This is a genomic window from Nocardioides oleivorans (genome assembly GCF_004137255.1).
Taxonomy (GTDB): domain Bacteria; phylum Actinomycetota; class Actinomycetes; order Propionibacteriales; family Nocardioidaceae; genus Nocardioides; species Nocardioides oleivorans.
Map to the genome: position 1 here is coordinate 164,610 of NZ_SDWT01000003.1, position 55,750 is coordinate 220,359.

The following is a 55,750-nucleotide window of genomic DNA, read 5'->3' on the forward strand; positions in this document are numbered from 1 at the left end:
CGCTGCTCGCCGGCGTGGCCGCCGCGGTGCTCGGGATCTGGCTCGTCTGGCGCCTCGTCACCTGACGGGGGACCCCGATTTCACCTCGCTGTCGGTGTCGGCTAATGTTCTCGTCGTTGTCCTCCCGGCTCCACGGGAGGACGATGTTGGGGCTGTGGCGCAGCTGGTAGCGCATCTGCATGGCATGCAGAGGGTCAGGGGTTCGAGTCCCCTCAGCTCCACCGACCGAGAAGGCCGGATCCGTGAGGGTCCGGCCTTCGTCGCGTCCGGTCCGAATCGGCGTTTTCTGTGACCAGTGGCACCATGACGCCATGACCGCGAACGACGTCTCCACCAGCACCGACCACGGCACCGTGCTCACCGGCACCGAGGCCCACATCGAGGCCACCGAGAAGTACGCCGCGCACAACTACCACCCGCTCCCGGTCGTGCTCTCCGAGGGCGACGGCGCCTGGGTGGTCGACGTCGACGGCAAGCGCTACCTCGACTGCCTCGCGGGCTACTCCGCGCTCAACTTCGGCCACTCCAACCAGCGCCTCGTCGCGGTGGCCCGCGAGCAGCTGGGCCACCTGACGCTCACCAGCCGCGCGTTCTTCAACGACAAGCTCAGCGGCTTCGCCGTGGCGCTGGCGCGGCTCACCGGCAAGGACATGATCCTGCCGATGAACTCCGGGGCCGAGGCCGTGGAGACCGCCATCAAGGTCAGCCGCAAGTGGGGCTACGAGGTCAAGGGCGTGCCGGCCGGCCAGGCCACGATCATCACGATGGAGGGCAACTTCCACGGCCGCACCACCACGATCGTCAGCTTCTCCGACGACGAGGTCGCGACGTCGGGCTACGCGCCCTTCACCACCGGCTTCCGCCGCGTGAAGTACGGCGACATCGCCTCCGTCGCCGCGGCCATCGACGACACCACCGTCGCCGTGCTCTTCGAGCCGATCCAGGGCGAGGGCGGTGTGGTCATGCCGCCCGAGGGCTTCCTCACCGAGCTCCGCGCGCTGTGCACCGAGCGCAACGTGCTGATGGTGGCCGACGAGATCCAGTCGGGCCTGGCCCGCTCGGGCAGGACGTTCGCGTGCGACCACGAGGACGTCGTCCCCGACATCTACGTCATGGGCAAGGCCCTCGGCGGCGGCATCTACCCCGTCTCCGCGATCGCGGCGAACCACGACGTCATGGACGTCATCACGCCCGGTTCGCACGGCTCGACCTTCGGCGGCAACCCGCTCGCCGCGGCCATCGGCACCGAGGTCGTCGCGATGCTGGAGGAGGGCACCTTCCAGGCCCGCTCCACCGAGATCGGTGCCCTCCTGGAGGCCGGCTTCCGCCCGCTCGTGGGCCGGGGCCTCTCCGACGTACGCGTCCGGGGTGCGTGGGCCGGCATCGACATCGACCCGACCCTGATGTCCGGGCGCCAGATGTCGGAGGCGCTGATGGCGCGCGGCATCCTGGCCAAGGACACCCACGGCTCGACCGTCCGGTTCGCCCCGCCGCTGGTCGCCAGCGACGAGGACATCGCCGGTCTGGTCGCCGCGGTCGCCGAGATCCTCGCGGGCTGAGCCGGACGCGCCGGTGGCCGCCCGCTTCGACCACCTCGTCGTCGCCGTCGAGGACCTCGACGAGGCGGCGTGCCGCTGGCGCGCGGCCGGCGTCCCCGCCGAGCGAGGGGGAGCGCACCCCGTCGGCACGGAGAACGTCCTCGTCCGTGGTCCCGGCGCTGCCTATGTCGAGCTGATCGCTGCCGGCTCGGACGAGTCCAACCCGTGGCTCGACCGCATCCGCGTCGCCCGCGGGCCGATCTCCTGGGCGATCGCGGTCGACGACATCGACGCGGCGCGCGCCGCCCTGGTGGAGGCCGGCCTCGACCCCGACCCGCCCGTCCCCGGCTCACGGCGTACGCCGGCGGGCGAGCTCGTCGAGTGGCGCGTGTGCGACCTCGCCGCGGGGCCGTACGACGACGCCCTCCCGTTCCTCATCGAGTGGATCACCCCGATGCCGGCCGGGCCCGCCAACGGTGCCGTCGTGGAGTCGGTCGCGCTGACGCCGCCGGACCCCGACCGCGTCGCCGACGTGCTGCTGGCGCTGGGCTTCGTCGGCTCCCGGCACTGGCCGCGGAGGGTCTTCCACGACGCCGGGACCGAGGTCGTGGTGTCGTTGGCACCGATCGGTGAGCCCGTCCAGGTGCCCGGATCCATCTCGTTCATGGGGTCGGACGGACCGGACGACGGCCCCGCCACCTCGGTCGGTCTGGCGCTGCCGGTCCAGGAGACGGCGAGCCTGACGCTCGACGGCCTCGCCGTGCACCTCAGTCCCGACGAGCGGCGGTTCGCCGCGAGTGCGCTCCTGCCGGCGGTCGAGGCGGTCTTCTCCCGACTACGGGGAGACCTCGCCGACTGGCCCGACCCGCACCCGGGAGGGCGGGCGCCGCTCGAGGAGGAGTACTCCCGCGTCACCGACCCGGCGCGGTACCGGCTGCTCGCCGCCCGTGCCGATGCCTGGATCGGGGCCGTCGTCGGAGCCGGCCTGGGCACGGCCGAGGCGGTCGACCCGAGCGCGGTGTCCTGGCTCGCCGAGCAGCACCTGCCGCCGAGCCGCACGGTCGTGCTCCGCGGTGCGCCCGGCACCCAGCCCATCTCCGTGGGCCTGCTGGACGACGAGACGTTCGTGCAGGTCGGCGTCGGCGACCCGGCCGAGGTGCTGCTCCGCGAGCCCGTCTGCGGCTGCGACGCCTGCGACGACGGGTCGGCCCGCCTGCTCGCGTCGATCGACGAGGCCTTCCTGCTGGCCCTCGGCGGTGGCGTCTACGCCGTGCGTGACCGCGCGAACGTCGTCAGGCGCTCCCTCGACGGCTGGAGCTCCACCGGGGTGACCGGTCCGGAGGCCGAGCGCTGGCTGGCCGAGGCCGCCGACGGGGTGCGTGTGGACGGCGTCGTGCGCGGGGACGCCTGGCTCTGATCGAGCAGGTCGCTCAGCCGCGCCCGACGACCTCGGTCAGGTGGCGGTGCCCGCGCAGCTCGAAACCGACGACGGTCACCCACGGCGCGAGCATCAGCACCGCGAGCGACACCGTCATCGAGGCGCCGCCGCTGGCGAGCAGCCAGGCCGCGACCAGCACGACCAGCGTGCCCGCGAGCAGCCAGACGTGGAGGGGGTCGCGCCCCGGGAACATCACGTGGAAGAGCACGAACAGCACCACCACGAACAGTCCGACTGGCACCGCCATGGTCAGCACCGTCTGCGCGGTGTCGAGCTCGCTGTGGTGCTCGAGGAGGTAGGCCGCGGCGTGCAGCCCGGCGCCGGTCGCCGCGATGGCGGCGTAGAGCAGCACGTGGCCGAAGCCGAAGACCATGCTCTTCGCGTTGCTCCCGCGCAGCGCCTCGCCGTAGGGGACGGTGAAGTAGCACCACCACAGGCCGACGGCCAGCGAGACGCCGGCGAGCGCGATCACCGCGGCCTCGGCGCTCCAGCCCTCCTCGGCGACGACGGCCTCGATCGCCGTGGTCGTGCCCAGGATGACCTCGCCGAACGTGATGATCGCCAGCAGGCCGTAGCGCTCGGCGATGTGGTGCGGGTGCCACGGCGTCGACGGGAAGTGGGTCTCGATCCAGATGGTGCCGCCGAACTCGACGGCGAAGAGCACCAGCGCGAGCGCGATCTGGGCCGGGACGGGGAGCAGGTCGAGCGCGGTGACCACCCAGAAGACCTGGACGACCGAGATGCCGCGCGCGTAGGCGAGGCAGGTCGCCCGACGGGAGGGATCGTGCCGTGCGGCCCGCGCCCAGAGCACGACCATGGACAGCCGCATCGTCACGTAGCCCGCGACCAGCACGGCGTTGTCGAACTCGCCGTGCTCGAAGCCCTCGAAGACGTCGTGCAGCCCCAGCGCCATCACCAGCACGCCGACCATCTGCACGAGCGTCGCCAGGCGCATGAAGGCGTCGTCGGTGTCGTACGCCGAGGCGAACCAGGAGAAGTTGATCCAGGCCAGCGTGATCGCGATCATCGCGACGGCGAAGCCGAGCAGTCCCTGGACGACGTGGTCCTCGACGAGCGCGTGGGCGAACTGGCTGCCGGCCAGGCTGAAGGCCACCACCAGCGTGAGGTCGTACAGCAGCTCCAGCGGCGTCGCCGTGCGGTGGGCCTCGTGGGGGTCGCGGCCCGTCATCCGGCGCAGCCGGTGGGAGCGGTCCTGGCGCACGTCACTCATGGCGGGATCCTTCCAGAACCCGGCCGCCGTGGCGCGTCAGGCGATGGTGAGGCCGCCGTCGACCGGGATCGTCTGCCCGGTGACGTAGCCGGCGGCGTCGGACGCGAGCCAGACGGCCGTCGCGGCGAGCTCGCGCGGGTCGCCCTTGCGGCCGGCGGGCACGCGGGCCAGCGCCACGTCGAGGTAGCCCTCGGGATAGGTGTCGGTCATCTCGGAGGTGAAGAAGCCCGGCGCGAGCGCGTTGACGCGGATGCCCTTGCGTCCCATCCACTGCTGGGCGAGGTCGCGGGTCAGGCCGCCGATGCCGGCCTTCGACGCGGCGTAGGCCGCCTGCGGGAGACCACCGGTGGTGATGCCGAGGATCGAGGAGATGTTGATGATGCTCGAGCCGGGTTGCATCACGCGGCCGCACGCCTGGGCCATCCAGTAGGACCCGTTGAGGTTGACGTCGATGACGGAGCGGAACTCCTCCGGCGTCTCGCGCGTGGCGGGCACGGCGGTGCCGATGCCGGCGTTGTTGACGAGCACGTCGACCTTGCCGAACTTGGCCATCGCCGCGTCGACGAGCGCCTGGCAGTCCTCGGGGACCGCCACGTCGGTCACGACCGTGTGCACGCGCCGGCCGGTCGAGCGGACCGACTCGGCGACCCGCTCCAGCTTCTCGGCGCGACGTGCGCCGAGGACGACGTCGGCGCCGGCCTCGGCGAAGCAGTGGGCGAAGGCGACGCCCAGGCCGCTCGAGGCGCCGGTGACGATGACGACCCTGTCGTCGAGGCGGAACTGGTCCAGGACTCCCATGCCGGGACCCTAATCCGTGGCGCTGGTCACCGCGTCGGTCGGGGTCGAGGGTGCCCTTTGCAGGGTACGGACGGACCTCGAGCACAGCACCAGCGCGACGATGGCGACGTACGCCACTGCCGACACGACGAGCACCTCCTCGTAGCCGAACGCGAGGGCGAGCGGGCCGTAGACGAGCTGGCCGAGCGGCAGCGCCACGAACGAGCCGAGCGCGTCGTAGGAGTAGGCGCGCGAGAGCATCGAGTCGTCGATGTTCTCCTGCATGGCGAGGTTCCAGCCCATGCCGAAGACCTCGGTGCCGGCGCCTGCGACGAAGGCCACGACGACCAGGGTCGCGAGGTGCGGCCAGGCGCCGAGCACCAGGATCGGCGGCGCGATCAGGGCGACGCCCAGCATGCCGAGCAGGAGCGGCCGCTCGAGCCGCACGCGCAGCAGCACCACGGTCGTGACGAGGAGCCCGACGGCCTCCGCGGACAGCACCAGGCCCCATCCCTGGCGGCCGATCGTGTCGTCGGCCACGGCGGGACCGAGCGTGAACCAGGCGCCCGCATGGATGAAGTTGAGCGCACCGAAGCCCACCACGACGGCCCAGAGCCACGGGACCGACCAGAAGAAGCTCCAGCCCTCGCGCAGCTCCCGGACGGTGTCCGGGGGCACCCTGTTCGGGTCCTTCGGCGGCAGGGCCACGGGCAGGAGGAGCAGGGCGGCGATCAGCCACGTGGCCGCGTCGACCGCCAGCGCCCAGCCGGAGCCGACGGTGACGACCAGCAGCGCACCGATGGTCGGGCCGAGCACCGCCATCCCGTTGCGGGTCAGCGAGACCAGCGCGTTGGCCGGCTGGAGGTGCTCGCGCGGCACGAGCTGCGGCAGGACGCTCGCCATCGCGGGGAAGCCGACGCCGGACACGGCGCCGTGGACGACGCTCAGGACGACGAGCATCCAGATCTCGGCGTGCCCGCCCAGCACCAGCAGCGCGATCGCGCCCTGGCTGATCGCCGAGGCGAAGTTGGAGAACTGCAGCACGAGCGTGCGGGGGAACCGGTCGGCGATGACGCCGCCGTAGAGCAGCAGCGCCACCATCGGGATCGTGTGCGCGGCCAGCACCTGGCCCAGCGCGGTGGGGGAGTCGGTGATGTCGAGCACCGCGAAGGCGAGCGCGATGCTCGCCATCATGTTGCCGAGCGTGTTGACGAAGCGGGACGCGAAGTACCACGCGAAGTTGCGGTTGCGCAGGGGCGCGACCGCGTCGGCCCAGGTCATGCCGGATCCTCCGTCCCGTCCTGCATCTCGAAGGCGAACAGGGAGGCGCTGACGTGCTTCGTGCCGGGCGCGCGGGGTGCCGCCGCCCTGCCGTGCAGCAGGTCGCTGGCCTGCCGCAGGAGGCCCACGGCCTCCTCCCACACCTCGGGCGCGACCCAGGTCTCGATGTCGGACATCTGGCCGGTCCCGCGGTGGTGCTGCGCCTGCCGGCGGGTGACGTCGCTGGCGATGGCGTGGACGTAGGCGATGCGGTCCTCGTTGGTCGCGGGCGCGCCGACCGCGGGTGCGTCGACGACGACGTACCGGTAGCGCTTGGCCCTGCCGCCGCGGATCTTCTCCTCGCTCTCCACGACGAGCTCGCCGGCCTCGTGGAGCACGCGCAGGTGGTACGACGCGTTGGCGTGCGTCAGCTCGAGCTCGCGGGCGACCTCCGCGGCGCTCATCGCCTGCGCGGTCAGCAGCGAGAGGATCCGGATCCGCACGGGGTGCGCCACCGAGCGCAGTGCCGACACCGCCTGCGGGTCGGTGAGTGCGTCTGACATCGGCCACCCTCCACGAGTTCTCGGGGAGTGAGTCTGCTGGTGCCCGCCCCGACTGTCAAACACTTCTTGGGGAGTGGGTCGGACCAGGCCCGGACCAGGCCCGGACCGATCCCTGACACACCCCTGACTCGACCCCGGAACGGGATGATTCCGGCCCCCCGACGTGCTTGGCTTGGTGTCATCGATCGACGAGGAGTGAGAGAGATGTCCGACCAGTACCCGACCGGCCAGCAGGACGACCCGACGCGGGCCTACAGCCAGCAGGCGTACGGCCAGCCGGGCCAGCAGGCCTACGGCCAGCCGCAGCCGGCCTACCAGCAGGCACCGCTGCGACCCGACGAGGAGCGGACCTGGGGGATGCTCAGCCACCTCGGCGCCCTGGTCGCGATGATCGCCTCGGTGGGCTTCCTGGGCTTCGTCGCCTCGATCGTGGTGTTCGTGCTCTACAAGGACCGCGGCCCGTTCGTGCGCGCCCACGCCGCCAACTCGATCAACGTCCAGATCTCGATGTTCATCTGGTGGCTGGTGCTCGGGGTCGTCTACGTCGTGCTCGGAGTCGTCACGCTCGGCATCGGCTTCTTCGTCCTGCTGCCGGTGTTCTTCGTCCCGCCGGTGATCGCCGGGGTCATGCACGTCATCGGCGCGGTCAAGGCCCACAACGGCGAGTGGTGGAACCCGCCGTTCACGCCCCAGTTCGTGAAGTGAGCCGCTCGTCCGGCGTGGGGTGAGCCCACGCCGGACGAGGCGGTACGATGGCTCCATGCGGTCGCAGTTCCTGCTCCTTCGACAGCCGCGCTGACTCACCGTCCAGGCAGTCATCGCGGCCACCCCTCCATGTGCGAGGGGTTTTTTCATGTCGGGAGCACGGACCCACCAGGAGCGAGAGAGATGAACCCCGAGCAGAGCACCCACCCCGAGTCGAGCCAGGACGCGGCGACCTACGACATCGCGGCCACCGAGACCAAGTGGCAGCAGGTCTGGGACGACCTGCAGCCCTTCCGGGCCGACGACGACAGCCCGCGCGAGAAGCGCTACGCGCTGACGATGTTCCCCTACCCCAGCGGTGATCTGCACATGGGTCATGCGGAGGTGTTCGCGCTGCACGACGTGGTGGCGCGCTACTGGTGGCAGCGCGGCTACGAGGTGCTGAACCCGATGGGCTTCGACTCCTTCGGCCTGCCTGCGGAGAACGCGGCGATCCGCAACGACGAGCACCCCGACACCTACACGCGCGCCAACATCGCGCGCTCGATCGAGTCGTGCCAGAAGTACGCCGCGTCCTTCGACTGGACCCGCACGTTCAACACCAGCGACCCGGAGTACTACCGCTGGACGCAGTGGCTGTTCCTGAAGTTCTACGAGCGCGGCCTGGCCTACCGCAAGAACAGCCCGGTCAACTGGTGCCCGCAGGACCAGACGGTGCTGGCCAACGAGCAGGTCGTCAACGGCTTCTGCGAGCGGTGCGGGGCGGAGGTGACCAAGAAGGAGCTGACCCAGTGGTACTTCAAGATCACCGACTACGCCCAGGAGCTGCTGGACGGCCTGGACGAGCTGGAGAGCACGTGGCCCGACCGCGTGGTCACCGCGCAGCGCAACTGGATCGGGCGCTCCGAGGGTGCCCACGTCGACTTCGTCGTGGAGGGTCGCGACGAGCCGATCACGGTCTACACGACCCGGCCCGACACGATCTTCGGGACGACCTTCATGGTCGTCGCCGTCGACTCGCCGCTGGCCGCGGACCTGGTCAGCGACGGCCAGCGCGCGTCGTTCGAGGCCTACCGTGACGAGATCCGCAAGGCCAGTGACATCGAGCGGCTGGCCACCGACCGTCCCAAGACGGGCGTCGACCTGGGCATCACCGCGACCAACCCGGTGACGGGCGCCCAGATCCCCGTGTGGGCGACCGACTACGTCCTGGCCGACTACGGCACCGGCGCCGTGATGGGCGTGCCCGGCGGCGACCAGCGCGACTGGGAGTTCGCCACCCAGATGGGTCTGCCGATCGTCCGGACCACCGAGGTGCCGGCCGACTTCGACGGCGAGGCCTACAGCGGTGAGGGCGCCACCATCAACTCGCCCGCGCCCGGCAGCCAGGCCCCGCTGGACATCAACGGGATGGCCGTCGCGGACGCGAAGAGCGCGACGATCGAGTTCCTGGAGCAGCAGCAGACCGGGCAGGGCACGGTGAACTTCCGCCTGCGCGACTGGCTGCTGAGCCGCCAGCGCTACTGGGGTGCGCCGATCCCGATCATCCACTGCCCGGTCGACGGCGAGGTCCCGGTGCCCGACGACCAGCTGCCGGTGACCCTGCCGATGCTGAAGGGCGCCGACCTGAAGCCCAAGGGCACCTCGCCGCTGGGCGGGGCGGCCGAGTGGGTCAACGTCGCCTGCCCGACGTGCGGCGGTCCGGCGACGCGCGACACGGACACGATGGACACCTTCGTGGACTCGTCCTGGTACATGTTCCGCTACTGCTCGCCGAACGACGACACGCAGGCGTTCGACACCGACAAGGTCAACGCGTGGATGCCGATCAACCTGTACGTCGGCGGTGTCGAGCACGCGGTCCTGCACCTGCTGTACGGCCGGTTCTTCACCAAGGTCCTGAACGACATGGGCCTGGTCGGCTTCCGTGAGCCGTGGTCGGCCCAGCTGAACCAGGGCTTCGTGATCAACCAGGGCAAGAAGATGAGCAAGTCGCTGGGCAACGGCGTCAACCTGGGCGACCAGCTGGGTGCCTTCGGTGTGGATGCGGTGCGGCTGACCCTGGTCTTCGCAGGCCCGCCGGAGGACGACATCGACTGGGCCAACATGTCGCCCGACGGGTCGCTGCGCTTCCTGCAGCGGGCCTGGCGGCTGTCGGGCGACGTCACCTCGGCTCCCGAGGTGGACGTGGCGACCGGCGACGTCGCGCTGCGGCGTACGACCGCACGCACCGTCCACGACGCGGCCGAGCTGGTCGAGACCTACCGGTTCAACGTCCTGGTCGCGCGGGTGATGGAGCTGGTCAACGCGACCCGCAAGGCCATCGACTCCGGCTGCGGCCCGGCGGACCCGGCCGTCCGGGAGGCCACCGAGACCGTGGCGATCCTGCTGTCGCTGGTCGCGCCCTACACCGCCGAGGAGATGTGGGAGCGGCTGGGCCGCAACCCCTCGAGGCAGACCACCGTCGCCCGCGCCGGCTGGCCGGCCGTCGACGAGGCGCTGCTGGTCGAGGACACCGTCACCGCGATCGTCCAGGTCAAGGGCAAGGTCAAGGGTCGGCTGGAGGTGTCCCCGGACATCTCCGAGGCCGACCTGGAGGCCGCGGCCCTGGCCGACGAGGGCGTCCAGCGAGCGATCGACGGAGCGACGGTGCGCAAGGTGATCGTGCGCGCGCCGAAGCTGGTGAACATCGTCGTCTGACCCTCTCGCCTGCCGTTAGGGTCGTGCCCGTGCCTCGTGTGGTGGTCGTCACCGACTCGACCGCGAGCCTCCCGCCGGAGATGGTGGAGGCTCGCGGCATCCGAGTCGTGCCCCTGCAGGTCGTCATCGGCGCGCGCGTGCTCGACGAGGGGCCCGGCGGCGCCACCCCGGAGGTGGTCGCCGACGCGCTGCGCGAGTTCGTGCCGGTGAGCACCTCCCGACCGGCGCCCGCGCTCTTCGCCGACCTCTACCGCTCGCTCGAGGCCGACGGGGTCGACGAGATCGTGTCGGTCCACCTCTCCGGCGAGATGAGCGGCACCTTCGAGTCCGCCCAGCTGGCCGCGCTCGAGGTCGACCTCCCCGTGCACGTCGTCGACTCGGGCCAGGTCGGCATCGCGACCGGCTTCGCGGCCCTGACCGCGGTCGACGTGCTCGAGGCCGGCGGGTCGGGGGAGGACGCGGCCAACGCCGCCCTCGCCCGGGGCGAGGCCGCCTCGTCGCTGTTCTACGTCGACACGCTCGAGTACCTCCGCCGCGGCGGTCGCATCGGCGCCGCCGCCGCGATCTTCGGCAGCGCGCTGTCGGTGAAGCCGCTCCTCGAGATCGCCGACGGCAAGGTCGTCCCGCGCGAGCGCGTGCGTACGGCGTCGCGTGCCCTCGCCCGGCTGGCCGAGCTCGCCGTCGACGCGGCGGGCGAGGCCCCCGTCGACGTCTGCGTCTCCCACCTCGCCAACGCCGAGCGCGCCGAGGAGCTCGCCGGCATCCTCACCGAGCGGCTCGCCGACGGGCTGGAGGGTCGCGAGGTCCTGTGCGGTGAGCTCGGCGCGGTCCTCGGGGCCCACGTCGGCCCCGGCATGGTCGCGGTCTGCGTCTCGCCCCGCCCCTGACTGTCCACAGATTGCCGATCGCCCCTGTCGGCGGGCGGTCCGGCGTTCCTAGCGTGGAGGCATGCGTCGTACCCAGTCGTCCTCCGAGCACGCCGAGGCGGTGTCGCGGCGGCTGGCGACGCTGAGTGCCGAGCTCGCGGCCGTGCGGGACGGCTCGGTCGACAGCGACGACTCCGACCACACGCGGATCCGCGTCCGGCCGGGGGAGGAGGCGCCGGCGCCCGTCGTGCTCCCGGTGCCGGGGCGCCACGCCTCCCGGCGGATGCAGGTCGGCGGACTCAGGCTGGGGCCGGTGCACCTCGCGGTGGTCGCGGTCGTCGCCGCCCTCGCGGTCGGGCTGGCGGCGTGGTGGGCGATCCGCGACCAGGCCGAGATCGTGCCGCTCGAGCCTGCCGCTGCCCCGAGCGCCTCCGCGGCCTCGGCGCCGCCCGAGCCGTTGGCCGACGTCAGCGCCGCGGCGGAGCCCGGCGGCGACCTGGTCGTCGACGTGGCCGGCAAGGTACGACGCCCCGGCATCGCGGTGCTGCCCGCCGGGTCGCGCGTGGTCGATGCGCTCGAGGCGGCGGGTGGCGCCCGCAACGGCGTGGACCTCACCGCCCTCAACCTCGCGCGCCCCGTCGTCGACGGCGAGCAGATCCTGGTCGGCATCACCCCGGCGGCCGGCGTCGCGGGCACGGTCGGCTCGCCGGGCGGCTCGACGCAGGCCGGACCGCTGGTCAACCTCAACACCGCCGACCAGGCCGCCCTCGACACGCTTCCGGGCGTCGGCCCGGTGACCGCCGACGCGATCCTGTCGTGGCGCGAGGACAACGGCGGGTTCACCTCGGTCGACGAGCTGCTCGAGGTCGACGGCATCGGTGAGGCCACCCTCGAGGACATCGCCCCGCTCGTGACGATCTGACCCGGTGCTCGACCTCCGCGCGGTCGCCCTCGGCGTCGGCGCCTGGGCAGGAGCGCTCCTGGTCCTCGTGCTGCCGGGACGCGTGGCGCTCGCGGCCGTGGTGGGGATCGTCGCGGGCGCCGGCCTGCTCGTCGTACGCCGCGCGCTGGCCGCCGCGTGGCTCGGCCCGGTCGCCGCGCTGGCCGCCGTCGCCGGGGTCGCGGCGCTCCAGCTGACCCTGGTCGCCACGTCACCGCTCGCGGTGCTGGCCGAGGACGGCGCGGTCGTCACGCTGCGGCTCGAGGTCACCTCCGACGTCCGGGTCGTGGCCGGGCAGTACGGCGACCTCCAGGTCGCGCAGGCCGACGTGACGCGGGTGGAGGGCCGCGGCACGGCCTGGACGCTCGACGCGCCGGTCGTCGTGATGGCCGGCGAGGAGTGGCCCCGCCCGGCCCTCGGCACGACGCTCGAGACCACGGCGAGGCTGGTGCCCGCCGACGACGACGTGGCGGCGCTGGTCCGCCCGACGGGCGACCCGCGCGTGGTCGCCGAGCCGGACGTGTGGTGGGACGCCGCAGCAGCCGTACGACGATCGGTGCGCGCCTCCGTCGCCGGCCGGGACGCCGACGCGCGCGAGCTGGTGCCGGCGCTCGTGGTGGGCGACGACGGCGGCCTGGACGAGGCGCTCGCCGACGACTTCCGCACGACCGGCCTCACCCACCTCCTCGCGGTCAGCGGCACGAACCTCACGCTGGTCGTCGGGTTCGTGATCATCCTCGGCCGGTGGCTCGGGGTGCGCGGCCGCTGGCTCCACGTGCTCGCCGCGCTGGGGATCGCCGGCTTCGTGATGACGGCCCGCGCCGAGCCCAGCGTCGTACGAGCGGCGGCGATGGGCACCGTCGCGCTCATCGGGATGGGCGCCAACGGCCGGTCCCGCGGCACCCGGTGCCTCGGCGTGGCGGTGCTCGGGCTGCTGCTCGTCTCGCCGTCGCTGGCGGTGTCGGCGGGCTTCGCGCTGTCGGCGCTCGCGACCGGCGGGATCCTGCTGCTCGCACCCGTGTGGCGGGACGCGCTGGCGCGCTGGACGCCGCGCTGGGTCGCCGAGGCCGTCTCGGTGCCGCTGGCCGCGCAGGTCGCCTGCACGCCGGTGGTCGCCGCGCTGTCGGGGCAGGTGAGCCTGGTCGCCGTGGCCGCCAACCTGCTGGCGGCACCAGCCGTCGCGCCGGCGACGGTGCTCGGGCTGACCGGAGGCCTCCTCGGGCTGGTCTGGGCGCCGCTCGGCGTGCTCGTGGCGGCGCCGGCCGCGTGGTCGGCCGGCTGGATCATCTCGGTCGCACGCCGGGGCGCCGACGTACCGACCGCGGCCGTGGACTGGGGCACCGGACCGGTCGCGCTCGTGGTCCTGACCGTGCTGTGCGTGCTGTCGGTCCCGCTGGCGCCGCGGCTGCTCCGTCGCCCCGGCACGACGCTCGCCTGCACCGGCCTGCTCGTCGTGGTGATGCTGGTCCGGCCTCCGTCACCGGGCTGGCCACCGGCCGGCTGGGTCGTCGCGATGTGCGACGTCGGGCAGGGCGACGGGCTCGTGCTGCGTGCCGGACCCCGGTCGGCGGTGGTCGTCGACGCCGGTCCGGACCCCGCGCTGATGGACGCCTGCCTCGACCGGCTGCGGATCTCCGAGGTCCCGCTCGTGGTGCTGACGCACTTCCACGCCGACCACGTGGACGGGCTCGCTGGTGTGTACGACGACCGCGCGGTGGCCGCCGTCGAGTCGACCTGGCTGCTGGAGCCGGCGGACGGCCTGCGGACGGTCGAGGAGGCGGTGGGCGGCGACCCCGGCGTGGCGGCGTACGGCGAGACGCGGAGGTTCGGCGAGGTGACGCTCCAGGCCGTCTGGCCCGAGCCGGGCGGCAGCGTGGGCGACGCCGGCGAGAGCGGACCCAACAACGCCAGTGTCGTGCTGGTCGCCGAGGTCGAGGGCGTCCGGGTCCTGCTCACCGGGGACGTGGAGCCGTCCGCCCAACGGTCGCTGGCGCGCGACCTCTCCGGCCTGCACGTCGACGTGCTGAAGGTCCCCCACCACGGCAGCCGGCACCAGGACCTCGACTGGCTCACCTCGCTCGGTGCGCGGATCTCGCTGGTGTCGGTGGGGGAGGACAACGACTACGGGCACCCGGCGCCCGACCTCCTCGCCGCCCTCACCACGGCCGGCTCCCGGGTGTGGCGCACCGACGTCTCCGGCGACGTCGTCGTGGTGGTCACCGACGGCGGCGTCGGTGTCGTGGGTCGCGGATAGAGTTCGGGGACCATGGCACGCACCCCCTCAGCCGCCCAGGTCCTCGGCCACGTCGTCCTCGTGACGGGCAAGGAGGAGTACCTCTCCGCGCGCACCGTTGAGTCGGTCCGCGAGGCGGTCCGCGCGCACGACGCCGATGCCGAGCTGGCCGAGTCGGCAGCCTCCGACCTGACCCTCGCGTCCCTCGGCGAGATGTCCGCGCCGTCGCTGTTCTCCTCCATCCGCTGCGTCATGGTGCGCGGCCTCGAGGACCTGCCCGACGAGTCCGTGGACGGGCTGCTCGCCTACTGCGCGGCCCCGGTCGAGGACGTCGCCCTGGTCCTGGTCCACTCCGGTGGGCAGAAGGGCAGCGGCGTGCTCACCAAGCTGCGCAAGCTCGGCGCGGTCACCGAGGTGAAGTCCGAGGAGATCCGGGCCAGCGAGATGCCGGGCTTCGTCACCTCCGAGGTCGCCTCCCACGGCGCGCGGATCGACTCCGACGCGGCCGCCTTCCTCGTGCAGGCGGTCGGCACCGACCTGCGCTCGCTGGCGGCCGCGGCCGACCAGCTCACCAACGACTTCCACGGCGAGCAGCTGACCATCGACAAGGTCCAGCGCTACTTCGGCGGCCGGGCCGAGGCCAAGTCGTTCACCGTGGCCGACGCCGCCTTCGCCGGCCGTCGGGCGGTGGCCCTGGAGGAGCTGCGCTGGGCCCTCGACGCCGGCACCTCGCCGGTGCTGGTGACCTCGGCGATGGCGGCCTCCGCTCGCAGCCTGGCGCGCTACCTCGGTGCCCCGCGTGGGGCCCGCGACGCCGACCTCGCCCGCGACCTCGGCGTGCCGCCATGGAAGGTCCGCACGGTGCGCGACCAGTCCCGCTCGTGGAGCCCCGAGGGGATCGCGCAGGCGGTGCGGGCGGTCGCTCACGCCGACGCCGACATCAAGGGCCAGGCGCACGACGCGTCCTACACGCTCGAGCGGCTCGTGCTCACGGTCGCCGGACTGCGCGAGGGCCGCTGACCCCGGGGCGTCGCCCCCGGAAATGCGGAACACCCGCCACGAGGGCGGGTGTTCGGCGTGAAGCGTCGAGCAGAAGGGCCAGCCTCAGAGGGAGGCGGTCTTCTTGGCGATCGACGACTTGCGGTTGGCGGCCTGGTTGGCGTGGATGACGCCCTTCGAGGCGGCCTTGTCGAGGGCCTTCATGGCGTCGCGACCGGCAGCGGCAGCGGCGTCCTTGTCGCCGGCCTCGGAGAGCTCACGGAACTTGCGGACCGCGGTCTTGAGGCGCGACTTGACGGCCTGGTTGCGCTGGCGCGCCTTCTCGTTCTGCTTGTTGCGCTTGATCTGGGACTTGATGTTCGCCACGTGTGGATCCTCAAATGCTCGAACTGGTCTGGAATGGAAGTCTGTGCCTGTCGGCTGCCTGGCAATCTCCCAGCCGAGACGGGTGGGCGACGGGTGCCGGACATGCAGGGAGGAACACTACCGTCCGGCCTCGCGCACGCCCAAATCGCGTGCGCCCGCTCGGGACGGCTCAGCGACCCGTGCGTCGGGCCACTGCGTCGATCATGCGCCGCGACTCCGTCCGGCGGAAATCGTTGAGCGTCGGGAGGTTGACGTCGACGGCCGTCACCGAGCGTACGGCGAGGTGCGCGCCGAACCCGGCGAGGAACGCGGTCACCACCTCGTCGCCGGCCGTGGCCAGGTCGGGGGAGGACCGGATCGAGGCGTCGAACCAGGCGTCATCGAGGCGTTCCATGCGCGCCAGCAGGGCATCGACCCAGGCCGGCCCGCGTGCCGCCATGCCCCAGTCGACGAAGACCACCTCGCCGCTCGTTCGGCGCAGGAGGTTGTCGATCCGGACGTCCCAGTGCACCAGCTGGGCCGGCGCCGTCCCGGCCTGTGCGCGGAGCACGTCCGCCCATCCGTGCCTCCCGTCCCGCAGCCAGTCCGGGACCGGCGTCTCGGAGGGCGTCGACGGCAGCGCGTCGAGGGTGTCGGCCCACAGCCGGAACCGCTCGTGGACGTCGACGAGCCTCACCGTCGGCGGCTCGCCCCGCTCGCGCAGCACGGCGGACAGCCGGTCGGCTCCGCGGAGGACCGCCCCGAGCTCGGTGTCGTCGGCGAAGTCGGGGTGGCGGCCCTCGACGTCCTCGATCAGCAGCGCGACCCACGCCCCGTCGTCGTACGACGCCAGCAGGCGGGCCCACAGCTCGTGCGCGCCCAGGTGCGAGAGGACCGCGACCTCGCGGCGGAAGAGGTGCGGGGTGTCCGGGTTGAGCTCCGCGCCGACGGCCTTCAGGAAGGCGCGGGTGCCGTCGGCGCAGGTCAGCCTGGTCGCGCAGCCCGGGGACATCCCGCCCACCTGCTCCGCCGTCGCGACGACGGGTGAGCCGAGTGCCTCCTCCACCCAGCGGCGCACGGCGGCCGGCACGGCCTCGAAGGGGAGCCGCACGCCGACCGCGCGCGGCGCCGTCACGACCAGCCCCGGCGCTCCGCGAGCCAGTCCCAGCACACGTCGCCCTGCCAGCGCTGGTGGTCACGGAGGTGCGGTGAGGTCGGCGGGACCGGCAGCTCGCACTGGGTCAGGAAGTAGCCGACGTAGAGCGCGAGGTTGATGTCGTACGCCTCGGGGTCGACGTCGCGGAGCAGCCGGCGCGAGGCGATCACCGCGTCGACGTCGACACCCTCGCCACGGGGGCCGATCAGGGCTGCGAAGGAGTCGAACCAGGCCGCGCCGCGCACCGGCCAGTTCCAGTCGCAGACCAACGCCCGGCCGTCGGAGTCGATGATCACGTTGTCCGAGCGGATGTCGGTGTGGACGACGGTGTCCCCGCCGACGACCTCGGTGTAGCGGCGGGCCAGCGCCTCGGCCTCCGCGAGGTGGGCCGCGTCGAGGTCGGTGCGGTGCTCGCGCAGCGAGGTCCAGCCCTCGACGAGGGGCGCGAAGTCGGCGGCGGCGGTGTCGAGGGCCAGCCCGGCAGGGGGCGGGGTGAGCGCGTCGGCGGCCTGCTCCAGGGAGTCGAGCACGGCGTCGAGCTCGTCGACCTGCCACGGTCGCTGCGGCGCCCGCCCGGCGACGTACTCGATGCCGAGCACGACCCAGTCGTCGTCGAGCTGCCACAGCAGGCGGGGCGCCGGGACGGAGCGGGGGAGGGCGGCGAGCTTGCGCGCCTCCTCGCGGTAGGAGTCGGCGAACATCTTCTGTGCCTTGACCGACGCGGCCTTCACGAAGTGTCGCGACCCGTCCTTGCAGACCAGCACGGAGGCGAAGCCCGGGGTGAACCCGCTCGTCTGGGAGATCGCCGACACCACCGGGGAGCCGCACTTGCGCTCGATGTACGCGCGCAGGTTCGGCGGGAGGAAGGCCCACTCGAGCCGGCGCGCGGTCTTGCCGTGGGGTGCGGGGTAGGAGGCGAGCGGCTGGCGGGGCATGGCGCAATCCTTCCCCACGCGGCCTCGCGCCGACGACGGGATATCGGGTGGAGGCGGGTGACGGCGCACAGGGACACTGGTGCCATGCCCGAGCTCGTGCTGCCCACCGCCGATGTCCGAGCCTCCTTCCTCGAGGCGATGGACGAGTTCGTCGCCGAAGGGGTCGATCGCAGCCAGACGGCGGCCTGGATCGACGTGCACGCGCCGGGGTGGACCGAGCCGGAGCGGTTCGAGGCGTTCGTCGAGGCGGTGAGGGCCGACGCGAGGCCCGACAGCCCGCGCCCCGACTGGCACGTGCCGTGCACGACGCTGTGGTGGATCGACGGCACGGACTACCTCGGACGGCTGGCCATCCGTCACGTCCTCAACGACTTCCTGCTCGACGTCGGCGGGCACATCGGCTACGACGTGCGCCCCACCCGTCGCCGCGAGGGCCACGCGACCGCCATGCTCCGGGCGGCGCTGCCGTGGGCCGCGCAGCTCGGGATCGACCCGGCGCTGGTCACCTGCGACGTCGACAACCACGGGTCGACCAAGGTCATCGAGGCGGCCGGCGGCGAGCTCGAGGACGTGCGCGGGGTCAAGCGCCGCTACTGGGTACCCACTTCGGGATAGGCCGCCGGCGGGGGCCCGTGGACATCCATTGACAGTGCTGCCGGGCGAGCGGAAGGTGATGTATGTCACACCTGCGCTCGGGCAGGTTCCCGTCCGGGCTCGGCTCCTCCGACCCCCGGGAGACACCCCATGGCGCGCACCGAACGCCGCACCCTCGCCGTCGTCGCATCCGTCGGCCTCACCCTCGCCCTCGCCACGGGGGCGCTCGCCGCGCGCGGCCTGAGCGACGACGAGGAGGCGCTCGCGCCGACCCGAGGCAGGCCCAGCGCGGGCATCGAGCGCAAGGTCGACGCGCTGCTGGCCCGGATGACGACGAAGGAGAAGCTGCAGCAGGTGCAGCTGCTCTCCGACGGCCAGGTCACCGACGCCGACGCCAGGGCGGGGGTGGGCTCGGTCTTCAGCCTCGTCGACGCCGAGAGGATCAACCACTTCCAGCGCGTCGCGGTCGAGCAGTCCCGGCTGGGCATCCCCATCCTCTTCGCCTACGACACCGTCCACGGCTACCGCACGGTCTTCCCGGTGCCGCTGGGCGCCGCGAGCTCCTTCGACCCCGAGGTCGCGAGCGCCGACGCCGAGGTGGGGGCTCGCGAGTCGGCCATCCAGGGCATCAAGCAGGTCTACAGCCCGATGGTCGACGTCTCGCACGAGCCGCGGTGGGGCCGCATCGTCGAGGGCGCGGGCGAGGACCCGTACCTCGGGTCGGTCATGGGCGCCGCACGCGTGAAGGGCGCCCAGGGCACCGACTACAGCCGGCCCGACAAGGTCGTCTCGAGCGTCAAGCACTACGTCGCCTACGGCGAGGCCGAGGGAGGCCGCGACTACAACACCACCGACCTGTCGGAGTCGCGGCTGCGCAACCTCTACCTCCCGCCGTTCAAGGCGGCGATCGACGCAGGGGCCGACACGGTGATGTGCTCGTTCAACTCGATCAACGGCGTGCCCGGGTGCGCGAACAAGTACACCGAGACCGACATCCTCAAGAAGGAGTGGGGCTTCGACGGCTTCATCGAGAGCGACTACACCGCCGTCGCCGAGCTCCGGGCCTGCCCGCCGGTCACGCCCGACGAGGGTCCCTGCGGGCACGGCGTCGCCGCTGACGGCCCGCAGGCGGGTGCCGCGGCGCTGATGGCCGGCACCGACTCGGAGATGGTGAGCACCAACATCCGCGACTACGGCGAGCAGCTGCTCGCGACCCGGCAGATCACCATGAAGCGGCTCGACGACGCCGTCCGGCGGATCCTGCGGGTCAAGTTCCGCGCCGGCCTGTTCGACCACCCGTACGTCGACGTGGCGAAGGCCTCCGACCCGGCCAGCTACGGCAAGCCCGCCGACCTGGCGAGGAGCCGGTGGGCCGCGGGTCGGTCGATGGTCCTGCTGAAGAACGACGGCGGCGCGCTGCCGCTCGACCCGGCGAGGTCGACCGCCCTCATCGGCCCCTTCGGCGACGAGGTCGACGACGTGCTCGGCCCCTGGCCCGGTCGAGGTGCCGACGACCTCGCGCCCGCGCACGTGCCGCTGGTCGAGGGCCTGAGGGCCGCGAGCACCGGCGAGGTGACGTACACCCAGGCGTGCAACCTGGCCCACAGCTTCGACCCGCCGAACGTCGCGAACCCGCCGCTGACCCCGGAGGACGAGGTGTGCGCCGGTCCCGGTGACGACGGGACGACGATCGACGACGCCGTGGCTGCGGCGGAGGCGGCCGACCAGGTGGTGCTCGCGCTGGGCGAGAACGCCTACATGAGCGGCGAGGCCAACGCGCGCAGCGAGCTGACCCTGCCGGGGCAGCAGCAGAAGCTGCTCGACGCCGTGGCGGCCACCGGCAAGCCGGTCGTGGTGGTCCTGCTCAACGGACGGCCGCTCGACCTCAGCGCGGTGCAGGGCAAGGCTGCGGCGATCCTCGAGGCCTGGTTCCCCGGCACCGAGGGTGGCCACGCGGTCGCCGACGTCCTCTTCGGCACGGTCAACCCGGGCGGCAAGCTGCCCGTCACCTTCCCGCGCAGGGTCGGCACCGCACCCACCTACTACAACCACGAGCCCACCGGCCGCCCGTGCGACGCCGCGTCCAAGTACAACTCCCGCTACCGCGACCTCGACACCTGCGCGCCGCTCTACCCCTTCGGCTTCGGGCTGAGCTACACCACCTTCGAGGTCAGCGACCTGCGCCTGAGCCGCAGCTCGGTCCGTCGCGACGGCCGGCTCACCGCGTCGATGCAGGTCCGCAACACCGGCAGCGTCGCCGGTGACGAGGTCGCCCAGCTCTACCTGCACGACCCGGTGGCGAGTCTGTCCCAGCCGGTCCGCCGGCTCCGCGGGTTCCAGCGGGTGAGCCTCGACCCCGGGCAGTCCACGACGGTCACCTTCACGCTCGACGCGAGCGACTTCGGGTTCTACGACAACCGGGGGAAGTACGTCGTGGAGCCGGGCCTGATCGAGGTCTACGGCGGGGACTCCTCGGCGGCGGCGATGAAGGCGACCTTCACCGTCACCCGGTGAGCCGCACCTCGTCCTCGCGCGGTGGCGGGGGCCGGGTACGCGTGGCCGCGCCGACCCCGACGACCGCGACCACGAGCCCGACGACCTGGAGGGTCGACAACGTCTCGTCCAGCACCAGCCACGCGAGGACCGCGGTCACCGGCGGGCTCAGGAAGAACAGGCTGGCCGCCGCACCCGAGCCGCCGCGCAGGACGAGGAGCGAGAGCAGGACCAGTCCGACGATCGAGTTCACGATCGCGAGGAAGAGGACCGACACCACGGCGCGGGGCACGTCGGTGACCGGCCAGAACCCCTCGGTCGTCCAGCCGAGCAGGAGCATCGGGGGAGCCGACACCGCGAACTGCACGGCGGCCGACCAGAGCAGGTCCGGCTGGGCGCCGATCCACCGCTGGCCCAGCGTGCCGAGGCTCAGGGTGAGCATGCTGAGGCAGCCGATGCCCACCGCGACCGGCCCGCCCGCGTGACCGAGGTCCGAGCCCAGGACGAGCAGCACACCGAGCACGCCGACGACGAAGCCGCCGACCTGGAGCGCGGAGACCCGCTCGCCGAGGAGCACGGCGGCCAGCACGGCCGTGAGCACGGGGCTGAGGGCGTGGAAGAGGGAGGCGAGCGTGGCGCCGAGCCCGAGGTCGAAGGCGACGTACATCATCGCGAACATCAGCCCGTTCATGACCAGTCCGACGAGCGCGACGCGGCCGAGGGTGGCCCGGTCCATCCGGGTGGGACGGCGCAGGAGCAGCGCGAGCCCGGCGGCCAGCACCGCGGCGATCACGAAGCGCCACCCCAGCACGGTGAACGGTGCCGCGGCGTGCACGGCGGCGGGACCGGAGATGTAGCCCGACGACCACACCAGGACGAAGGCGGCCGCGGGGACGAGAGGCAGTCGCGTCGCGTCGGGCCGGCTCACGTGGTCGCACGCTAGCCCTCGTCGCCGGTTCGGTGCCCGGTGGCCCGCGTGGGAGAATGGCGCGACCCAGACGTCGTACCAGTCGAAAGCAGTCAGTGAGCCTCAAGAACGCGCCGCAGCCGGGCTCGACCGACCCGTCGATCATCCGCAACTTCTGCATCATCGCGCACATCGACCACGGCAAGTCGACGCTGGCCGACCGCATGCTCCAGCTCACGGGCGTCGTCGACGAGCGGGCGTCGCGCGCGCAGTACCTCGACCGGATGGACATCGAGCGCGAGCGCGGCATCACGATCAAGTCGCAGGCCGTCCGGATGCCGTGGACCGTCCCCGCGGGCAACGCCGAGGACGCCGAGCCCGGCACCTACGTGCTGAACATGATCGACACCCCCGGTCACGTCGACTTCACCTACGAGGTCTCGCGCAGCCTCGAGGCGTGCGAGGCGGCGGTCCTGCTCGTCGACGCCGCCCAGGGCATCGAGGCGCAGACGCTGGCCAACCTCTACCTCGCGATGGGCGCCGACCTCCACATCATCCCGGTGCTCAACAAGATCGACCTGCCGAGCGCCAACGTCGAGAAGTACGCCGCCGAGCTCGCCGGGCTCGTCGGCTGCGAGCCCGAGGACGTGCTGCTCACCAGCGCCAAGACCGGCGTCGGCGTGGAGACCCTCCTCAACGAGATCGTGAAGCAGACCCCGGCGCCGGTGGGCGACGCGGACGCCCCGGCGCGCGCGCTGATCTTCGACTCCGTCTACGACACCTACCGCGGCGTGGTCACCTACGTGCGGGTCGTCGACGGCAAGCTCAGCCACCGCGACCGGATCAAGATGATGTCCACCAACGCCGTGCACGAGATGCTCGAGGTCGGCGTGATCAGCCCGGAGCCCGTCAAGGCGGGGGAGATCGGCGTCGGCGAGGTCGGCTACCTGATCACCGGCGTGAAGGACGTCCGCCAGTCGCGCGTGGGTGACACCGTCACCTCGCAGCACCACGGGGCGACCGAGTCGCTCGGCGGCTACAAGCACCCGAATCCGATGGTCTACGCCGGTCTCTACCCGATCGACGGCGACGACTACCCGACGCTGCGCGACGCGCTGGAGAAGCTCCAGCTCAACGACGCGGCGCTGACCTACGAGCCGGAGACCTCCGGCGCGCTCGGCTTCGGCTTCCGCTGCGGCTTCCTCGGCCTGCTCCACATGGAGATCACCCGCGACCGGCTCGAGCGCGAGTTCAACCTCGACCTCATCTCGACCGCGCCCAACGTGGTCTACGAGGTGGCCCTCGACGACGGGACCGAGGTCGAGGTGACCAACCCGAGCGAGTACCCCGACGGCAAGGTCGCCGAGGTCCGCGAGCCCGTCGTCAAGGCGACGATCCTCGCGCCGTCGGACTACATCGGCACGATCATGGAGCTGTGCCAGCTCAAGCGCGGCAACCTGCAGGGGATGGACTACCTCTCCGAGGACCGGGTGGAGATGCGCTACACCCTCCCGATGGGCGAGATCGTCTTCGACTTCTTCGACCAGCTGAAGTCGCGCACCAAGGGCTACGCCTCGCTCGACTACGAGCGCTCGGGCGAGCAGGCCGCCGACCTCGTCAAGGTCGACATCCTGCTGCAGGGCGAGCCGGTCGACGCGTTCAGCGCGATCATCCACCGCGACGCTGCCTACTCCTACGGCGTGATGATGGCCGGCAAGCTCAAGGACCTCATCCCGCGCCAGCAGTTCGAGGTGCCGATCCAGGCCGCCATCGGCGCGCGCGTGATCGCCCGCGAGACCATCCGTGCGATCCGCAAGGACGTCCTCGCCAAGTGCTACGGCGGTGACATCAGCCGCAAGCGCAAGCTGCTCGAGAAGCAGAAGGCCGGCAAGAAGCGGATGAAGAACATCGGGTCGGTCGAGGTGCCGCCGGAGGCCTTCGTCGCTGCTCTCGCCACCACGCAGCCGACGGAGAAGACCGGCAAGAAGTGAGCGGGACCCGGACGGTGCGCGCCGACGAGGTCGCGCCGCAGCCGTGGCCCAACGGTGGCGGTACGACGCGCGAGCTGGCGCGCGCGGGTGACGGGTCGTGGCGGATCAGCCTCGCGACCATCGAGGGCGACGGGCCGTTCTCGTTGTTCCCCGGGCTGCACCGGCTGCTGACGGTCGTGGACGGCCCGGTCCTCGACCTGACCGTCGACGGGGAGCCGCAGGTGGTCGAGCCCCAGCGCCCGTTCGCCTTCTCCGGCGAGGCGGAGGTCGTCGCCTCGGTGCCCGAGGGCCCCGTGCGGGCGCTCAACGTGATCGCCGGGCCCGGCGTGGCGACGTACTGCACCGTGCTCGAGCTCGGCCGCGGCTCGGCCCTCCCGCTGGCCGACGACCAGGCGGCCTACGTGATCACGGGCCCGGAGCAGGGCAGCCTCGTCATCGGGCCGGGCGAGGTCGCCGGCCGCTGCACGGTCGCCGTGCTCACGGTCGAGTCCGGCTGACCGCAGGGCCGACCAATCCGGGCGCGCGCGCCGCTGCGAAGCCGGGGCATGCGACTGGCAGACCGGCTCCGCGTCGAGATGATCCGCGCGACCGCACGCTTCTCGGTGTCGTACGGCGACGACCTGGGGTTCGCGGGCCGTGACCTGCCGGCGCCCGAGCGGATCCACGTCCGCACCCGACACGGCCGGGTGCCGGTGCACCTCTACTCCCCGGGCGGGCACGACCTGCCTGTGCACGTCCACCTCCACGGTGGCGCGTTCCTGATGCGCTACCCGCAGATGGACGACTGGTGGTGCCGCTACGTCGCCGCGACCGCGGGCGTCGTGGTGGCCAACGTCGACTTCGAGGTGGCGCCGCGGGCGGCGTACCCGGTCGCCCAGCACCAGGCGCACGACGTCGCCGCCTCGCTGGCCGCGGACGGCACGCCCGTCTCGGTGGGCGGCTTCAGCTCGGGCGGCGGGCTCGCTGCGTCGGTCGTCCTGAAGGCGCGCGACGCCGGCTCCTTCGTACCGACGCTGCAGGTGCTCGGCATCCCCGCGCTCGACCTGTCGGCGGAGCCGCGCGACGGCGACCCCGGGATGATCTCGCCGGACCTGCGTCGCCTCGTGCGACGGGTCTACCTGCCCGACCCCGCCAGCCGGCGCGAGCCGTACGCGTCGCCGCTGCTGGCCCCCGACCTCTCGGGACTGCCGCCCGCGGTCGTCCTCACCGCCGAGCGCGACGTCCTGCGCGCCGAGGGAGATGCCTACGCCGACCGGCTGCGCGGTGCGGGTGTGCGCGTCGTCCACGACGTCACGCCCGGCGTCGACCACTACTTCCTCACCGAGGACCCGGTGCGGGCCCGCGACACGATGGCGATGGTGGCCGACGAGATCCGGGCCGCCGGTCAGGCCGCGGGCGCCCAGCGCGGGTCGCGGCCGAGCCGGGCCAGGAGGCGGTCGGAGGCGGACGCGTCGGCCGGTACGTCGACGGCGCCCGCGCAGACTCCCTCGGAGTAGAGCGCCTCGCCCCACCCGTCGGCCGTGGCGTGGAGCTCGCGGGCCTCCTCCTCGCTGACCTCCCACGGCTGGCCGGTGGCCCGCGCGACGTCGGAGCCGTGGACGACGAGGTCCCAGCCGTAGAAGTCGGCCATGGTCGCGGCGATCGTGGTGCGCCCGAAGTAGCCGTCGTACTCCCGCTCGGCGACGCCGTCGCGGCCCAGCACGCCGGCCACGGAGGCGGCGTGCTCGCGCCATGCGGTGGGGAGGTCGGTGAGGTCGGGTGCCGGTCCGGGGTCGAGGTCCTGGCGCTGCAGGAAGTCCCGCTCGGTCTCGATCGCGTGGACGACGACGTCGCGGACGGTCCAGTCGTCGCAGGGGGTGGGCGCGTCCCACCGGTCGGCGACTCCGTCGAGGATCGCGGCGAAGGCATCGGCGCGTGTGGTGAAGCTGTCTGCACTGGTCATGGGTCCACGCTCGCAGGGCGGGTGTCGGTGGCGATTGTGATAATCCGACACATGGCCAGCCTGCCCGGTCCGCACCCCACCGATCCAGTGGACCGGGCCCACCTCACCGGTGTCAGCCGACCGTCACCGCCCATCCACCGCTACGCACCCAGCGAGCACCTCGCCGACCTGGTCGACCGCTACTGGATCCCGGTCTGGTCGCTGACCGAGCCGTCGACCCAGAGCACGCTCCAGCACCCGGTGTGCCTGGTGGTCGTCAGCAACACCTACGCCCGGCTCTACGGCGTCGCCCGCGGCCGCTCGAGCGTGACCCTCGAGGGCGAGGGCTATGCCGTCGGCACGATGCTGATGCCCGCCGCCGGCCGCCTGGTGCTCGGCCGGTCCGTCGCCGACCTCACCGACAGCGTGGTCGACCTCGCCGACCTGGTGCCCGACGACCGCCTCGTCGACGACGTCCGCGCGGCGATGGAGGCGGGTCCGCACGATCCGGCCTCCCACCTCGCGGCGATCGCCGTGGTCGAGGACTGGCTGACGACCTTCCTGCCGGTCGACGACCAGGGGCTGCTGGTCAACCACCTCGTGGCCTGGCTGCGTGATCACCCCGAGGTGACCCGCGTCGGCGAGATCGCCGACGAGCTGGGGCTCACCGAGCGCAGCCTGCAGCGGCTGGTCGAGCAGCGCCTGGGCCTGAGCCCCAAGTGGCTGGTGCAGCGGCGCCGGCTCCACGACGCGGTCGAGGCGCTCAAGGCCGGCACCACCGGCCTGGCCGACGTCGCGGCCGACCTCGGCTACACCGACCAGGCCCACTTCACCCACGACTTCCGCACCATGACGGGGATGACGCCGGGGGAGTTCCTCCGTGACCAGCCGGTGTCAACCAAAAGTTGACATTCTGCTCGCCACGGGGCACCGTGGAGCCATGCCCCTCATCCTCGGACACCTCCTCGTCGCAGCCGCGGTCACCGTCGCCGTCGGCCTCCTGACCGGAGGCGGCTGGACGTTCCTGATCGGCAGCGCCCTGGCACTCTCGCTCTGGGTGATGCTCTTCGCCGGCTCCTACGCCGTCCCCCCGGGCGAACAGCGGGGACGCACGACGACCAGGCAGTACGCCGTCGCCGCGGCGGTCGCGGTCGTCCTCGGCTACGTCGTCTACCGCATCGGCGGCGACCCGGCCTTCTGGGCCGTCGGCTTCATCATGGCCGGCGCCCTCGTGCCTGCAGGCGCTGCAGCCGTCCGGGACTCGCAGGCCGGGAGTGCCTGACAGCGATCCGCTCGACGCCGTCCGCTCGGCGATCACGGAGCTGCACCTCGCCGAGCGACACCTGGCCGACGCCGTGCACGCCGCTCGCGCTGCGGGGGAGAGCTGGGCGGCCATCGGGTCGGTGATGGGGACGTCCCGGCAGAACGTGTTCAAGAGGTTCGGCGCACCCCGCGACCCCCGCACAGGAGAGGCCATGACACCCACCGACCGCGCCAGCGTCGCGACCACCACCGAACGGGTCTTCTCCCTGCTCGACGCGGGGCACTACGACGACCTGCGTGGGCTGATGCCCGCCGACGTCGCCCGGGTGCTGACCCGCGACGTCGTGCTCGGGACGTGGGCCGGCGCGGTCGCCGAGACCGGCAACCTCGTCCATTGCGAAGGCACGACGGTCGAGCTGCCCGGGGGCGAGCCGGCGCCCGACGGACCGGTGCTCGGGACGGTCGTCGGCGTCACCACCCTCGTCTGCGAGGCGGGGGAGTGGCAGGGGCGTGTCGCGCTCGGCCAGGACGGCCGGCTGCTGGGCCTGCTCGTGGTGCCGGTCGGGGCCGACGGGCTGCCGTTCTAGCCTGCGCGGGCCCGCGTCAGACGACCTCGCGCCCGATCGACACGTCGGTGACCGTGATGCCGAGCGCCGCCTCGAGCGCGGCGACCGGGGCCTCGAGCTCGGACCGGCGAGGCTTGCGGGTCCCCGCGAACCACGTCACCTCGAGCGGTCGGCGTCTCGCCGTGCCGGTGGCACGCCAGAAGCCGGTGATCCGGCCGTCGACCAGCAGCGGGGCCAGGACCATCCCGTTGGCCCCGATCCACAGCCGGTCGAGGTGGGCCCTCTCCGAGAAGCGGACGCGACCGGCCGGGTCGTAGCCGCACATGAGTGCGTCGAACTCGGGGAGCAGGCGCACGCCCGGGAGCTCTCGCGGGGGCGGAGCGCCCACGAGGTCGACGTACGTCCTGCCGTCGGGGCCGTCGTCGCGGACCAGTCCGTCGACCTGGTCCAGCATGCTGTCGACGGACCGCAGTCCCAACCCCGACCACCAGGCGACGTCCTGGCGCGACGAGGGCCCGTGGCAGCGCAGGTGGAGCCGGACGGCATCGGCGACCGTGGGATCGGTGACCGGTGGGAGGAAGCGGTACTCGGGTGCGCCCTGCCCGGCCCAGTCCCCGTTGACCGGCCTGCGCACCAGCCCGCCGTGGCCGAACGCGAGGTACCGCCCGGCCGGCTGACCGGTGACGTCGTCGCGCCCCTCGCGCGCGACGAGCCAGTCGTGCAGGTGCTGCTCGAGCGCGTCCGTCGAGCGCCAGTCGGCGGCGAACGCCTCGGTCGCGGTCCACAGCTCCTCGAGCGTCGCGTGCTCCAGGCGCAGCATCCGCGTCCAGAGCGCGCGCTGCCCGACACGTGTCGCTGCACCGAGTGCGGCGAACTGGTCGGGGGTCGCGGTGTGCACGGTGCCGCGGATCGTGCTCCCGCGCACGACGCCCCCGGACTCGTAGGCCTCCGTGACCTCCTCCCGCGTGGTCCCGGGGTGACGGGCGGCGAGGCCCAGGAACGGCGACCGGGCGGTCTGGGACTGGATGGGGCCGGTCTGGGCGAGGCGGCCGGCGAGGTCCGGGGCGGGGTCGGAGGGGAACTGGCGCGCCAGGGACGCAGCGGCCAGGTCGTCCCAGGTGAGGGCCATGGGCAGGAGCCGCTCAGCCGCTCATCGGCCCGCCGGGGCGGCCGTAGGACTCGGCGACGATCTCGGCCACCACCGAGAGCGCGATCTCGCCCGGCGCCCGGCCGCCGAGGTCGTGGCCGGCCGGCACGTGCAGCCGGCTGACGTCGTAGCCCTCGCCGACGAGCTCCTCGACGAGGCCCTCCGCCCGTCGCCGGCTGGCCATCATCGCGACGTAGACAGCGTCGGAGGCGAGCGCCGAGCGCAGCACCGACGGGGCGTCCGGAGCGTCGTGGTCGCAGAGGACGACCGCGTCGCCCTCCTGCGGGTCGAGCCCGGGACCGCCGTCGTCGGCCGACTCGACGAGCACCGGACGGCCGACCGTGGAGGCGATGACCGCGATGGACCGGGCGATCGGGTTGTCGGTGAGGACCAGGATCCGGCCGCGCTGCTCGGGCTCGGCCACCCACGGCTGCTGACGCTCACTCATGGGCGCCAGCCTAGGGTTGGACCGTGTCCGTCACCATCCCCCCGGGACTGCTGGGCCAGCGGGAGCTCGGCAAGGACTGGTCCGACTGGCTCGACCGGCTCCCGCGCCTCACCGGCGACCTCCTCGACGACTGGCACCTGACGCCGCGGGGCGACTCCCTGCACGGCTACTGCTCGATCGTGGTCCCGGTGGTCGACGCCGACGGTGTCCCGGGTGGCCTCAAGGTCACCTTCACCGGCGACGACGAGTCGCTCCACGAGGGGCTCGCGCTGCAGCACTGGGGCGGCAGGGGCGCCGTACGCCTCCGCCGGGCCGACCCCCGTCGCCGGGCCCTGCTCCTGGACTGGCTGCCCGGCCCCGACCTGGGCGACGCCTGGGACGTCGAGGCGTGCGAGGTCGTCGGCGGCCTCCACCGCAGCCTCCACCTGCCCGCGCTGCCGCAGCTGGCCACCGTGTCGTCGTACGTCGCGAGGTGGCTGCGCGAGCTCGACGCCCTCGGCCGCGACATCCCGATCCCGCGGAGGTACGTCGACCAGGCACTGTCGCTCGGCGCCGACCTGCTCGCCGACGACACGCCCCCGGTGGTCGTCCACGGCGACCTGCACTACGCCAACGTGATGGCCGACGCAGCGGGGGAGTGGCTCGCCATCGACCCGAAGCCGATGGCCGGCGACCGGCACTACGAGCCCGCCCCGATGCTGTGGAACCGGATGGACGAGCTCAGCGGCCCCGGTGCCGTGGGCTCGGTGCGCGACGGCCTGCGACGCCGATTCCACGCGATCGTCGACGCGGCCGACCTCGACGAGTCCCGGGCGCGCGACTGGGTCGTGGTCCGCATGGTCGTCAACGCGGGCTGGTCGGTGCAGGACGCGCGCGAGGCCGACCGGGCACTCGGCCCGGACGAGCAGGACTGGATCACCAGGTGCATCGCCATCACCAAGGCCGTCCAGGACTAGACATCGGTCGAAAGTCGCAACCTTCGCCGACCCGGTGCTCAAAACGCCACGATTGCTACCACCCGGTAGGAAAAGTGACCTAGGTTACAGCCCAAGTCAGCAGCAGTCCCCCGTCAGCACCAGCCTGTGTCGCGCCCCGCGCCACGCTCCACGAATGAGTAGGTAACAGATGCCGACCACCATCGACACGAGCTTCCTCGCCACCATGCCGGCCAACGTGGCCGTCCAGTTCTTCGACCGCGTCTCCGCCTCCCCGGACAGCGAGGCGTTCCGCTTCCCGCGCGGCGAGGCGTGGGAGTCCGTGACCTGGAAGCAGGCCGGCGACAAGGTCGAGGCGCTGGCCGCGGGCCTGATCGCGCTCGGTGTGCAGCCCGAGCAGCGCGTCGGCATCGCCTCCGGCACCCGCTACGAGTGGATCCTCGCCGACCTGGCGATCATGTGCGCTGCCGGTGCGACCACCACGGTCTACCCGAGCACCAACGCCGAGGACACCACCTACATCCTGGGCGACTCCGAGAGCCAGGTCGTCTTCGCCGAGGACGACGAGCAGGTCGCCAAGCTCACCGCCCACCGCGCCGAGCTGCCCCACGTCTCGAAGGTCGTCACCTTCGACGGGAAGGCCGACGGCGACTGGGTGATCAGCCTCGACGACCTCGCCGAGCTGGGCGCCAAGGCGCTGGCCGAGCAGCCCGACGTGGTGCGCACGACGTCGGCTGCGATCGCCCCCGACCAGCTCGCCACCCTGATCTACACCTCCGGCACCACGGGGCGCCCCAAGGGCGTGCGCCTGCGCCACTCGTCGTGGGTCTACGAGGGCGAGGCGATCCGGGCGCAGGGCATCCTCGGCCCCGACGACCTCGAGTTCCGCTGGCTGCCGATGGCGCACTCGTTCGGCAAGGTGCTGATGTCGACCCAGATGGCCTGCGGCTTCGCCGCTGCGATCGACGGCCGCGTCGACAAGATCGTGGACAACCTCGGTGTCGTGAAGCCGACCTTCATGGGGGCCGCGCCGCGCATCTTCGAGAAGGCCTACGGCCGCATCGTCACCATGCAGGCGGCCGAGGGCGGCGCCAAGGAGAAGATCTTCAACAGCGCCTTCAAGGTCGGTCTGCAGGTCGAGAGGCTCAAGCTGGAGGGCAAGTCGGTCCCGCTGCCGCTCAAGGTCCAGCACGGCCTCTTCGACAAGCTCGTCTTCTCCAAGGTGCGGGAGCGGTTCGGCGGAAACGTCCGGTTCTTCATCTCCGGCTCCGCCGCGCTCAACCGCGACATCGCCGAGTGGTTCGGCGCTGCCGGCATCACGGTCCTCGAGGGCTACGGCCTCACCGAGACCTCGGCCGGCTCCTTCGTCAACCACCCCGACGCCAACAAGTTCGGCACCGTCGGCCCGGTGTTCCCGGGCAGCGAGGTCAAGCTCGGCGAGAACGACGAGGTCATGATCAAGGGCCCCGGGGTGATGGACGGCTACCACAACCTCCCCGAGGAGACGGCCAAGACGCTGACCTCCGACGGCTGGCTGCACACCGGCGACAAGGGCACCCTCGACGCCGACGGCCACCTGGTCATCACCGGTCGCATCAAGGAGCTCTTCAAGACCTCCGGCGGCAAGTACATCGCCCCGCCGGCGATCGAGTCGAAGTTCAAGGCCGTGTGCCCCTACGCCAGCCAGTTCATGGTGTTCGGCGAGGGCCGCAACTACTGCGTCGCGCTCGTCACGCTCGACCCCGACGCCATGGCGGGCTGGGCCGACGAGAACGGCATGGCCGGCAGGTCCTACACCGAGGTCGTGCAGTCCGACGCCGTGCAGAAGATGGTCACCGACTACGTCGAGGAGCTCAACAGCCACCTCAACCGCTGGGAGACCATCAAGAAGTGGAAGGTCCTCGACCACGACCTCACCGTCGAGTCGGGCGAGCTCACGCCCTCGATGAAGGTCAAGCGCAACGTGGTCCAGGAGAACAACAAGTCGGTCATCGAGGGCCTCTACGCCTGAGTCCGACGGGACCGCGCCAGGTCTGATCCGGTTGCTGGGTGCCTCACAGGAGACGCACAGGACACGGCGGCTGAATGGGTGCCAGTGGGAGACCACTGGCACCCGTTCGCTCGTCCCGTCCGACTCAGTTCCCCCAGGAGCACCCCATGACCGCAGACCGCACCCACCACCACCCGCACGGCGACGACGAGGTGCACGAGCACGACCTCGGACTCCAGCACGACCTCGGCACTCTGCAGCGGCGCGGCTTCTCGACGATGGGCCGCCGCGGTGTGCTGGGGGTCCTGGGCGGTCTCGGGGTCGTGGCGGTCGCCGGGTGCGCCAGCGACGACTCCACCGCCTCGACCGCCACCTCCAGCAGCACCCCGACCGGCAACCCGCCGAGCGGCGGTCCCGGCGGTGGGGCGCCTGACGGCGGCATGGGCGGCGACTCCTCCGTCGAGGTCGCCGACGGCGAGATCCCCGAGGAGACCGCCGGCCCCTACCCGGGCGACGGCTCCAACGGCCCCGACGTGCTCTCCGAGAGCGGCGTCGTCCGCTCGGACATCACCACGAGCTTCGGCTCGGCGTCGGGCGTGGCCGAGGGCGTGCCCCTCACGCTGCGGTTCAAGCTCTACGACCTCACCGGCGACGAGGTCGAGGTCCTCTCCGGCGCCGCCATCTACGCCTGGCACTGCGACCGCGACGGCAGCTACTCGATGTACGACGGTGACGCGGCCGACCAGAACTACCTGCGCGGCGTGCAGGAGACCGACGAGGACGGCTGGGTCGAGTTCACCTCGATCTTCCCGGCCTGCTACTCCGGACGCTGGCCGCACGTGCACTTCGAGGTCTACGAGTCGCTCGACGCGGCGACCAGCGTCTCCAACAAGCTGCGCACCTCGCAGCTCGCGTTCCCCGAGGACGTCTGCAACGAGGTCTACGCCACCGAGGGCTACGAGTCGTCGGTGACGAACCTGGCTCAGGTCAGCCTCGACTCCGACGGCATCTTCAGCGACGGGTACTCCCTCCAGATGGCCACCGTGAAGGGCAGCAACTCCGAGGGCTGGACCGCGACGCTCAACGTGCCGATCTGAGCGTCCCCGATCCGGGTGGCGGGCGCGGGGGAGACCGCGTGGTTGGATTGCCGCGTGCCCCCCGCCCAGCCCGACGGCGACGTCGCCCCCGAGGACGGCCTCCTGCCCGACGAGGCGTGGGCGGAGTTCGGCAGCAAGCCCTTCGGGCTCTACGTCCACGTGCCGTTCTGCACGGTCCGGTGCGGCTACTGCGACTTCAACACCTACACCGCCCACGAGCTCGGTGACGAGGTCGGCGCCAGCCGGTCGACCTACGCCGAGGCGGCGATCAAGGAGATCCGCTTCGCCCGGCAGGTGCTCGGCCACCGTGACGTGAAGATCGAGACGATCTTCTTCGGTGGTGGTACGCCGACGCTGCTGAAGGCGGCCGACCTCGGTGCCATCGTGGCGAGCGCGGCAGGGGAGTTCGGCCTGGTCGACGACGTGGAGATCACCACCGAGGCCAACCCCGACAGCGTCGCGGCCTGGGACCTCGAGGAGCTGCGCACCGCCGGCTTCAACCGGATCAGCTTCGGCATGCAGTCGGCCGTCGACCACGTCCTGCGCACCCTCGACCGGACCCACGACCCGATGCGGGTCCCGGCCGTCGTCGACTGGGCGCGGCAGGCCGGTTTCGACGACGTCAGCCTCGACCTGATCTACGGCACGCCGGGGGAGTCGCTCGCCGACTGGGAGACCTCCGTCGACGCTGCCCTCGCGTGCGAGCCCGACCACATCTCGGCGTACTCCCTCATCGTCGAGCCCGGCACCGCCATGGCCCGCCAGGTCGCCCGCGGCGAGATCGCCATGCCCGACGAGGACGACCTCGCCGACAAGTACCACCTCGCCGACGAGCGCTTCGGGCGTGCCGGGATGAGCTGGTACGAGGTCTCGAACTGGGCGACCTCGCCCGACCACTGGTGCCGGCACAACCTGCTCTACTGGACCGGCGGCCACTGGTGGGGCGTCGGGCCCGGTGCCCACTCGCACGTCGGTGGCACGCGCTGGTGGAACGTCAAGCACCCGGCGGCGTACGCCGAACGGCTGGGCCGCGGGGTCTCACCGGCCCTGGCGCGCGAGGTGCTCGGCTACCGCGACCAGCGGGTCGAGCGGATCCTGCTCGAGATCCGCCTCGTCGAGGGCCTCCCGGTCTCCGCACTCGAGGCCGGTGGACGCGCCCACGTCGCGCGCCTGGTCGCCGACGGTCTGGTCGAGCTCGCCGCCGAGCGGCTGGTGCTCACCCAGCGCGGCCGGCTCCTCGCCGACGCCGTCGTCCGCGACCTCGTGGACTGAGCCCACCCGCACAGTGGCGCGACCGTCAGCCGGGGTTCCCGTCCGCGGCGCGCCCGCCCGCTGGTTGAGCAGGGCGCCCTGGCGCCCGTGTCGAAACCAAGGCCGTGGGTCCCTCCCCGCTGGTTGAGCAGGGCGCCCGCGCTCGTGTCGAAACCAAGGCCGTGGGTCCGGTCGACCGTGACCACGGATCGCTGTGTCTTTTGGCGCCTCCGCTTCGCTTCGGCGCGTGTCCGCGGCGCTGGAGGCCCGCTCGTGCGTCCTCGTTGCCGCGCTCTCCTCCGCTTCGCTCTCCCGAACGCAGCCCTCGTCCTTACTTCACGGGCGCGCCGCGGACGAACCCCCCCGCTGATGTCCAGCGGGTCAGGGGGCGGTCGTGAAGTCGATCAGCTCCTCGACCCTGCCCAGGAGCGCGGGCTCGAGGTCGGCGAAGGAGGACACCCGGCCGAGGATGTGCTTCCACGCCCGGGCGATGTCGGCCTGGTCACGGTGGGGCCAGCCGAGCTGCTGGCAGGTGCCGGTCTTCCAGTCGATGCTGCGCGGCACGGCCGGCCACTGCGTGATGCCGAGGCGGTCGGGCTTCACCGCCTGCCAGATGTCGATGAACGGGTGCCCGACGACGAGCACGTGCTTGCCGATGGGGGAGCGGGCGATGCCCTGCGCGATCCGCGACTCCTTGGACCCGGGGACCAGGTGGTCGACCAGGACGCCGACACGGCGCTGCGGGCCGGGCTTGAAGTCGCGCAGGTGGTCGGCGAGGTCGTCGACGCCGCCGAGGTACTCCACGACCACGCCCTCGATCCGCAGGTCGTCACCCCAGACCTTCTCGACGAGCTCGGCGTCGTGGCGGCCCTCGACGAAGATCCGGCTGGCGCGCGCGACGCGGGCCCGCGCGCCGGGCACCGCGACCGAGCCCGACGCCGTACGCGCGGGTGCAGCAGGTGCGCCACCGCGGACCGGTCGGGTGAGGATCACCGGCTTGCCCTCCAGCAGGAAGCCGGGGCCGAGCGGGAACGTGCGCCGCTTGCCGCGCCGGTCCTCGAGCGTCAGCGTGTCGATGTCGCGGTCGACGGCCACGACCTCGCCGCACCAGTCGGTCGTGACCTCCTCGACGACCATCCCGATCTCGGTCGGCACCTCGACGGCGCGACCCTTCTTCGGGGCGCGCCAGTCGGAGGCGAGGACGTTGGTTCCGTAGCGATCCTGGGGCACCGGTCAACGCTAGGGGCCGCAGGCCGAACGGCGGAGGCGGCGCGCCGGTGGCTCAGCCCTGGGAGATGCCGTCGCCCTGCGCGCCCTCGCCGGTCGCACCCTCGCCGGCGATCTCGGCGTCGTCCTCCTGGGCGGCGTCCATCTCGAGCTCGGCGCGGCTCTTGGTGTCCTCGGCGTCGGGGTCGAGCGGCTTGGCGAGGGGGTTGTCGTCGGTCGGCTGGAGGTCCTCGGGCAGCTGGTCGTCACCGATGCCGCCGATGGTCTCCGTGTCGGGGGACGCCGTGTCGCCCGAGTGGTCCGCGTCGGCCTCGCTCGTGCCGCTGGTCGCCGTCGGGGTGTCGCCGAACTCGTCCTGGGTCGCGCTCTTCTCGGTCATCCCCCAGTCCTACCGGCGTACGGCGGACCGGGCCAGCCCCCTGTGGGTGGGAGCCGTCAGCACATCCCGGCGTGCAGGTGCGAGCGCAGCGCGGCGCCGAGCTCCTGGGGCGAGGCGACGGGGCGGACGAAGTCGAGCCGGTGCGGGTGCGATCCCGACGCGTCGAGCCAGGTGACGTCGACCCCGCACGGGTCGACCCGCACGAGGCTCGCGGCCAGCATCGAGTGGAGGGGGACGCCGAAGGTGGTCGCCATCGCGGTGCGCAGCTCGAGCTCGTGGGCCTCGTTGGCGTGCTCGACGGTGCGCTGGAGGTAGCCGGGGTTGAGCACGTGGCGGTGGTCGCGGAAGCGGGAGACCTCGACGGCGAGGGTCTCCTCGTCGCTGAGCAACGACACGGTGCTCAGCTCGAGCGCGACGAGCGAGCGGGGGTCGCCGCAGCAGCGGCAGCCGGAGTCGCGCTGCACCAGCGTGCCCTGCATGACGAGGCTGAGCCGCCGGTGCTCCGAGGCGGGGTCGCCGAGGCCGCTGGCGATCTCGACCATGCCGACCGACCCGCCGTGGGCGGCCGCGAGGAGGGCGGACTCGTCGCTCGCGCTGAACACCGGCGCACCGTGCATGTCGCAGGTGACCTCGTAGACCTCGTCCTCGACGGTGTCGTGCGCCTCGCCCACCCAGAGCGTGATCGCTTCGGGGCAGGACAGCACGCTGCGGGCCAGCAGGGCGGCTTCGGCCGGGTTCATCACGCCTCCACGAGGATTAGGTAAGGCAAGCCTAACTCGTGGTGAACGGATCAGACCAGCGGGAGTCGTTTCTGGGACCGGGGCAGGTGCGCGTAGCCGAGGCGTACGGCGCTCACCAGCAGGTCGGGGTCCCACGGCCACTCGCCCTGGGCCAGCGCCTCCGACTCGGGCACGCCGCGCGAGGCGAGGTCGCGGATGGTCTCGGCGATGGTGCCGAGGTCGACGCGCTGGTCCTGGACGAACGCCTTGTCCACGACCTGCCCGTGACCGGGGACCACGACGGTGGAGTCGGTCATCAGGCCGAGGGCCAGGTCGAGCGTCGTCGGCCACTCCAGCGGCCACGAGTCGTCGCCGATGAACGGCGGGTCGGACTCCTCGACGAGGTCGCCGCCGAGCAGCACGTCGGCATCCGGGATGCGGACCACGAGGTCGCCGGCCGTGTGCCCGCGCCCGGGGTGGATCAGCTCGACCGCACGATCGCCCAGGTCGAGCTGGACGGCCGAGGAGAACGTCTCCGTCGGCAGGTGCAGCGTGGTCTCGAGGATCTCCTCGCGGCGCGGGTGGTCGGTGGCCTGCTCGTAGTGGGCGAAGGTGTTGCGGGCCGACTCCTCGACGTGGTCGCGCGCCCACCCGGTGGCGTGGATCGGCATCTCGCCGAACTGCTCGACCATGGTCGCGTTGCCGAAGTGGTGGTCCCAGTGCTCGTGGGTGTTGACCAGCCCGGTGAGCGGGCCCGCGCCCAGGCGTCGTACGTCGTCGGCAACGACGCGCGCCTGGGCCGCCGAGCCGTGCGTGTCGACCATCAGCAGTCCGTCGGAGCCGCCGACGAGGGTGATGTTGACGTGCATCCAGTCGTAGTGCGCCACCCAGACCCGCGGCGCGACCTCGGTGAACCGCGGTGGGGAGTCGGGGGACGGGTCGGTCATGTCCGCGACCCTACGGCGAACGAGTAGGCTTGGCACTCAGGGCGAACGAGTGCCAGCACCACGATCCGAGCAGCGAGGAGGGCTCCATGGTCGACGACCGCAAGCTCGACGTGCTGCGCGCGATCGTGGAGGACTACGTCGCCACCGAGGAGCCGGTCGGCTCCAAGGCGCTGGTCGAGCGCCACGGGCTGGGCGTCTCGCCCGCCACGGTGCGCAACGACATGGCTGCGCTCGAGGACGAGGGCTACATCCACCAGCCGCACACCAGTGCCGGCCGGGTGCCCACCGACAAGGGCTATCGGCTCTTCGTGGACAAGCTCGCCACCCTCAAGCCGATGAGCGTGGCCGAGCGGCGCGCGATCGCCACCCTCCTCGACGGCGCCGTCGACCTCGACGACGTCGTGCAGAAGTCGGTCCGGCTGCTCAGCCAGCTGACCCGGCAGGTCGCGATCGTGCAGTACCCCTCGCTCTCGCGCTCCACCGTCCGCCACATCGAGCTCGTCGCGCTGACCCCGACCCGGGTGATGCTGATCCTGATCCTCAGCACCGGCCGGGTCGAGCAGCGCCTCGTCGAGCTCGACGAGTCGATCGCCGACACCGACCTCGCCGAGCTGCGGGTGGCGGTCAACCAGGCCAGCGTGGGCGTCCAGATCGCCGCCGCGGCCCAGGCGCTCGGCGCGCTGCCCGACGACGTGCGCCCCGAGCAGGCCGGCGTCACCCGGGCCGTGGTCGGGGTGCTCAGCGAGGCGATGTCCGACCACCGCAGCGACGAGCGCGTCGCGGTGAGCGGCGCCGCCAACCTCGCCCGCTACGGCGACTTCGACACCGCCGTCCGGCCGCTCCTGGAGGCGCTCGAGGAGCACGTCGTGCTGCTCAAGCTGCTGGGGGAGTCGGGCGTCGACGCCCTCACCGTCCGCATCGGGCACGAGGGCCCCTATTCCGAGCTCGCGGCCACCAGTGTCGTGGCCACCGGCTACGGCCCGCAGGAGCTCCACCTCGGATCTCTCGGCGTGGTCGGGCCGACCCGCATGGACTACCCCGGATCCATGGCAGCCGTGCGCGCGGTCGCGCGCTACGTCTCCCGGATCCTCGATGAAGGAAACCAGTGACCCAGGACCCCTACGAGATCCTCGGCGTCTCGCGTGACGCCGGCGCCGACGAGATCAAGAAGGCCTACCGCCGCCTCGCCCGGCAGCTCCACCCGGACGTCAACCCCGACCCGGAGACCCAGGAGCGCTTCAAGGACGTCTCGCGCGCCTACGAGGTGCTGAGCGACCCGGGCAAGAAGGCGGCGTACGACCGTGGTGGCGACGCGTTCAGCCAGGGCTTCGGCGGTGCCGGGCAGGGCTTCTCGTTCACCGACATCATGGACGCGTTCTTCGGCGGCGGCGGTGCGGCCGGTGGCCAGACCCGCGGCCCGCGCTCGCGTGCCCGGCGCGGCCAGGACGCCCTGATCCGGCTCGACACGACGCTCGCCGAGGCGGCGTTCGGCGTGACCCGCGACCTCAAGGTCGACACGGCGCTGCGCTGCGAGGCCTGCGAGGGCCAGGGCACCGCGCCCGGGACCTCGCCGACCACGTGCGAGACCTGCCACGGGCAGGGCGAGGTCGCGGTCGTGCAGCGGTCGTTCCTGGGTGAGATCCGCACCCTCCGTCCCTGCGCCGCCTGCCGCGGCTACGGCTCGGTCATCCCCGACCCGTGCCGCGAGTGCTCCGGCGACGGCCGCGTGCGCACGCGTCGCACGCTCACCGTGAAGATCCCGGCCGGCGTCGACCACGGCACCCGCGTCCAGCTGACCGGACAGGGCGAGGTCGGTCCCGGTGGCGGGCCGGCCGGCGACCTCTACGTCGAGATCCACGTCGAGCCGCACGCGACCTTCACCCGCAACGGCAACGACCTCCACACGACGGTCTCGCTGCCGATGACGGCGGCCGCGCTCGGCACCCAGCTCACGCTGCCGCTGCTCGAGGCCGACCTGCCCCAGTCCGACGAGACGCCCGAGGGCGAGCGGCCCACGACGACCTACGACATCGAGGTCCGGGCGGGCACCCAGTCCGGCAGCGAGCAGGTCATCCGCGGCTTCGGCGTGCCGAGCCTGCGCGGTGGACGCGGCGACCTCATCGTGAGCATCTCGGTCGACACCCCCACGCGGCTCGACCCCCGCCAGGAGGAGCTGCTGCGCGAGCTCGCCGCGATCCGCGGCGAGGAGAAGCCGACCGGCCAGGCCGAGGCGCCGCACAAGTCGATGTTCGGCCGGCTGCGCGACGCCTTCCAGGGCTGAGCGGTGTCCCTGCCCGTCCACCTCGTCGAGTCGCTGGCCGGCGTCTCCGTCGGCCAGGTCGTCGAGGTGACCGGCGACGAGGCGCACCACGCGGTGGCCGTACGACGACTCCGCGAGGGCGAGCAGGTCGTGCTGACCGACGGCCTCGGGACCTCGGTCACCGGCGAGGTGGCCGCCACCGGCAAGCGCGTCTTCTCCGTGCAGGTCGCCTCGGTGGAGTCGACCGAGCGGCCGGACCCGGCGTTCACGATCGTCCAGGCGCTGCCGAAGGGGGACCGCGGCGAGCTCGCGGTCGAGGTGCTCACCGAGGTCGGCGTCGACCTGGTCGTGCCGTGGGCCGCGTCACGCTCGGTCGCCGTCTGGAAGGGCGAGCGCGCCGCGAAGTCCCACGCCAGGTGGCAGGCCACCGCCCGCGAGGCCGCCAAGCAGTCGCGACGCTCGTGGCTGCCCACGGTGACCCCGCTCGCGACCACCGTCTCCCTGGCCGAGGTCGTGCGCGAGGCCGACCTCGCGGTCGTGCTCCACGAGGACGCGACCGCCCCTCTCAGCGCGGTCGACGTACCCGCGTCCGGGCGGATCGTCGTGGTCGTCGGTCCCGAGGGCGGCATCGCCCCCGAAGAGCTCAAGGCGCTCGAGGCCGCCGGTGCGGTCACGGTGCGCCTCGGCGACGAGGTGCTCCGGACGTCCACGGCCGGCGTCGTCGCGGTCGCCGCGCTCCTCGCGCGCACGCCGCGCTGGTCCTAGTCGATCACCGTGATCCGGCGGGTGTCGGAGTCGACCGTCCCGTCGCTGTGCTCGACCGTGGAGACGACGGCGTACTGGCCCGCGGGCACGTCGGTGAGGTCGAAGGTGGCGGTGAACTCGAGCATGCCGTCGTTGCCCGCTCGCAGCCGGTCCACCTCCTGCGCGACGACGAAGGTGCCCTCCCAGCGCTGGATGCGGGTCGTGACTACGCGACTCTCGCTGAGGGCTCGTCCGCGCACGGTCAGCTGCCCGTCGCCGACCACCTGTTCCTCGACGGGGTCGGAGATCGAGACCGGCGCGAGCACGTCGGCGTCGGGGGAGCCGGTCAGCGGAGTGGTCGTCGTGACCCCGAGGATCGTGTCGGTCACCGCGCCCGCGACCTGGACGTCGACCGGCACCCTGCCCTGTCCCTCGAGCGCTTGCGCAGTCCTCACCAGCTGCTCCATCGCGAGCTGTGCGTCCTGCTCGCTCATGCCCGCAGGTCGCTCGACCGGTGCACCCTCGAGGGTGACCGTGATGCCGTCGGGCCCGGTCGACCAGGCGCGGAAGACGGTGGTCGACGGCCACAGCGACCGGTAGTCCGGATCGAGCGCGTCGCCGCGGAGCGCCGCCACCATGGCGGAGGTGACCCGGCTGTCGGGGTCGGCGGCTCGGAACTCGCGGTAGAGCCGCGGCCCCGCGGCGGTGTCGCCCACGAAGTAGACGGCGACCGGGCTGCTCGTGCCCCCGTCGGGAACGGTGGACCCCGAGGTGGGAGGGGCGGCGAGGTCAGGTCCCGTCGACTGCGGCGCACCGCCCGTCGTCAGCGCGAAGGCGGTCGCGATGGAAGCGGCGAGCAGGCCGGCGCCGCCGGCGGCCCACCAGCCCCGGTGCGTACGACGGCCACCCGACGTGGACGCGGTGGCGGCGCGGATCGCGTCGAGCCGGTCACGCGGCTCGATGTCGTCGGCGGCCTCGTGGAGCAGGTCCCGGACGGTCTGGTCGTTCATGACGGGTCCTCCCACCAGTCACCGAGGAGGTCGCGCAGGGCGGCGCTGCCTCGGGAAGCGTGTGCCTTGACGGCGCCGCGCGAGACGCCGAGCGCGTCGGCGATCTGTGCCTCGGACCAGTCCAGGTAGTAGCGGAGCACGAGCACCTCGCGCTGCCGCTCGGACAGCTGCCGCAGGGCGTCGCGGACGGCGTCGCTGCGGGCGCCGCTGGCAGACGGGCCCTCGACGACGAGGTCCGCGGCGCGGGTCGATCGCGTGTGCCGCTCCACGACCCCCCGGTGCCGGAGCGCCGAGCGGGACCGGTTGACGACGGCCTGCCTGAGGTAGGCGAGTGCCTTGTCGGGGTCGCGCAGCCGCGACCACCTGCCGTGCATCGCGACGAACGCGTCCTGCACGAGGTCCTCGGCCGCGGCCTGGTCGTGCACGAGCAGGGCGGAGAGCCGGACGAGCTGGCGCCAGTGGGCGGCGTACAGCTGCTCGACGGCCTCGTCCGCGTCGGCGCCGACGAGGCTGAGGTGCTCGGGCACCGGCGGCCTCCCTCGGCGGGGTCTGGTCTGGACGGTCACACACGATGACGCGCGAGGGTGCGACCCGGTTGACGGCTGGTGACGGATCAGCTCACGGTGATCGTCTTCGTGTCGACCGCCGGGCCGGGACCCTCGGTGCCGCCCGTGGGGTCGTCGGTCTCGCACCGCAGGGTCACCTCGCCGGTGATGCCCGCCAGCGAGAGCTCGCCCTCGAACGGGAACAGCCGGTCGCCCATCCAGGCCTCCGCCTGGTAGCCGCCACCGACGAGCTCCTCCTGGCCGCGGAGGATCCAGCACGGTCCGGACGCCTCGAAGGAGTTGGCCACGCCCGTGACCCGGAGCGAGCTCCCGCTGACGGTCGCGCCCTCGGCGGGCGAGGTGATGCTGACCAGGTTGAGCGTCCTCAGCGCGCTCGCTTCGGTGAGCTCGGTCTCGGTCGAGATCCCGAAGAGCGACGGCTCGGTCTCGCTGCGCTCGATCACGACCGGGATCCGCTCCTGGTGGACGCCCTGGAGCGTGTAGACGAGCTGCTGGAGCGCGAGCTTCGCGACCCGCCTCGACATGCCGTCGGGTCGCTCGGTGAACGCGTCGGTCGGGATGTCGACCAGCAGCACGCCGTCGGTCGCCTGCACCGACGCCACCTCGAGCTGCGGCCACAGGGTGCGGTAGTCCGGGTCGTCCGGCGTGCCGTTGCCCGCGACCAGTCGTGCTGCCTCGAGCAGCGGGTCGCCCTCGACCCGGTGGAACTCCCGGAAGAGGCGCGGCTTCCCGTCGGGTCCGTCGCCGGCGTAGTAGACGGGTACGGCCGTGCCCTCCGCCTGCGTCGGGGTCTCGGTCGGCTCGTCGGTCGGCGACGTACCACCCGTCGGCGTCGGCTCCGCGGTGCTGCTCGGCTGCTCGGTGGTCTCGTCGGAGACCGGCCGCTGCCCGTCGCCTGTGCACGCAGCCAGCGCGAGGGTGCCGGCGAGGACCACGGCGGTGGCGCCCGCCCAGCGTCGTACCGGGGAAGGGAGGTTCATGGCGGTCACGCTAGTCGGACGCGCGGGCGGTGCTTCCGGTTACACGCCGCCGCGGTGAGCCCTAGGCTGGCGTGATGAGTGACACGTCGGACTCCTGCATCTTCTGCACCATCGTCGCCGGGGAGATCCCGGCCGACGAGCTCGGGCGCAACGACCGCGCGATCGCCATCAAGGACCTGAACCCCCAGGCGCCGTTCCACGCCCTCGTGATCCCGGTCGACCACCACGAGAACGCGGCAGCCTCCGCGGCGGCGGACCCCGCGACCGTCGGCCACCTGGTGAGCCTGGCCGACGAGGTCGCCAGGGCCTCGGGCAACCCCGACTACCGGTTGATCGCCAACACGGGCGCGGGTGCCGGGCAGACCGTGTTCCACACCCACCTCCACGTGCTCGCCGGCACGTCGGGCATGACCGAGCGCCTCGTCTGATGGACCGTCGCCCGGCGCTGGCCGCGCTGCTGACCGCGGGCCTCCTCGCGCTCGCGGCCTGCGGAGGCGGCAGCGGCCCGGGCGCGGATCGCAGCGCCACCCAGCCGGCCAGGGCAGCGACGGCGGACCGGGCGGCCGGGGCGGCGGAGGTCGCCGAGGAGCCGGCGGACGGCCACGGCCACTACGCCGAGCCCGCGCGGTCGAGGCCGCTGCGCGAGGGCGAGACACGGACGACGATCGCGATGCCGGGCGCCTACACGCCGTCCGCGCCCTACGGCACGGGCACCGACGACTACCGCTGCTTCCTGCTCGACCCCGGGCTGGAGAAGGACTCGTGGCTCACCGGCACGCAGGTCCTGCCCGGCAACCCCGACGTCGTGCACCACGTGATCCTCTTCCAGGTCCCGCCCGAGCAGGTCGCGGCCGCCGAGGCCAAGGACGCCGCCGAGGACGACGAGGGCTGGACCTGCTTCGGCGGCACCGGCCTCGAGCAGTTCCAGGACGTCGACGACGCCGCCTGGCTCGGCGCCTGGGCACCCGGAGGCAGGGAGTCCGTGGTCAAGCCCGGCTTCGGCGTGCGGCTCCGCGCGGGCAGCCGGATCGTGATGCAGGTCCACTACAACCTGCTCGCCGGCCAGTCGCCCGACACCTCGGCCGCCCAGCTGCGGCTGGCGCCCGGCAGGCGCGACTACCAGGCACTCACGACGATGCTGCTGCCCGCGCCGGTCGAGCTGCCGTGCCGCGCGAAGCACGCCGACGGCCCGCTGTGCGACCGCGCCGCCGCCCTCGCCGACGTCAAGGAGCGGTTCGGCGCCGAGGGCAACACCGCCGACGTCCTCTACTTCCTGTGCGGCGGCGAGCCGAAGCCCGGCAACACCCAGTCGTGCACCCGCACCCTCGCCGAGCCGATGACCATCCACGGCGTCGCCGGCCACATGCACCTGCTCGGGCGGTCGATCAGGATCGAGGTCGATCCCGGGACCCCGCAGGCGCGGACCGTCCTCGACATCCCGCTCTGGGACTTCGACGACCAGGGCAGCCGGTCGATCGACCCGGTCCACCTCGACGCCTTCGAGCAGGTCAAGGTCACCTGCACCCACGTCCAGTGGCTGCGCGACAGGCTGCCGTCCTTCGAGGGCCAGCCCGACCGCTACGTCGTGTGGGGCGAGGGCACCACCGACGAGATGTGCCTCGGGATGCTCCAGGTCACCCGCCCGTAGGCGTCACCGGCAAACGGGGTGGGACGTACGCCGCGCGCTCGGTAGCATGGAGGGGCTCTGCCACCGACCCGGAAGGCCGCCCGTCACGGGCATCCATGACTGAGACGAACACCCCGCAGGAGAAGCCGACCCACACGGTCGTCGTCCCCAACAGCATCGACATGGTCTCGGTCCTGGGTCCGGGCGATGCGCACCTCCGGATCATCGAGCGGGCCTTCAAGGCCGACGTGCACGTCCGCGGCAACCGCATCACGCTGGCCGGCGACTCCGCCGAGGTCGCGATGGCCGAGCGGCTCCTCGACGAGATCGTGACGATCGTGCGCACCGGACAGGGCGTCACCGACGAGACGGTCGAGCGCATCGTGCAGATGCTGCAGACCGAGACCCAGGAGCGCCCGGCCGACGTGCTGAGCCTCAACATCCTGTCCAACCGCGGCCGCACGATCCGTCCGAAGACGCTCAACCAGAAGCGCTACGTCGAGTCGATCGACACCTCCACGATCACGTTCGGCATCGGCCCCGCCGGCACCGGCAAGACCTACCTGGCGATGGCCAAGGCCGTGCAGGCCCTGCAGGCCAAGGAGGTCAACCGGATCATCCTGAGCCGCCCGGCCGTCGAGGCGGGGGAGCGGCTCGGCTTCCTGCCCGGCACGCTCAGCGAGAAGATCGACCCCTACCTGCGCCCGCTCTACGACGCGCTGCACGACATGGTCGACCCCGACACGATCCCGAAGCTGCTCGCCGCCGGGACCATCGAGGTCGCGCCGCTGGCGTTCCTGCGCGGTCGCTCGCTCAACGACTCCTTCATCATCCTCGACGAGGCGCAGAACACGACGCCGGAGCAGATGAAGATGTTCCTCACCCGCCTCGGCTTCGGCTCGCGCATCGTCGTGACCGGCGACACCAGCCAGGTCGACCTGCCCTCGGGCACGCAGTCCGGGCTCCGGGTGGTCGAGGGGATCCTCGACGGGGTCGACGACATCACCTTCTGCCGGCTCACCGGCACCGACGTCGTACGCCACCGGCTCGTGGGTCGCATCGTGGAGGCCTACGAGGTCCACGACGCCGAGCGGGAGGCCAGCCGGCCGAAGACCACGCCGGGCACGACCGGCCGCGGGCCGTCGAGGAGCCCGCGATGAGCATCGAGGTCCTCAACGAGTCGGGCCAGGACCTCGACGTGCGTCGCCTCTCCCGGCTGGCGCGCTTCGTGATGGACGAGATGCGCGTCCACCCCCTGGCCGAGCTGTGCGTGAAGGCGGTCGACGAGGACACCATCGCCTCGCTCAACGAGCAGTGGATGGAGAAGGAGGGCCCGACCGACGTGCTCGCCTTCCCGATGGACGAGCTGCGTCCGGGCAAGGTCAACGAGGAGCCCGAGGAGGGCGTCCTGGGCGACCTCGTCCTCGCGCCGACCGTCGCCGAGCGGCAGGGCGAGGAGGCCGGCCACGGTCGCGAGGCCGAGATCGACCTGCTCACCGTCCACGGCATCCTGCACCTCCTCGGCTACGACCACGCCGAGCCCGAGGAGCACGCGGTGATGTTCGGGCTGCAGGGCGAGCTGCTGGAGAAGTGGCGCGCGACGCCTGAGACCGTCTGATGTCCGCCGACATCTGGCAGCTCGGCTCCGCCGCGCTGCTGGTCTGGCTCGCGGGCCTGTTCTCGGCCGCCGACGCCGCGCTCAGCAGCTTCTCCCGCGCCCGCGCCGAGGAGCTCAGGTCCGAGGGACGTGCCGGCGCCGCACGCCTGGTGATGATCCTCGACGACCCCGCGCGCTACCTCAACACCGCGCTCCTGCTCCGCCTCCTGTGCGAGATCAGTGCGATCGTCCTGGTCAGCACGTGGGCCCGCGACGCCTACCACGACTCGCTCGTGCCGAGCGTGCTGACGACCATCGGCGTGATGCTCGTCGTGTCGTTCGTCGTCATCGGGGTCGCTCCCCGCACGCTCGGGCGCCAGCACGACGTGAAGGTGGCGCTGATCTCGGCCGGCCCGCTGTCGCTCGTCACCACGATCCTCGGCCCGATCCCCGCTCTGCTGATCCTGCTCGGCAACGCGATCACGCCCGGCAAGGGCTTCAGCGAGGGACCGTTCTCGACCGAGACCGAGCTCCGCGAGCTCGTCGACCTCGCCGAGGCGTCCGCCGTCATCGAGTCCGGCGAGCGCAGGATGATCCACTCCGTCTTCGAGCTCGGCGACACGATCACCCGCGAGGTGATGGTCCCGCGCCCCGACATGGTCTACATCGAGCGCCACAAGAACCTGCGCCAGACGCTCTCGCTGTTCCTGCGCAGCGGCTACTCCCGCATCCCGGTCGTCGACGACAACCTCGACGACATCGTCGGCATGGCCTACCTCAAGGACCTCGTGCGTCGTGACTTCGAGGCACCCGACGTCGAGTTCACCCAGCGCGTCGACGAGGTGATGCGCCCGGTCCACTACGTGCCGGACTCCAAGCCCGTCGACGCCCTCCTCACCGAGCTCCAGGCGCGCCGCCAGCACATCGCGGTCGTCGTCGACGAGTACGGCGGCACGGCCGGGCTGATCACCATCGAGGACGTCCTCGAGGAGATCGTCGGCGAGATCACCGACGAGTACGACGCCGAGGAGGTCGAGGTCGAGCACGTCGAGGGCGGCGCGATCCGGGTCTCCTCGCGCTACCCGGTCGACGACCTCGACGAGCTCGTCGGCTTCCGCGTCGAGGACGACGACGTCGACAGCGTCGGCGGCCTCATGGCCAAGCACCTGGGCAAGGTCCCGATCCCCGGATCCGTCGTGGAGTGCCACGGTCTCCGCCTCGAGGCCGAGCGCGCCACGGGTCGGCGCAACAAGATCGAGACGGTGCTCGTGACGGTGCTGTCCGACGAGGTCGACGACGACGTGGACGCCTCGGTCACCGCCTCCGGCCGGTGACGAACGGCGTACCTCCCGCGGACGGGTGGCGATGTCTACACTCTCGCCATGACCGACCTGTCAGCAGATCTCGACGCCGAGGACGCGAAGCTGGTGACCCTGGCCCGCGCGACCCGCACCCGTGCCCGCGCCCGTGAGGGAGCCGCCGTCCGCGACCTCGACGGACGGACGTACGCCGCTGCCAGCATCCGCCTGCCCAACCTGCGCCTGTCGGGGCTGGAGGTCTGCGTGGCGATGGCCATCTCGTCCGGCTCGACCGGGCTCGAGGCGGCCGTCGTGCTGACCGACGGCGACTTCGTCGACGTCAAGGCGACGAGCGACTTCGCCGGCCCGGATGTGCCGGTCCTCATCGGTGACGCCGACGGCGCCATCCACACGAGGCAGACGACCCGCGCCGTCTGACACCCGGGTGGTTGTGCAGGGCAACCAAATGTGACCTACGAGATAGTCCCTCGCGCCTGACGGCCGACCTCGCTAGCGTGCTGATGTGCGTACACCTGTGGGTTGGGAGGAGCACGCCGCTGGGGTGGCGAGGCTCGAGGGTTCCTATGCGGCGTTGCCCGAGGGCGCGCCGGTCCGGTTGGCCAAGAGGACCAGCAACCTCTTCCGGGGTCGCGCCGAGCTCGGCGCCGGCCTCGACGTCTCCGGCCTGACGGGCGTCATCGAGGTCGACGGCGACGTCGCTGAGGTGCAGGGCATGTGCACCTACGAGGACCTCGTCGAGGTCACCCTCGCCCACGGCCGCATCCCGCTTGTCGTGCCGCAGCTCAGGACCATCACCCTCGGTGGCGCGGTCACCGGTCTCGGCATCGAGTCGACGAGCTTCCGCAACGGCCTGCCGCACGAGTCGGTCCTCGAGATGGACGTGATGACCGGGTCCGGCGAGATCGTCACGACCAAGCCCGGCGACGACCTCTTCGACGCCTTCCCCAACTCCTACGGGTCGCTCGGCTACGCCACCCGGCTGCGGATCGAGCTCGAGCCCGTCCCGGCGTACGCCGCCCTCCGGCACGTCCGCTTCGACGACGCCGGCGCACTCGCGCAGGCCGTGACCCGCATCGTGGCCGAGGGGGAGTGGGACGGCGAGCGCGTCGACGGCCTCGACGGCGTCGCCTTCTCGCCCGACGAGCTCTACCTCACGCTCGCCCGCTGGACCGACGAGCCCGGCCCCACCAGCGACTACACCGGCCAGCAGGTGTTCTACCGCTCGCTCCAGCACCGGGCGACCGACCGGCTCACCGTCCACGACTACATCTGGCGGTGGGACACCGACTGGTTCTGGTGCTCGCGGGCGTTCGGCGCCCAGCACCCGCTCGTGCGCCGGGTGTGGCCGCGTCGGCTCCGGCGCTCCGACGTCTACTGGAAGCTCGTCGCCCTCGACCGGCGCTTCAGCATCGGCGACCGGCTCGACCGACGAGCCGGGCGCCCGCAGGGCGAGCGCGTGGTCCAGGACGTCGAGGTGCCCGTCGACCGGCTGGCGGAGTTCCTCGGGTGGTTCGACCGCGAGGTCGGCATGCGCCCGGTGTGGCTGTGCCCGCTCCAGGTGCGCCGCGAGGGCGGCGAGCGCCCGTGGCCGGGCTACCCGCTGACCGCGGGCGAGACCTACGTCAACGTCGGCTTCTGGGGCGTCGTCAACGTCGGCCCCGACGCACCGACGTCCCCGCGCAACCGCGCGATCGAGGCCGAGGTCACCGACCTCGGCGGGCACAAGAGCCTCTACTCCGAGGCGTTCTACTCGCGCGAGGAGTTCGACCGCCTCTACGACGGGGCCAACCTGGCCCGCGTGAAGGCGCAGCACGACCCGGACGACCGACTGACAGATCTCTACGACAAGGTGGTGGGACGACGATGAGCCTGGGCTCGACAGCATCCGCGCGGATGTCCATCGGCGAGGCGATGGACCGGCTGGTGAGGGGCGGGCTGCCTGTCCGCTTCACGGCCTACGACGGCAGCAGCGCCGGTCCGCCCGACGCGGAGATCGGCCTCCACCTCAAGACCGAGCGCGGACTGGCCTACCTGATGACGGCTCCGGGCGACCTCGGCATGGCCCGGGCCTACGTCAGCGGCGACCTCGACCTCACGGGTGTGCACCCGGCCGACCCCTACGACGCGATGGTCCTGCTCAAGGACCACACGAAGTTCCGGATGCCGACGCCGTCGGAGGGCATCGCGATCGCGCGCGGCCTCGGCCTGTCGCACCTGCGCCCGCCGGCCCCGCCGCCGCAGGAGCACCTGCCGCGCTGGCGCCGCGCCGTCGAGGGCCTGCGCCACTCGATGTCGCGCGACGCCGAGGTGATCTCGCACCACTACGACGTGTCCAACCGCTTCTACGAGATGGTGCTCGGCCCGTCGATGGCCTACACGTGCGCGCTCTACGAGACGCCGGACGCCACCCTCGAGGAGGCGCAGTTCGCCAAGTTCGACCTCGTCGCCCGCAAGCTCGACCTCAAGCCCGGCCAGACGCTGCTCGACGTGGGCTGCGGCTGGGGCTCGATGGTCCGCCACGCCGCGCGCGAGTACGGCGTGAAGGCGCTCGGCGTGACCCTGTCGCTCGAGCAGGCCGAGTGGGCCAAGGGCGCGATCGACCGCGAAGGCCTCGGCGACCTGGCCGAGGTGCGGCACATGGACTACCGCGACGTGCTGGAGGGCGACTTCGACGCGATCAGCTCGATCGGGCTCCTCGAGCACATCGGCGTGCGCAACTACGCGTCGTACTTCTCGCACCTGCGCGGCCGGCTCAAGCCCGGCGGCCGGCTGCTCAACCACTGCATCACCCGCGCCCACAACAAGCACCAAGAGACCGGTGCGTTCATCGACCGCTACGTCTTCCCCGACGGCGAGCTGATCGGCTCCGGCACGATCATCTCCGCCGCGCAGGACCAGGGCCTCGAGGTGCAGCACAGCGAGAACCTGCGCCTCCACTACGCCGCCACGCTCCGCGACTGGAACAAGAACCTGGTCGACAACTGGGACGAGTGCGTGAAGGAGGTCGGCGAGGGCACCGCACGCGTGTGGGGCCTCTACATCGCCGGCTCGCGCGTCGGCTTCGAGCGCGACGAGATCGAGCTGCACCAGGTCCTCGCGACCCGCAACGACGACCACGGGGTGTCGGGCTTCCCGATGCGTCCCGACTGGAAGGCCTGATCGCCGGCCGCGCCCGCCCGCACCCGCGGGCGGGCACGGCCGATAGCGTGGCCCCGTGAGCACCCGCGCAGCGCAGTTCCAGGCGACCGTACGGCGCCGCGAACCGCTGTCGGACCACCTCGTCCGGCTCGTCCTCGACGGCCTCGACGACTTCACCTCGACCGGGATCGCCGACGAGTGGGTCGGACTGGTCGTGCCCGGCCAGTTCCAGAGCCGCTACTACACCGTCCGGTCCTTCGCCGACGGCGTGCTGACCCTCGACGTGGTCGTGCACGACGTCGGGCTGGTCACCGAGTGGGCGATGCGCGACTGCGTCGGCGACACCGTCACGATCACCGAGCCGAAGGCCTCGTTCCTGCCGCCCGCAGGAGCGACGTGGCTGCTGCTCGTCGGCGACCTCACCGCGATGCCGGCGATGGCCCGCATCGTGGAGGAGCACCCGCAGCTGACGACGTACGTCATGGCGGAGGTGCCCGACCAGCACGAGCTGGCCCGGGCCGGCTACCTCCCCGACACGGCCGAGGTCACCTGGCTCGAGCCGCCCGCTCCGGGGCAGAGCGCGCTCGCGCAGGTCGTCGAGGGCATCGACTGGCCCGCGGGCGAGGGCTACTTCTGGATGGCGGGGGAGTCGGCGCAGATGCGGGCCATCCGCAAGCACCTGATGCGAGAGGTCGGCCTGCCGACCACCCACTACGACGTGATGGGCTACTGGCGTGCCACCGCCGCCCGGCAGCCGCGCGCCGTCGACCCCGGCCCCATCTGGCGCGCCGGCAAGGCGGCAGGCAAGAGTGACGAGCAGATCTGGGCGGAGTACGACGCAGCACGGGAGGCCAACGATGTCTGACGACCACGAGGACCACGACGACCACGACCACGACCTCGATCACGAGGACGAGGACGACGGGCCCGACGGCGACTTCGACGTGTCCGGCGTCGCCCCGGCGGGTGCGTTCTACCAGGCGCCCGAGGGCTTCCGGAGCGGCTTCGCGTCGTTCGTGGGTCGTCCGAACGCCGGGAAGTCGACCCTGACCAACGCGCTCGTCGGCCAGAAGATCGTCATCACCTCCTCCAAGCCGCAGACCACCCGCAACGTGGTGCGCGGCATCGTGCACCGCACCGACGCCCAGCTGATCCTCGTCGACACCCCGGGTCTGCACCGGCCGCGCACGCTGCTCGGCGAGCGCCTCAACGACCTCGTCCGCACGACGTGGGCCGAGGTCGACGTGGTGGCGGTCTGCTTCCCGGCCAACGAGAAGATCGGGCCGGGCGACCGGTTCCTGGTCACCGAGCTCGCCAAGGTCCGCCGCACCGTGAGGATCGCGGTCGCCACCAAGACCGACCTCGTCACCCCCGAGCAGCTCGGCCAGCACCTGCTCGACATCCAGGCGCTGGGCGCGGAGACCTCCACCGAGTGGGCCGAGATCGTCCCCGTCTCCGCGGTGGCGGGCGACCAGGTCGACCTCCTCGCCGACCTCCTCGTCGGCCTCATGCCCGAGGGCCCGCCGCTCTACCCCGACGGCGACCTCACCGACGCGCCCGAGGAGGCGCTCGCCGCCGACCTCATCCGCGAGGCCGCCCTCGAGGGCGTGCGCGACGAGCTGCCGCACTCGATCGCGGTCGTGGTCGAGGAGATGGGCCTGCGCGAGGGCCGTCCCGACGACAAGCCGCTCCTCGACATCATCGCCAACCTCTACGTCGAGCGCGACTCGCAGAAGGGCATCATGATCGGCCACAAGGGCGCGCGGCTCCGGTCGGTCGGCACCGCCGCCCGCAAGCAGATCGAGGCGCTCCTGGGCACGCCGGTCTACCTCGACCTCCAGGTCAAGATCGCCAAGGACTGGCAGCGCGACCCGCGCCAGCTCCGCAAGCTGGGCTTCTGAGCAGGCTCGCCCCTTCGAGGGGGTGACGACCGGCCCGTCGTGTGGTCGCATGTGCCATGCGCATCCGGTCCCCCCGCTCACTCGTCGCCGCTGCGACGCTGTCCCTCGGTGCCGCGCTCCTCGCGGCCCCGCTCGCCCCGTCGACGGCGGCAGGTGCGCCGGCCGCATCTGCGCCGAGCGCCTTCCGCGCGGCGCCGATCGAGTGGGGCCGGTGCCAGGACGCGTTCCTGCGCCAGTCCGGCGGGAAGTGCGGCATGCTCACCGTCCCGCTCGACCACGCGGTGCCGGACGGGCCCACGATCCAGCTGGCCGTCTCGCGGGTCGCGCACAAGGGATCGACGTACCGCGGCGTCATGTTCACCAACCCCGGCGGCCCGGGCGGCAGCGGCCGGGCGCTGGCCGCCTACGGCCAGTTCGTGCCCGGCAAGGTCGGTCGCAGCTACGACTGGATCGGCCTGGACCCGCGCGGCGTGGGGGAGAGCAGGCCCGCACTGTCGTGCGACCCGCGGATCACCCGGATCGGCACGCGTCCGTCGTACTACCCGACGACCGACGCGATCCTGCAGGCCTGGCTGACCAGGAGCGAGGAGTACGCCGCCGACTGCGGCACGTCGGCCGCGGCCGCGCTGCTGCCGCACATGCGCACGACCGACACCGTTGCCGACTTCGAGGTGCTGCGCGAGGCGCTCGGCGCGGAGCAGGCGAGCTTCTACGGGTTCTCCTACGGCACCTACATCGCGCAGGTCTACGCGACCCTCCACCCCGACCGGATCGACAAGCTCGTGCTCGACGGCGTGCTCGACCCCCGGGGCGTCTGGTTCGACGCGCAGCAGTCGCAGAACAAGGCCTTCGAGAAGGCGATGGGGCAGTTCTGGAAGTGGGCCGCACAAGCCCACGGGACCTACCGCCTCGGACGCACCGGGGCGCAGGTCGAGAAGACCTACTACCGCGTGCTCGAGAAGCTGACGAGGAAGCCGGTCGACGGCGTCAGCGGTCCCGAGGTCTCCGACCTCACGCTCTCGGCCGGCTACGGGCGCTACGCCTGGCCCGAGGTCGCATCCATGCTGTCGGAGGTCGTGACGAAGGGGACCGCCCGCAAGCTGCGCAAGGCCTACGTCTCGAGCTACCCCACGACCCGTGGCGGCGACAACGACTACGCCGCCTACCTCGCGACCGTCTGCACCGACGCCCCGTGGCCGACCGACCTCGACCAGCTGCTGGCCGACTACACCCGCCAGGACCGCACCCGGCACTTCATGGCGTGGCCCAACGCCTGGTTCAACGGACCGTGCCGGACCTGGCCGGCCGCGCCCGGCACGCCGGTCGAGATCGCGACCTCGGACCAGGAGGCGCTGCTGGTCAACGAGACCTTCGACGGCGCGACGCCGTTCGCAGGAGCCCTGGAGGTACGCCGCCGGTTCGGTGGTGCGTCCCTGATCGAGGGCGTCGGGGGCACCACCCACGCCGCCAGCCTCAGCGGCATCGGCTGCGTCGACAACAAGATCGCCGCCTACCTCGCGACCGGGAAGCTGCCGAAGCGTCGCTCGGGTGACCGTGCCGACGTGAAGTGCCCCGCGATCCCGGCCCCGAAGCCCGGGTGAGCAGGCGCGACGTCGGGCAGGACGTCAGGCGGGCACCCAGCAGATGCCGTAGCGCTGGCCGGCGTCCCACTGCTCCTGCGTCGGGCTCTCCTGCGACCAGGTGAAGTCCAACGGGTCGGCGGCGTCCGCGCGGGCCACGTCGAGGCACGTCGACTCCATCCGGTCGGCGATCGCCGCCTCCTCCGGCAGGTCCTTGCCCGGGATGTCGACGGTCGTGGTCGCGCGCCACGAGTGCTGCGAGCCGCAGGTCACCCGCCGGAACGCCTTCGTCCCCGGAGCCGCGGTCGCGCACATGGTGATGGCGGGGGCCTCGCCCCAGCCCTTCGTCTGCTTCGGGAGCCGCATCAGCTGGCGCGGCGCCGCGACGACGACCACGTCGCAGCGGAACCAGTCGGCGCCCGCCTCGGCCTTCGCCACGCTCGGCGTGAACCAGACGGCCTGCGCCATGCTCAGCCGCAGCTGGAGCGGCGTACGAGCGAGGTGGCGGGGCAGTCGCGACGTGCAGGCCCGACGGGCCTGGCGCTGGGCGGCGCGGGAGTCGGGCCGGCGCACATGACCGGCCTTGGTGGTCAGGTCGAGCCGACCGACGAAGTAGGTCTGCGCGGTGTGGGCGCGCCCGCACCGCACCGGCTTGCTGCGGCCGATGACCGCGATGGCCTGGCGGAACGACAGGTCGTGGCACTCCCCGACCTTCGGGGTGGGACCCGGGTCGGGCGGCACGGTCTCGGTGGGCGTCGGCGTCGTCGACGGCGGTGCGTCCGGCTCGGACGGCGAGCCGGTGCACGCGGTGAGCATGAGCAGCAGCGCGGCGACGACGGCGACGACCCTGGACACGGGGGTCATCCCATCACCCGTCCATCACCAGTGCTGCCAGCGTCCCCCCGAGGTCGTACGCCGACTCCCGGTCCGACGGGCCCACCTCGCCCATCACCTCGAGGACCGGGGCCGCCTGGCGCCAGGGCAGCGCCCCGACGATCGACTGCACCGAGCGCACGGCGCCGGTCGTGTCGTAGCGGCCGTGGACGTAGAGGCCGAACGGCTTGCGACCGCCCTGCGCGGCGGCTGCGGATCCGTCGTCGGTGAGGGCACCGCCCGCGGTCAGGAAGATGGTGTCGAAGAAGTGCTTGAGCGCGCCGCTCATGTAGCCGAAGTTCGCCGGGGTGCCGAGCACGAGGCCGTCGGCGGCGAGCACGTCGTCGGCGCTCGCCTCGAGCGCGGGGCGGACCACGACCTCCACGCCCTCGACGGCGTCGTCGGAGGCGCCGGCCACGACGGCATCGGTCAGGGCAGCGACCGACGGCGTGGGGGAGTGGTGCACCACCAACAAACTGGGCATGACGAGAGCCTACGAGGCGCGTAGCGTGGCCGGTCGTGACGTTCGAGGTGGCAGGCGATGCCTACGACAGGTTCATGGGTCGCTACTCCCAGCCGCTGGCGGCGACCTTC

The 55,750-nt window shown here is 72.3% G+C and carries 56 protein-coding genes and 1 tRNA gene (2 of these 57 only partly in view); 37 read left to right on the forward strand and 20 right to left on the reverse strand.

Translation table 11 applies throughout. The features are described 5' to 3' along the window. From EUA93_RS19430 to EUA93_RS19445, 4 genes are all read left to right on the forward strand, one after another. Positions 1–65, forward strand: the final stretch of a protein-coding gene (locus EUA93_RS19430) for a DUF4112 domain-containing protein (RefSeq protein WP_207208865.1). 406 nt of this gene lie to the left of the window's left edge; 65 of the gene's 471 nt are visible here — the last part of the coding sequence; its start codon lies off the left edge, out of view; it ends in the stop codon at positions 63–65. An 83-nt stretch (positions 66–148) separates the two neighbouring features. Continuing rightward, positions 149–221, forward strand: a tRNA-Ala gene (locus tag EUA93_RS19435). A gap of 90 nt (positions 222–311) precedes the next feature. Continuing rightward, complete coding sequence (gene rocD / locus EUA93_RS19440; protein ID WP_129401994.1) at positions 312–1,559, forward strand: ornithine--oxo-acid transaminase; 1,248 nt, start codon at positions 312–314, stop codon at positions 1,557–1,559. Positions 1,560–1,572: 13 nt separating this feature from the next. Beyond that, positions 1,573–2,955, forward strand: coding sequence for a DUF6226 family protein (locus tag EUA93_RS19445; protein WP_129401995.1), 1,383 nt, complete (start codon positions 1,573–1,575; stop codon positions 2,953–2,955). Positions 2,956–2,968: 13 nt separating this feature from the next. On the opposite strand, the gene EUA93_RS19450 is transcribed toward EUA93_RS19445, so the two are convergent. Genes EUA93_RS19450 through EUA93_RS19465 form a run of 4 tightly spaced genes read right to left on the reverse strand, consistent with a single transcriptional unit; the run spans position 2,969 to position 6,807 of the window. Then, the gene (locus EUA93_RS19450; protein WP_129401996.1) at positions 2,969–4,207 is read right to left on the reverse strand and encodes a low temperature requirement protein A; all 1,239 of its coding nucleotides are present in this window, start codon (positions 4,205–4,207) and stop codon (positions 2,969–2,971) included. A gap of 36 nt (positions 4,208–4,243) precedes the next feature. Next, positions 4,244–5,005, reverse strand: a complete 762-nt coding sequence (locus EUA93_RS19455) for an SDR family NAD(P)-dependent oxidoreductase (RefSeq protein ID WP_129401997.1) — start codon at positions 5,003–5,005, stop codon at positions 4,244–4,246. 9 nt (positions 5,006–5,014) lie between these two features. Beyond that, positions 5,015–6,265: an MFS transporter gene (locus tag EUA93_RS19460; RefSeq protein ID WP_129401998.1), complete on the reverse strand. Its 1,251-nt coding sequence runs from the start codon at positions 6,263–6,265 to the stop codon at positions 5,015–5,017. After that, complete coding sequence (locus tag EUA93_RS19465) at positions 6,262–6,807, reverse strand: ArsR/SmtB family transcription factor (RefSeq protein ID WP_129401999.1); 546 nt, start codon at positions 6,805–6,807, stop codon at positions 6,262–6,264. Before EUA93_RS19465 ends, EUA93_RS19460 begins: the two co-directional genes overlap by 4 nt. A gap of 204 nt (positions 6,808–7,011) precedes the next feature. Between EUA93_RS19465 and EUA93_RS19470 the strand changes: the two genes are divergently transcribed. The 6 genes from EUA93_RS19470 (at position 7,012) to holA (ending at position 15,271) form a co-directional block, all read left to right on the forward strand. Next, positions 7,012–7,512, forward strand: a complete 501-nt coding sequence (locus EUA93_RS19470) for a DUF4870 domain-containing protein (protein ID WP_129402000.1) — start codon at positions 7,012–7,014, stop codon at positions 7,510–7,512. Between the two features lie 183 nt (positions 7,513–7,695). Then, positions 7,696–10,212: a leucine--tRNA ligase gene (leuS, locus tag EUA93_RS19475; protein WP_129402001.1), complete on the forward strand. Its 2,517-nt coding sequence runs from the start codon at positions 7,696–7,698 to the stop codon at positions 10,210–10,212. A gap of 29 nt (positions 10,213–10,241) precedes the next feature. Continuing rightward, positions 10,242–11,099, forward strand: a complete 858-nt coding sequence (locus tag EUA93_RS19480; protein ID WP_129402002.1) for a DegV family protein — start codon at positions 10,242–10,244, stop codon at positions 11,097–11,099. 61 nt (positions 11,100–11,160) lie between these two features. Continuing rightward, a complete protein-coding gene (locus tag EUA93_RS19485) occupies positions 11,161–12,000 on the forward strand; it encodes a ComEA family DNA-binding protein (RefSeq protein WP_242497525.1) in 840 nt (279 codons plus the stop codon). 4 nt (positions 12,001–12,004) lie between these two features. After that, entirely contained in the window at positions 12,005–14,272 is a 2,268-nt protein-coding gene (locus EUA93_RS19490; protein WP_129402003.1) for a ComEC/Rec2 family competence protein, read from the forward strand. Between the two features lie 12 nt (positions 14,273–14,284). Beyond that, on the forward strand, positions 14,285–15,271 hold the full coding sequence (gene holA / locus EUA93_RS19495) for a DNA polymerase III subunit delta (RefSeq protein WP_129402004.1): 987 nt from the start codon (positions 14,285–14,287) through the stop codon (positions 15,269–15,271). Positions 15,272–15,355: 84 nt separating this feature from the next. Here the strand turns inward: holA and rpsT are convergent, their stop codons facing one another. From rpsT to EUA93_RS19510, 3 genes are all read right to left on the reverse strand, one after another. Then, positions 15,356–15,616 carry a 30S ribosomal protein S20 gene (rpsT, locus tag EUA93_RS19500; protein ID WP_129402005.1) on the reverse strand — a complete coding sequence of 87 codons (261 nt, stop codon included), beginning with the start codon at positions 15,614–15,616 and terminating at the stop codon, positions 15,356–15,358. 169 nt (positions 15,617–15,785) lie between these two features. Next, a complete protein-coding gene (locus tag EUA93_RS19505; protein WP_129402006.1) occupies positions 15,786–16,730 on the reverse strand; it encodes a phosphotransferase in 945 nt (314 codons plus the stop codon). Then, complete coding sequence (locus EUA93_RS19510; protein ID WP_129402007.1) at positions 16,727–17,686, reverse strand: phosphotransferase family protein; 960 nt, start codon at positions 17,684–17,686, stop codon at positions 16,727–16,729. Before EUA93_RS19510 ends, EUA93_RS19505 begins: the two co-directional genes overlap by 4 nt. 84 nt (positions 17,687–17,770) lie before the next feature. Here EUA93_RS19510 and EUA93_RS19515 point away from each other — a divergent pair, with 84 nt between their 5' ends. After that, positions 17,771–18,301 carry a GNAT family N-acetyltransferase gene (locus tag EUA93_RS19515; RefSeq protein ID WP_129402008.1) on the forward strand — a complete coding sequence of 177 codons (531 nt, stop codon included), beginning with the start codon at positions 17,771–17,773 and terminating at the stop codon, positions 18,299–18,301. Positions 18,302–18,430: 129 nt separating this feature from the next. After that, entirely contained in the window at positions 18,431–20,794 is a 2,364-nt protein-coding gene (bglX, locus tag EUA93_RS19520; protein WP_129402009.1) for a beta-glucosidase BglX, read from the forward strand. On the opposite strand, the gene EUA93_RS19525 is transcribed toward bglX, so the two are convergent. Beyond that, positions 20,784–21,701 (reverse strand): DMT family transporter, encoded by a 918-nt coding sequence (locus EUA93_RS19525; protein ID WP_129402010.1) that lies wholly within the window; start codon positions 21,699–21,701, stop codon positions 20,784–20,786. The two genes, bglX and EUA93_RS19525, sit on opposite strands and share 11 nt — an antisense overlap. A gap of 56 nt (positions 21,702–21,757) precedes the next feature. Between EUA93_RS19525 and lepA the strand changes: the two genes are divergently transcribed. From lepA to EUA93_RS19540, 3 genes are read left to right on the forward strand one after another with little or no spacing between them, the layout of a single operon-like run. After that, positions 21,758–23,671 (forward strand): translation elongation factor 4, encoded by a 1,914-nt coding sequence (gene lepA / locus EUA93_RS19530; RefSeq protein ID WP_129402011.1) that lies wholly within the window; start codon positions 21,758–21,760, stop codon positions 23,669–23,671. After that, entirely contained in the window at positions 23,668–24,168 is a 501-nt protein-coding gene (locus EUA93_RS19535) for a HutD/Ves family protein (protein ID WP_129402012.1), read from the forward strand. Before lepA ends, EUA93_RS19535 begins: the two co-directional genes overlap by 4 nt. A 48-nt stretch (positions 24,169–24,216) precedes the next feature. Continuing rightward, complete coding sequence (locus EUA93_RS19540; RefSeq protein WP_207208866.1) at positions 24,217–25,167, forward strand: alpha/beta hydrolase fold domain-containing protein; 951 nt, start codon at positions 24,217–24,219, stop codon at positions 25,165–25,167. Here the strand turns inward: EUA93_RS19540 and EUA93_RS19545 are convergent. Next, positions 25,056–25,613, reverse strand: a complete 558-nt coding sequence (locus EUA93_RS19545; RefSeq protein ID WP_129402013.1) for a TIGR03086 family metal-binding protein — start codon at positions 25,611–25,613, stop codon at positions 25,056–25,058. The two genes, EUA93_RS19540 and EUA93_RS19545, sit on opposite strands and share 112 nt — an antisense overlap. Before the next feature lie 51 nt (positions 25,614–25,664). On the opposite strand from EUA93_RS19545, the gene EUA93_RS19550 reads away from it, so the two are divergent. From EUA93_RS19550 to EUA93_RS19560, 3 genes are read left to right on the forward strand one after another with little or no spacing between them, the layout of a single operon-like run. Continuing rightward, on the forward strand, positions 25,665–26,501 hold the full coding sequence (locus EUA93_RS19550) for a helix-turn-helix domain-containing protein (RefSeq protein WP_129402014.1): 837 nt from the start codon (positions 25,665–25,667) through the stop codon (positions 26,499–26,501). 31 nt (positions 26,502–26,532) lie between these two features. Further along, the gene (locus EUA93_RS19555; protein WP_129402015.1) at positions 26,533–26,874 is read left to right on the forward strand and encodes a hypothetical protein; all 342 of its coding nucleotides are present in this window, start codon (positions 26,533–26,535) and stop codon (positions 26,872–26,874) included. Beyond that, positions 26,867–27,442 carry a hypothetical protein gene (locus EUA93_RS19560; RefSeq protein WP_129402016.1) on the forward strand — a complete coding sequence of 192 codons (576 nt, stop codon included), beginning with the start codon at positions 26,867–26,869 and terminating at the stop codon, positions 27,440–27,442. The genes EUA93_RS19555 and EUA93_RS19560 overlap by 8 nt, the downstream gene beginning before the upstream one ends. 16 nt (positions 27,443–27,458) lie before the next feature. Here EUA93_RS19560 and EUA93_RS19565 read toward each other — a convergent pair whose 3' ends face one another. Together EUA93_RS19565 and EUA93_RS19570 are read right to left on the reverse strand one after the other, a co-directional pair. Next, a complete protein-coding gene (locus EUA93_RS19565) occupies positions 27,459–28,550 on the reverse strand; it encodes a DNA glycosylase AlkZ-like family protein (protein WP_129402017.1) in 1,092 nt (363 codons plus the stop codon). A gap of 13 nt (positions 28,551–28,563) precedes the next feature. Then, on the reverse strand, positions 28,564–29,016 hold the full coding sequence (locus EUA93_RS19570) for an XdhC family protein (protein ID WP_129402018.1): 453 nt from the start codon (positions 29,014–29,016) through the stop codon (positions 28,564–28,566). A 23-nt stretch (positions 29,017–29,039) separates the two neighbouring features. Here EUA93_RS19570 and EUA93_RS19575 point away from each other — a divergent pair, with 23 nt between their 5' ends. The 4 genes from EUA93_RS19575 to hemW all read left to right on the forward strand — a co-directional run bounded on the left by EUA93_RS19575 (position 29,040) and on the right by hemW (position 34,310). Continuing rightward, positions 29,040–29,972 carry an aminoglycoside phosphotransferase family protein gene (locus EUA93_RS19575; protein WP_129402019.1) on the forward strand — a complete coding sequence of 311 codons (933 nt, stop codon included), beginning with the start codon at positions 29,040–29,042 and terminating at the stop codon, positions 29,970–29,972. 169 nt (positions 29,973–30,141) lie between these two features. Continuing rightward, a complete protein-coding gene (locus EUA93_RS19580) occupies positions 30,142–31,962 on the forward strand; it encodes an AMP-dependent synthetase/ligase (protein ID WP_129402020.1) in 1,821 nt (606 codons plus the stop codon). A gap of 146 nt (positions 31,963–32,108) precedes the next feature. Beyond that, positions 32,109–33,038 (forward strand): intradiol ring-cleavage dioxygenase, encoded by a 930-nt coding sequence (locus EUA93_RS19585; protein ID WP_129402021.1) that lies wholly within the window; start codon positions 32,109–32,111, stop codon positions 33,036–33,038. A 54-nt stretch (positions 33,039–33,092) separates the two neighbouring features. Then, on the forward strand, positions 33,093–34,310 hold the full coding sequence (hemW, locus tag EUA93_RS19590; protein WP_129402022.1) for a radical SAM family heme chaperone HemW: 1,218 nt from the start codon (positions 33,093–33,095) through the stop codon (positions 34,308–34,310). A gap of 360 nt (positions 34,311–34,670) precedes the next feature. Here hemW and EUA93_RS19595 read toward each other — a convergent pair whose 3' ends face one another. The 4 genes from EUA93_RS19595 to EUA93_RS19610 are packed head-to-tail and all read right to left on the reverse strand — an operon-like array spanning position 34,671 to position 37,561. Continuing rightward, positions 34,671–35,519, reverse strand: coding sequence for a DUF3097 domain-containing protein (locus tag EUA93_RS19595; protein WP_129402023.1), 849 nt, complete (start codon positions 35,517–35,519; stop codon positions 34,671–34,673). A gap of 52 nt (positions 35,520–35,571) precedes the next feature. Then, on the reverse strand, positions 35,572–35,895 hold the full coding sequence (locus EUA93_RS19600; protein WP_129402024.1) for a hypothetical protein: 324 nt from the start codon (positions 35,893–35,895) through the stop codon (positions 35,572–35,574). 56 nt (positions 35,896–35,951) lie between these two features. Further along, complete coding sequence (locus EUA93_RS19605; RefSeq protein ID WP_129402025.1) at positions 35,952–36,635, reverse strand: DUF2470 domain-containing protein; 684 nt, start codon at positions 36,633–36,635, stop codon at positions 35,952–35,954. 50 nt (positions 36,636–36,685) lie between these two features. After that, entirely contained in the window at positions 36,686–37,561 is an 876-nt protein-coding gene (locus tag EUA93_RS19610; protein ID WP_129402026.1) for an MBL fold metallo-hydrolase, read from the reverse strand. Between the two features lie 86 nt (positions 37,562–37,647). Between EUA93_RS19610 and hrcA the strand changes: the two genes are divergently transcribed. Genes hrcA through EUA93_RS19625 form a run of 3 tightly spaced genes read left to right on the forward strand, consistent with a single transcriptional unit; the run spans position 37,648 to position 40,586 of the window. Further along, positions 37,648–38,670 (forward strand): heat-inducible transcriptional repressor HrcA, encoded by a 1,023-nt coding sequence (gene hrcA, locus EUA93_RS19615; protein WP_129402027.1) that lies wholly within the window; start codon positions 37,648–37,650, stop codon positions 38,668–38,670. After that, positions 38,667–39,842 (forward strand): molecular chaperone DnaJ, encoded by a 1,176-nt coding sequence (dnaJ, locus tag EUA93_RS19620; protein ID WP_129402028.1) that lies wholly within the window; start codon positions 38,667–38,669, stop codon positions 39,840–39,842. The genes hrcA and dnaJ overlap by 4 nt, the downstream gene beginning before the upstream one ends. Positions 39,843–39,845: 3 nt before the next feature. Then, positions 39,846–40,586: a 16S rRNA (uracil(1498)-N(3))-methyltransferase gene (locus EUA93_RS19625; RefSeq protein ID WP_129402029.1), complete on the forward strand. Its 741-nt coding sequence runs from the start codon at positions 39,846–39,848 to the stop codon at positions 40,584–40,586. On the opposite strand, the gene EUA93_RS19630 is transcribed toward EUA93_RS19625, so the two are convergent. From EUA93_RS19630 to EUA93_RS19640, 3 genes are all read right to left on the reverse strand, one after another. Continuing rightward, complete coding sequence (locus EUA93_RS19630) at positions 40,583–41,575, reverse strand: GerMN domain-containing protein (protein ID WP_129402030.1); 993 nt, start codon at positions 41,573–41,575, stop codon at positions 40,583–40,585. The genes EUA93_RS19625 and EUA93_RS19630 overlap by 4 nt on opposite strands. After that, a complete protein-coding gene (locus tag EUA93_RS19635) occupies positions 41,572–42,102 on the reverse strand; it encodes a SigE family RNA polymerase sigma factor (RefSeq protein WP_129402031.1) in 531 nt (176 codons plus the stop codon). The genes EUA93_RS19630 and EUA93_RS19635 overlap by 4 nt, the downstream gene beginning before the upstream one ends. A gap of 86 nt (positions 42,103–42,188) precedes the next feature. After that, positions 42,189–43,121, reverse strand: a complete 933-nt coding sequence (locus tag EUA93_RS19640; protein ID WP_129402032.1) for a Gmad2 immunoglobulin-like domain-containing protein — start codon at positions 43,119–43,121, stop codon at positions 42,189–42,191. A 74-nt stretch (positions 43,122–43,195) separates the two neighbouring features. Between EUA93_RS19640 and EUA93_RS19645 the strand changes: the two genes are divergently transcribed. The 11 genes from EUA93_RS19645 (at position 43,196) to EUA93_RS19695 (ending at position 54,304) form a co-directional block, all read left to right on the forward strand. Next, positions 43,196–43,549 carry an HIT domain-containing protein gene (locus EUA93_RS19645; RefSeq protein ID WP_129402033.1) on the forward strand — a complete coding sequence of 118 codons (354 nt, stop codon included), beginning with the start codon at positions 43,196–43,198 and terminating at the stop codon, positions 43,547–43,549. Continuing rightward, positions 43,549–44,769 (forward strand): hypothetical protein, encoded by a 1,221-nt coding sequence (locus EUA93_RS21695; RefSeq protein ID WP_165355239.1) that lies wholly within the window; start codon positions 43,549–43,551, stop codon positions 44,767–44,769. The genes EUA93_RS19645 and EUA93_RS21695 overlap by 1 nt, the downstream gene beginning before the upstream one ends. Positions 44,770–44,864: 95 nt before the next feature. Beyond that, positions 44,865–45,908: a PhoH family protein gene (locus EUA93_RS19655; RefSeq protein WP_129402034.1), complete on the forward strand. Its 1,044-nt coding sequence runs from the start codon at positions 44,865–44,867 to the stop codon at positions 45,906–45,908. Next, positions 45,905–46,366 (forward strand): rRNA maturation RNase YbeY, encoded by a 462-nt coding sequence (gene ybeY, locus EUA93_RS19660; protein WP_129402035.1) that lies wholly within the window; start codon positions 45,905–45,907, stop codon positions 46,364–46,366. The genes EUA93_RS19655 and ybeY overlap by 4 nt, the downstream gene beginning before the upstream one ends. After that, on the forward strand, positions 46,366–47,679 hold the full coding sequence (locus EUA93_RS19665; protein ID WP_129402036.1) for a hemolysin family protein: 1,314 nt from the start codon (positions 46,366–46,368) through the stop codon (positions 47,677–47,679). The genes ybeY and EUA93_RS19665 overlap by 1 nt, the downstream gene beginning before the upstream one ends. 48 nt (positions 47,680–47,727) lie before the next feature. Then, on the forward strand, positions 47,728–48,081 hold the full coding sequence (locus tag EUA93_RS19670) for a cytidine deaminase (protein WP_207208867.1): 354 nt from the start codon (positions 47,728–47,730) through the stop codon (positions 48,079–48,081). A 154-nt stretch (positions 48,082–48,235) separates the two neighbouring features. Beyond that, positions 48,236–49,531, forward strand: coding sequence for an FAD-binding oxidoreductase (locus tag EUA93_RS19675; protein ID WP_242497527.1), 1,296 nt, complete (start codon positions 48,236–48,238; stop codon positions 49,529–49,531). A 26-nt stretch (positions 49,532–49,557) separates the two neighbouring features. After that, positions 49,558–50,823 (forward strand): SAM-dependent methyltransferase, encoded by a 1,266-nt coding sequence (locus tag EUA93_RS19680; protein WP_242497528.1) that lies wholly within the window; start codon positions 49,558–49,560, stop codon positions 50,821–50,823. Between the two features lie 55 nt (positions 50,824–50,878). Further along, the gene (locus tag EUA93_RS19685; RefSeq protein WP_129402039.1) at positions 50,879–51,667 is read left to right on the forward strand and encodes a siderophore-interacting protein; all 789 of its coding nucleotides are present in this window, start codon (positions 50,879–50,881) and stop codon (positions 51,665–51,667) included. Further along, positions 51,660–52,703: a GTPase Era gene (gene era / locus EUA93_RS19690; RefSeq protein WP_129402040.1), complete on the forward strand. Its 1,044-nt coding sequence runs from the start codon at positions 51,660–51,662 to the stop codon at positions 52,701–52,703. Before EUA93_RS19685 ends, era begins: the two co-directional genes overlap by 8 nt. A gap of 56 nt (positions 52,704–52,759) precedes the next feature. After that, complete coding sequence (locus EUA93_RS19695) at positions 52,760–54,304, forward strand: alpha/beta hydrolase (protein WP_129402041.1); 1,545 nt, start codon at positions 52,760–52,762, stop codon at positions 54,302–54,304. Between the two features lie 24 nt (positions 54,305–54,328). Here EUA93_RS19695 and EUA93_RS19700 read toward each other — a convergent pair whose 3' ends face one another. Next, positions 54,329–55,138: a septum formation family protein gene (locus EUA93_RS19700; protein WP_165355240.1), complete on the reverse strand. Its 810-nt coding sequence runs from the start codon at positions 55,136–55,138 to the stop codon at positions 54,329–54,331. A 13-nt stretch (positions 55,139–55,151) separates the two neighbouring features. Beyond that, on the reverse strand, positions 55,152–55,640 hold the full coding sequence (locus tag EUA93_RS19705) for a flavodoxin family protein (RefSeq protein WP_129402043.1): 489 nt from the start codon (positions 55,638–55,640) through the stop codon (positions 55,152–55,154). A 35-nt stretch (positions 55,641–55,675) separates the two neighbouring features. Here EUA93_RS19705 and EUA93_RS19710 point away from each other — a divergent pair, with 35 nt between their 5' ends. Beyond that, a protein-coding gene (locus EUA93_RS19710; RefSeq protein WP_129402044.1) for a class I SAM-dependent methyltransferase crosses the window boundary here: on the forward strand, positions 55,676–55,750 show its start. 684 nt of this gene lie beyond the right edge of the window; 75 of the gene's 759 nt are visible here — the first part of the coding sequence; the start codon lies at positions 55,676–55,678; its stop codon lies off the right edge, out of view.

Coding starts and splice junctions, on each gene's coding strand:
- rocD (WP_129401994.1), top strand. CDS start 312: ATGACCGCGAACGACGTCTCCACCAGCACCGACCACGGCACCGTGCTC.
- EUA93_RS19450 (WP_129401996.1), bottom strand. CDS start 4,207: ATGAGTGACGTGCGCCAGGACCGCTCCCACCGGCTGCGCCGGATGACG.
- EUA93_RS19455 (WP_129401997.1), bottom strand. CDS start 5,005: ATGGGAGTCCTGGACCAGTTCCGCCTCGACGACAGGGTCGTCATCGTC.
- EUA93_RS19460 (WP_129401998.1), bottom strand. CDS start 6,265: ATGACCTGGGCCGACGCGGTCGCGCCCCTGCGCAACCGCAACTTCGCG.
- EUA93_RS19465 (WP_129401999.1), bottom strand. CDS start 6,807: ATGTCAGACGCACTCACCGACCCGCAGGCGGTGTCGGCACTGCGCTCG.
- EUA93_RS19470 (WP_129402000.1), top strand. CDS start 7,012: ATGTCCGACCAGTACCCGACCGGCCAGCAGGACGACCCGACGCGGGCC.
- leuS (WP_129402001.1), top strand. CDS start 7,696: ATGAACCCCGAGCAGAGCACCCACCCCGAGTCGAGCCAGGACGCGGCG.
- EUA93_RS19485 (WP_242497525.1), top strand. CDS start 11,161: ATGCGTCGTACCCAGTCGTCCTCCGAGCACGCCGAGGCGGTGTCGCGG.
- holA (WP_129402004.1), top strand. CDS start 14,285: ATGGCACGCACCCCCTCAGCCGCCCAGGTCCTCGGCCACGTCGTCCTC.
- EUA93_RS19510 (WP_129402007.1), bottom strand. CDS start 17,686: ATGCCCCGCCAGCCGCTCGCCTCCTACCCCGCACCCCACGGCAAGACC.
- EUA93_RS19515 (WP_129402008.1), top strand. CDS start 17,771: ATGCCCGAGCTCGTGCTGCCCACCGCCGATGTCCGAGCCTCCTTCCTC.
- bglX (WP_129402009.1), top strand. CDS start 18,431: ATGGCGCGCACCGAACGCCGCACCCTCGCCGTCGTCGCATCCGTCGGC.
- lepA (WP_129402011.1), top strand. CDS start 21,758: ATGGCGCGACCCAGACGTCGTACCAGTCGAAAGCAGTCAGTGAGCCTC.
- EUA93_RS19540 (WP_207208866.1), top strand. CDS start 24,217: ATGCGACTGGCAGACCGGCTCCGCGTCGAGATGATCCGCGCGACCGCA.
- EUA93_RS19545 (WP_129402013.1), bottom strand. CDS start 25,613: ATGACCAGTGCAGACAGCTTCACCACACGCGCCGATGCCTTCGCCGCG.
- EUA93_RS19550 (WP_129402014.1), top strand. CDS start 25,665: ATGGCCAGCCTGCCCGGTCCGCACCCCACCGATCCAGTGGACCGGGCC.
- EUA93_RS19555 (WP_129402015.1), top strand. CDS start 26,533: ATGCCCCTCATCCTCGGACACCTCCTCGTCGCAGCCGCGGTCACCGTC.
- EUA93_RS19565 (WP_129402017.1), bottom strand. CDS start 28,550: ATGGCCCTCACCTGGGACGACCTGGCCGCTGCGTCCCTGGCGCGCCAG.
- EUA93_RS19570 (WP_129402018.1), bottom strand. CDS start 29,016: ATGAGTGAGCGTCAGCAGCCGTGGGTGGCCGAGCCCGAGCAGCGCGGC.
- EUA93_RS19580 (WP_129402020.1), top strand. CDS start 30,142: ATGCCGACCACCATCGACACGAGCTTCCTCGCCACCATGCCGGCCAAC.
- EUA93_RS19585 (WP_129402021.1), top strand. CDS start 32,109: ATGACCGCAGACCGCACCCACCACCACCCGCACGGCGACGACGAGGTG.
- EUA93_RS19600 (WP_129402024.1), bottom strand. CDS start 35,895: ATGACCGAGAAGAGCGCGACCCAGGACGAGTTCGGCGACACCCCGACG.
- EUA93_RS19605 (WP_129402025.1), bottom strand. CDS start 36,635: ATGAACCCGGCCGAAGCCGCCCTGCTGGCCCGCAGCGTGCTGTCCTGC.
- EUA93_RS19610 (WP_129402026.1), bottom strand. CDS start 37,561: ATGACCGACCCGTCCCCCGACTCCCCACCGCGGTTCACCGAGGTCGCG.
- hrcA (WP_129402027.1), top strand. CDS start 37,648: ATGGTCGACGACCGCAAGCTCGACGTGCTGCGCGCGATCGTGGAGGAC.
- EUA93_RS19630 (WP_129402030.1), bottom strand. CDS start 41,575: ATGAACGACCAGACCGTCCGGGACCTGCTCCACGAGGCCGCCGACGAC.
- EUA93_RS19640 (WP_129402032.1), bottom strand. CDS start 43,121: ATGAACCTCCCTTCCCCGGTACGACGCTGGGCGGGCGCCACCGCCGTG.
- EUA93_RS19645 (WP_129402033.1), top strand. CDS start 43,196: ATGAGTGACACGTCGGACTCCTGCATCTTCTGCACCATCGTCGCCGGG.
- EUA93_RS21695 (WP_165355239.1), top strand. CDS start 43,549: ATGGACCGTCGCCCGGCGCTGGCCGCGCTGCTGACCGCGGGCCTCCTC.
- EUA93_RS19655 (WP_129402034.1), top strand. CDS start 44,865: ATGACTGAGACGAACACCCCGCAGGAGAAGCCGACCCACACGGTCGTC.
- ybeY (WP_129402035.1), top strand. CDS start 45,905: ATGAGCATCGAGGTCCTCAACGAGTCGGGCCAGGACCTCGACGTGCGT.
- EUA93_RS19665 (WP_129402036.1), top strand. CDS start 46,366: ATGTCCGCCGACATCTGGCAGCTCGGCTCCGCCGCGCTGCTGGTCTGG.
- EUA93_RS19670 (WP_207208867.1), top strand. CDS start 47,728: ATGACCGACCTGTCAGCAGATCTCGACGCCGAGGACGCGAAGCTGGTG.
- EUA93_RS19680 (WP_242497528.1), top strand. CDS start 49,558: ATGTCCATCGGCGAGGCGATGGACCGGCTGGTGAGGGGCGGGCTGCCT.
- era (WP_129402040.1), top strand. CDS start 51,660: ATGTCTGACGACCACGAGGACCACGACGACCACGACCACGACCTCGAT.
- EUA93_RS19695 (WP_129402041.1), top strand. CDS start 52,760: ATGCGCATCCGGTCCCCCCGCTCACTCGTCGCCGCTGCGACGCTGTCC.
- EUA93_RS19705 (WP_129402043.1), bottom strand. CDS start 55,640: ATGCCCAGTTTGTTGGTGGTGCACCACTCCCCCACGCCGTCGGTCGCT.